This is a genomic window from Modestobacter sp. VKM Ac-2984, assembly GCF_026967985.1.
Lineage (GTDB): Bacteria > Actinomycetota > Actinomycetes > Mycobacteriales > Geodermatophilaceae > Modestobacter.
In genome coordinates this window covers 165,556-223,226 of record NZ_JAPVBJ010000002.1, presented here as the reverse complement: position 1 = coordinate 223,226, position 57,671 = coordinate 165,556, and the positions used below count along the sequence as shown (strand labels likewise).

Here is a 57,671-nt window from a genome sequence, read left to right as displayed (position 1 = left end):
GCGGCGGTGAACCGCTCGCCCAGGGCGACCAGCACGGGGGAGACCTCGACGAGCTCCCGCACCGTCTGCTGCACCGCCGCGGGGACGGGCTCGGGTGGCGAGGTCGGGCCGGAGGGGGCGCGACGCGACGGGTCGGTTGACACGACGGTCGAGGGTAGTGCCGTGCCGCGCGCTACCCTGCTGGCATGGCTGGAACGGGCGGGCGGCAGCGCCCCGGCCGCCGGCTGCGTCGGGTCGACGAGACCTCGGCTGGGGGGCTGGTGGTCGCAGACGACGAGGTCACCGGGCCGAGAGCCGCCCTGATCGGCCGCACCGACCGCCGCGGCCGCCTGCTGTGGTCCCTGCCCAAGGGGCACATCGAGCAGGGCGAGACGCCGGAGGACACCGCCGTCCGCGAGGTCGCCGAGGAGACCGGCATCATCGGCCAGGTCGTCGCCCCCCTGGGCATCATCGATTTCTGGTTCGTCGCGGACGGCCGCCGCGTGCACAAGACGGTCCACCACTTCCTCCTCCGGGCCACCGGCGGCGCGCTGTCCGACGCGGACGTCGAGGTCACCGAGGTCGCCTGGGTGCCACTGACCGAACTCGGCGGGCGACTGGCCTACGCCGACGAGCGCGCGCTGGTCGAGCGCGCGCCCGGCCTGCTGGCCGACAGCGCGTGACCCGGCGGGTCGCCGGCCGCGCCGACGGCCGCCCCAGCACCTCCGCACCGAGGACGACGCCGACCGGGGACCGCCGGGAGGGCGGTCGTCGACTGGTGCTCGGCGCACTCGCGACCGTCGTCACCGGCCTGCTGGGCGTCCCGGCTGCCGCGCACGCCGCGCCGGGCGACCCCGACAGCTCCACCGGCTCCTCGGCCGACCGGCCCCTGGAGCTGACCGTGAGCCGGCTGGAACCGCGCACCGTCACCCCCGATGCCGCCGTCGAGGTGACCGCCACCCTCCGCAACGACAGCACCGAGACCTATGACGACCTGGAGGTGCGGCTGCAGCGGGGTGAGGTGCTGACCACCCGGTCCGGGCTGGCCGCCGACCTCGCCCGGCCGGGAGACCACACCGCGGCGACCACGCCCTTCGTCGAGGTGCCCGGTGCGGACGAGCTCGAGCCCGGAGAGTCCCTCACGTTCAGCTACTCGACCCCGGCCGAGGCCCTGCAGCTCACGGCCGAGGGCGTGTACCCGGTCCTGCTCAACGTCAACGGCACCCGCGCGGACGGGGTCACCGAGCGGGCGGCCGAGCTGGCCACGCACCTCGTGGTGCAGCCGCCGGCCTCGGAGACGGCTCCGGCGGCCCGGACCGAGGTGGCCTGGCTCTGGCCGGTCACCGACCGTCCGCACCGGGACGCCACCGGGGCCTTCACCGATGACGCGCTGGCCGCCCAGGTCGACGACGGCGGCCGGCTGGACCGCATCGTGGAGACGATCGAGCAGCTCCCGCGCACCACCGGTGCGACCGCGGCCGAGACGGTGCCCGCCGTGCCGGTCACCCTCGCCGTCGACCCGGCGCTGCTGGAAGAGCTGGCGGCCATGGCCGCCGGCCCCTACCTGGCGGACGGCGAGGAGGGCACCGGCACCGCGGACGCGGCCGAACTGCTCGAACGACTGCGCCGGCTCGCCGCCGACCACGACGTGGTGGCCCTCCCGTACGCCGACGTCGACGCCGACGCGCTGGTGGCGGCCGGGGAGCCCGAGGCGCTCCTGCGCACCCTGCCCGGCGCGGGCAGCGTCCGGCAGCCCAGCACGGCCGACGGGGCCCTCGTCCCCACGCCGGGGGCCGGCACCACCCCCACCGGGGCCGGGGCCGCGATCGTCGAGGAGGTGGTCGGGGTCCAGCCCCGCACCGACCTGGCCTGGCCGGCCGGGGGCACCCTCGACGAGGACACCCTGACCACCCTGGGCACCGGCGGGGTCGGCACCGTGGTGCTGGCCGAGGACGGACTGACCGACGGCAGCCAGGCGGTGGGGGACGACGGCGACCCGGCGGCCGTCCGCGGCGTGCTGGAGACCACCGGCGGGCCGGTCACCGCGCTGGTCGCCGACGGGGAGCTGGCCGAGACCGTCGAGACCGCCACCCTGCGGCCGGAGGCCGGGCGGCTCGTCGAGCAGCGCCACCTGGCCGAGCTCGCCGCCCTGCACGCCCAGCAGGCGGACGGCGTCCCCTCCACCGTGCTCGTCGCCCCGCCCCGCTGGGTCGACCCCGACCCGGGCACGGTGGCCGCGATGATGACCGACACCGCCACCCAGCCGTGGCTGGCCCCGGTGTCGGTCGCGGCCCTGGCCGACCGCCCGGCCGTCGACGTCGGGGAGCTGACCGGCACCGAGCCGGGCGTCCGGCTGCCGGCCGCGACGATGGCCGGGATCGTGGAGACCTCGGGGGTGCGGGACGACTTCGCCGCCGCCGTCGTCGGCGACGCCGACGAGGCGCTGGCCGGCTACGACGCGGCGATCGCCCGGGCGGCGTCCGCACAGTGGCGGGGCGACCCGGAGGCGTTCCAGGCCGCGGTCGCCGACCTGCAGGGGACGGTCGCGAGGCTCCGCGAGCAGGTCAGCCTCGTCTCCCCGGCGGACGGGACCTACACCCTCGCCTCCAGCGACGCCCCGCTGGTGCTCACCGTGCGCAACGACCTGCCCTTCGCCGTCGACGTCCGGCTGGACCTGCAGAGCCGGCGCAACGTCGGGCTGGTCACCGAGGACATCGGCGTGCAGACGCTGGAGCCCGAGTCGATCACCACGATCGAGGTGCCGGCCGACGTCCAGCAGTCCGGCGGGTTCGCGGTCACGGCACGGCTGACGACGCCGGCCGGCGGCCCCCTGGGCGAGGCGGTGCAGCTCCAGGTGCGGAGCACCGCGTACGGCCCGGTCACCCTGGCGATCACCCTCGGCGCCGCCGCGCTGCTGGCGCTGCTCTTCCTCCGCCGGGCGGTGCGCTTCGTGCTGCGCCGCCGGCGGGGCGAGCCGGCACCGACCGCGGACCCGGCAGCCGGTCCGCCGCCGGCCCGGAGTCCGGTGTGAGCGGCCCACCGGCCGGCTCGGAGGACCAGCGCGCCGGATCCCCCGACGCGCGACCCCGGAGACCGGCACCACTGCCCCCGCCGCCGTACCGGGGAGCACAGGACCGGAGAGCACAGCCGGGGTCGGCGGCCACCCCGCCCGCGCCCGTCCCCGCCCCGGTGGTCGGCAACAACCCCGAGGCCCTGGCCACGCCGGTGCCGCCACGACCGCTGCCACCACCGCCCGCCGGCTACCCGGCAGCGCGGCCGGTGGGCGACCCTGTCTCCGGTGACGGCGCCCGCCGGCGGGCCGCGCTCCCGCCGGTCCCGCCGCCGGCCCGGCCCCGGCGCTTCGTGCCCGGCCCGGACGACACCCAGCTCATCCCGGTCATCCCGGCCGTGCCCCGCTACCTCGAGGACGAGCCGGAGGACACCGACGTCCGCCAGGGCCGCTCGGGGGGCAGCAGCGGCATCCTGCGCGCGGCCGGGACGATGGCCGTCGCCAGCCTGGTGTCCCGGCTCACCGGCTTCCTGCGCACCATGGTGCTCACCGCCGCCCTGGGCTTCGGCCTGGTCGGCGACGCCTACGCCGTGGCCAACCTGTTGCCCAACATCGTCTACGAGCTGCTGCTCGGCGGGGTGCTGACCTCGGTCGTCGTCCCGTTGCTGGTCCGCGCCCAGGAGCGGGACGCCGACGGGGGCGTGCGGTACACCCAGCGGCTGCTCACCCTGGCCACCGTCGGCCTGGCCGCCCTCACCGTCGCGGCCGTGCTCGCAGCACCCGCACTGACCTGGCTGATGGGCATCCGGGAGGACCCCGAGCAGGTCGAGCTGGCCAACTGGCTGGCCCGGATCCTGCTGGTGGAGATCGTCTTCTACGGGGTCGGGGCGCTGGCCACGGCGGTGCTCAACGCGCGGCAGGTGTTCGGCCCCCCCGCCTGGGCACCGGTGCTCAACAACGTCGTGGTCATCGCCACCGGGGCGGTGTTCCTCCTCGCCGCCGGGCCGGGCGACCTGACGCCGCTCACCATCACCCCCTTCCAGGTCTGGCTGCTCGGCATCGGCACCACCCTGGGCATCGCCGTGCAGGCGCTCGTGCTGCTGCCACTGCTGGGCCGGCACGGCGTCCCGCTGCGCCCCCGGTGGGGGCTGCGGGGCACCGGGCTCGGGGAGGCCGGCACGCTCGGGCTCTGGGTGATCGGCTACGTGCTGGTCAGCCAGGTCGGCGTCGTCGTCGCCACCAACGTGGCCAACGAGGCCGCCGACGCCGGCGGCATCGGCGCGCTCGCCTTCGCCAACGCCAGCCTGCTGTTCCAGATGCCGTACGGGATCATCGGCGTCGCGCTGCTCACCGCCCTGCTGCCCCGGATGAGCCGGGCGGCCGCGCGGCACGACATGGACGGCGTCGTCGCCGACCTCTCGCTGGGCACCCGCCTGTCGGCGACCGGGCTGCTGCCGGTGACCGCCCTGCTGGTGGTCCTGGGGCCCGCGATCGGCATCGTGGCCTTCGCCCGCGGCAACGCCGACGTCACCGACGCCCGACAGGTCGGCGTCGCCCTCGCGGTCGGTGCGTTCGGCCTGCTGCCGATGGCGGTGACCCTGCTGCAGCTGCGGGTGTTCTACGCCATGAAGGACGCCCGGACCCCGACGCTCATCCAGGTGGCGATGGTCGCCGTCCGGGTGCCGCTGCTGCTGCTCGTGCCGGTGCTCGTCGACCCGGAGCACGTCGTGGCCGGGCTGATGATCGCCACCAGCGCCACCTACCTGGCCGGCTGGGGCGTGGGCGCCTTCGCCCTGGAGCGCAAGCTCGGGGTGCGGGTCAGTGCCGAGGCCGGCACCACCGTGCTCCGGATGGGCGCGGTCTCCGCCGTCGCCGGGGCCCTGGGCTGGGCCGCCGTGTCGCTGGCGGGCAGGTCGCTGGGCACGTCGGTACCGGGCTCGCTCGGGACGGTCGTCCTCGGTACCGTGGTCATCGGCAGCGCGGTCGTCGCGGGTGCCGTGATGGTCGGTGTCCCGGAGCTCAGGGGCGTCCTGGCCGGGGTCCGGGCTCGACTCGGGCGCTCACGGTGACCGGACGTCGCTCGGCCGGAACCGGGGACGCCGTTCCCGGCCGAGAGTGACCAGGGGGTCGGCAGCGTCCGTGACGTCGACGACAACCGGCCTGCCCGATCGCTACCGCCCGCTGGACCAGGTGGCGCCCGACGAGGAGACGCCCACCGGGGTCATCCGCTCCTGGCGCGCCCGTGACCGGGTGCTCAACCGCGACGTGGCCCTGCGGGTGCACGCCCCCGGCGGCCCGGCCGCGCGCGAGTGGATCAACCGCGCGCTGACCGCCGGCGGGCTGGCCACCCCCGCGCTGGCGATGGTCTACGACGCCGCCGAGGGCACCGGCCGCAGCGAGCCCGGCGGCGCCGCCTACGTCGTCAACGAGTGGATCGAGGGCATCCGGCTCTCCGACCGGCTCGCCACCGACGGCCCGCTGGCCGAGCGGGAGGCCCGTGCGGTGGTCCGCCGGCTGGCCGAGGGGGTCGCCGAGGCCCACCGGGTGGGTCTGGCCGTCGGCGGCCTCACCCCCGAGCACGTCGTCCTGCGCCCCGGCGGCCTGGTGGGCCTGCTGTCGGTGCCGGCCGCCATCGGCACCGAGAAGGGCGACATCGCCGCGCTCGGGGCGCTGCTGGAGCTGTGCCTGACCGGCGGCCGGCCGGTCGAGATCTCCTCGCCCGACCTCGCCGCCCTGGTGCGCCGGGCCCGTTCCACCGACCCGGCCACCGGCCTGTCGAGCGTCAGCACGATGGTGTCGCTGCTCGCCGACCGCCCGCGCACCGGCCCGCAGGAGACCGCGCGGCCCGACGGCCTCACCGACAGCGGCTGGGTCCGCCGCATGCGCGACCGCCGCGACCTCGCCGACGCGGAGGAGCTGGACGACGCGGAGGAGCCGGTCCGGATGGGCCGGCACCGCCTCCCGCCCGTCCCCGGGGCGGCCCTGCCGCGCCCGCTCTCCGCCGGGCCGGGCAGCCACCGGGTCGAGGACGAGGACGACCTCGTCCTCGACGAGACCTTCGCCGCGGCGGAGGACGACCCAGCCGGCACCGAGCCGGCGCGGTTCGCCCGGCGGCGACTGGCCGTGATCGGGTTGCCCCTGCTGGCGTTGGCGCTGGTCGTCGTCATCGGCTGGTGGTTCGGCACCAACGTGCTCTCCGTGGCCGGCAGCGTCGAGGGCGGTCCGGACGGGTCGACGCCGCAACCGAGCGTCACCGCCGGGGCCGACCCGGCCGAGGAGCCGGCTCCGGCGCCCCCGGCCGCCGGTGCCCCGGTGCCCATCACCGGCGCCACGGTGTTCGACCCGTTCGGCGACGGGGAGCCGGAGAACGACGACGACGTCCCGCTGTCCTACGACGGTGACCCGAGCACCGCCTGGTCGACGCTGAACTACCGGGGCTCGGCCGACTTCGGCAACCTCAAGCCCGGTGTCGGCGTCCTGTACGACCTGGGCAGCGAGCAGACGATCGGTGGCGTCGCGCTGCGGACCACCCAGCCCGGGGCGACGGTCGAGGTGCGCACCGGCGGCTCACCGGACGCCGCACTGGAGTCCTTCCCGGTCGCCGCCTCCGGAGAGCTCACCGGCGACGACGTGCTGACCTTCGGCGAGCCGGCGACCAGCCGCTACGTGCTGGTCTGGGTGACCGGCCTGGTGCCCGTCGACGACGGCTTCAGCGCCGACCTGGCCGAGGTCACCGTCACCGCAGCCGGCTGAACCGCCCCCCGGGAGGGGTCAGGCCGGGAATGCGCGTCCTAGGCTGGCCGTTGTGCGCCCCGTGACGACGAACCAGCCGACGCCCGGTCCCGCGGTCTCGACCGACGGCCCGCCCGCCATCCCCCCGGCGGAGCACGACGGGATCCGCGACCTGATCATCATCGGGTCCGGTCCCGCCGGGTACACCGCTGCCACGTACGCCGCCCGCGCGAACCTGCACCCCCTGGTGTTCGAGGGCTCGCAGTTCGGCGGCGCACTGATGACCACCACCGAGGTCGAGAACTTCCCCGGCTTCCCGGAGGGCATCCAGGGCCCCCAGCTCATGGACGACATGCGCACCCAGGCCGAGCGCTTCGGTGCCGAGCTGGTCGCCCGGGACGTCACCGAGGTCGACCTCACCGTCGACCCCAAGGTGGTCAAGGTGGGCGACGAGGTGCACCTCGCGCACGCGGTGATCGTGGCCACCGGCTCCAAGTACCGCTACCTCGGGCTGGACAACGAGCAGCGCCTGCTGGGCCGCGGCGTCTCCGCCTGCGCCACGTGTGACGGCTTCTTCTTCCGTGACCAGGACATCGTGGTCGTCGGCGGCGGCGACTCGGCGATGGAGGAGGCCACCTTCCTCACCCGCTTCGCCAAGTCCGTCACCGTGGTGCACCGCCGCGAGGAGCTCCGCGCGTCCAAGATCATGGTCAAGCGCGCGCAGGACAACGAGAAGATCCGCTGGGCGCTGGGCAAGCAGGTCACCGACGTGCACGGCGACACCACGGTCGAGGCGGTCGAACTGACCGACCTCGCCACCGGAACCACCGAGAAGATGCCAGTCAGCGGCCTGTTCGTCGCGATCGGCCACGACCCCCGCACCGAGCTCTTCGTCGGGCAGTTGAAGCTGGACGACGAGGGGTACGTGGTGGTCTCCCACCCGACGACCGACACCAACATCAACGGCGTGTTCGCCTGCGGCGACGTCGTCGACCACATCTACCGGCAGGCGATCACCTCGGCCGGCACCGGTGCCGCCGCGGCGATCGACGCCGAGCGCTGGCTCGCCGAGACCTTCGACGAGCGCTGAACCACCGACTGCGCTGAACCACAGACTCCACCGTCCCCTCTGAGCAAGGAGCAGCACCATGGCAGGCAAGAACACCGTGACCGTCACCGACGCGAGCTTCGCCAGTGACGTCCTGGGCAGCGACAAGCCCGTTCTGGTCGACTTCTGGGCCGAGTGGTGCGGGCCGTGCAAGATGGTCGCCCCCGTGCTGGAGGAGATCGCGGCCGAGCACGCCGACAAGCTGACGATCGCGAAGCTCAACATCGACGAGAACCCGCAGATCGCCCGTGACTACCAGGTCATGTCGATCCCGACCATGACGGTCTTCCAGGGTGGCAAGCCGGTCAAGAGCATCATCGGCGCCAAGCCCAAGGGCGCCATCCTCTCGGACCTGTCCGACTACCTCTGATCCCGTCGGGCCGGCCCCCGGCCGACGGGAGGCCGTGCACCGCCACGGCGTCCGAACCACGGTGAGGCCCGCCCGTCCCCCCGGACGGACGGGCCTCGCTCGTTCCGTCCGTCGCTCACCCCGACGGGGCAGCGGACAACCCGGTGCACTGCTCGATCGTGTACACCCGCCACAATCGTCTCCAGCGGCACCCACCGGCCACCCCGACCCGAGCGAGGAGCGACGACCTCCGCATGGACGTCCTGCGACCTGGCAGCACCGGCCCCGCCGTGGCGGAGGTGCAGGCCATGCTCCGTTCCCTGGGCCTGCTGGCCGATGAGCTGGAGCGACCGGAACGCCCCGAGGAGTCGGCCTACGACGCGGCGACCGAGCTCGCCGTCCGGCACTTCCAGCAGGTCCGCGGGCTCTCCGTCGACGGCCGGGTCGGTGACGAGACCTACCGCGCCCTGCACGAGGCCCGCTGGTCGCTGGGCGACCGGCTGCTGCGGTTCGACCCCGAACGACTCACCCGCGGGGACGACGTCCGCCGGTTGCAGGAGCTGCTGCTGGAGCTCGGCTACGACGCCGGCCGGGCCGACGGCATGCTGGGCGCCGACACCGAGCTGGGTCTGCGGGCCTTCCAGCGCGACTACGGGCTGACCGCCGACGGCACGTGCGGTCCGGCCACGCTCCGCGCGCTCAAGCAGCTGGGCCGCCGGGTCACCGGCGGCCGGCCGCAGCTGCTCCGGCAGAGCGCCTCCCTCGTCGACTCCGGGCCGCACCTGATCGGCCGGGTCATCGTGATCGACCCCGGCCACGGCGGCGACGACAGCGGGTACACGGCCGGGGAGACCACCGAGGCCGACCTGGTGTTCGACCTCGCCTCCCGGATCGAGGGGCGCCTGGCCGCCGCCGGTGCCACCGTCTACCTCACCCGCGGCCGCACCGTCGACCCGACCGCCGAGGACCGCACCGCCTTCGCCAACCAGGCCCGTGCCGACCTCTTCCTGTCCCTGCACATGGAGGCCCACGGGTCGGCGCACGCCCGCGGCGTCGCCAGCTACTACTACGGCACCGGATCGGGTGCGAGCTCCACGGTCGGCGAGGAGTTCGCCAACCTGGTGCGCCGCGAGGTCATCGCCCGCACCGGGATGCTGGACTGCGGCTCGCACCCCAAGACCTGGGACATCCTGCGGATGACGAGGATGCCCGCCGTCCGGGTCGACTGCGGCTACCTCTCCCACCCGGTCGACCGGCTGCTGCTGTTGGACGCCCGGCTGCGCAGCACCGTCGCCCAGGCGGTCGTGGCCGCCGTCCAGCGGCTGTTCCTGCCCGCCGACGCCGACCCGCCGACCGGCACCTTCCTGCTGCCCGCCCGCGGCTGAACGGCCGGGCCGGGGCCGGGGCATAGACTTCCAGGGGTGACCCCTCCTGTGCCCGGCCCCTCGGTCGGAAGCGGTCAGGCCGGGGCGCACTCCAGCGGTGCGTCCCCGCACGTCTCCCCGCGGCACCCGCGGCTGGACCCCCTGGCAGACCGGTACGCAGCACGCACCCACGGCATGAAGAGCTCGGAGATCCGGGCGCTGTTCTCCGTGGTGAGCCGCCCCGAGGTCGTCTCGCTCGCCGGCGGCATGCCCGCCGTCACCGCCCTGCCCCTCGACGCCGTCGGGTCGATGATCGGCGAGCTGGTGTCCGGCATGGGGGCCCAGACCCTGCAGTACGGCCCGGGCCAGGGCGACCCCCGGCTGCGGGAGCGGATCTGCGACGTGATGGCCCTGGAGGGCATCACCGACGCCTCGGCCAGCGAGGTGGTCGTCACCGTCGGCTCCCAGCAGGGGCTCGACCTGGTCACCCGCGTGTTCGTCGATCCGGGTGACGTCATCCTCGCCGAGGCGCCGTCCTACGTCGGGGCCCTCGGGGTCTTCCAGGCCGCCCAGGCCCAGGTCCGGCACGTCGCGATGGACGACGACGGGCTGATCCCCGAGGCGCTGGAGGAGGCCCTGCTGGAGTGCCGGGCCCGCGGTGACCGGGTGAAGTTCCTCTACACGGTGCCGAACTTCCACAACCCGGCCGGCGTCACGCTGAGCGAGCCCCGCCGTGAGGCGGTCATCGCGATCGCCGAGCAGTACGACCTGCTGGTCATCGAGGACAACCCGTACGGGCTGCTCGGCTTCGACCAGGAGCCCATGCGTGCCCTGCGCGCGCGCAACGAGGACCGGGTCATCTACCTCGGCTCGTTCTCCAAGACCTTCGCCCCGGGCCTGCGGGTGGGCTGGTTGCTCGCCCCGCTGGCCGTGCGGGAGAAGCTGGTGCTCGCGACCGAGGCGCAGGTGCTCTGTCCGCCCTCGCTCACCCAGTACGCCGTGGCCCGCTACCTCGACACCCAGCCCTGGCGCGAGCAGATCAAGGTCTTCACCGAGCTGTACCGCGAGCGGCGCGACGCCACGCTGGAGTCGCTCACCGCGCTCATGCCGCCGGGCACCAGCTGGACCAAGCCGGACGGCGGGTTCTACGTCTGGCTCAAGCTGCCGCACGGCCTGGACGCCAAGTTGATGCAGCCCCGTGCGGTCGCTGCGCACGTCGCCTACGTGCCCGGGATCGGCTTCTACGCCGACGGTGGCGGCCGGGAGCACATGCGGCTGTCCTACTGCTATCCCGAGCCGGACCAGATCCGTGAGGGCGTGCGCCGGCTGGCCCGGGTCATCGAGGCCGAGCTGGACCTGCACTCCACCTTCGACGCCGTCGACACCGGGACGTTCCGGGCGGTCGGCCCGGCCACGACCCGGCCGGCGAGCGGTCGACCGACCCCGCCACCGGTCATCGGTCCGGCGAACAGCGATCAGAGCGAGGACCCTCAGCCATGACCGACCAGGCGGCTGCACCGGTGGCGGCACCCGGTGCCCGGACGACCCCGCTGCGGGCCCTGGTGCTCGCCGGCGGGCTGACCTTCGAGCGGGAGGTCAGCATCAACTCCGGTGGCCAGGTGGTCGAGGCGCTGACCCGGGCGGGGGTGGAGGCCGAGATGCGCGATGCCGACGCCGAACTGCTGCCCGGCCTGGCCGCCACCCCCACCGACGCGGTGTTCATCGCGCTGCACGGCGCCACCGGCGAGGACGGCGCGCTGCGGGCCGTGCTCGACCTGGCCGGCGTGCCCTACGTGGGCTCCCCGGCCGCGGCCTGCCGACTGGCCTGGGACAAGCCGGCCGCCAAGTCGGTCGTGCGCACCGCCGGGATCTCCACCCCGGACTGGGTCGCGCTGCCGCACAGCACCTTCCGGGAGCTGGGCGCCGGCGCCGTCCTGGACCTCATCGTCGCCCGGCTCGGCCTCCCGCTGATGGTGAAGCCCGCCTCGGGTGGCTCCTCGCTCGGCGTGCAGAAGGTCAGCCGGGTCGAGGACCTGCCGGCCGCGATGGTCAGCTGCTTCGCCTATGGCGACACGGTGATGGTGGAACGCTTCGTCGACGGGGTCGAGCTGGCCCTGTCGGTGATCGACCTCGGGGACGGTCCCGAGTCGCTGCCGGCGGTCGAGATCGCCCCGGAGTCCGGCGTCTTCGACTACACCTCCCGGTACACGCCCGGGATGACCGAGTACCACTCCCCGGCGCGGGTCTCCGACGAGGTCGCTGCCCGTGCTGCGGAGGTGGCCCTGCGGGTGCACGGGGTGCTGGGGCTGGCGGGCCTGTCCCGCACCGATGCGATCGTCACCCCGGACGGGGAGGTCCAGTTCCTCGAGGTGAACGTCTCCCCGGGGTTGACCGAGACGTCGATGTTCCCCATGGCGGTCGAGGCGGCCGGGTACGGGCTCGGTGACGTCCTCGGCCGGCTGCTGGCCCGCGCAGCCGCCGAGGGTCCGATCACGGGATGAGGGCCCGCAGTTACGTCCGTGACGTAACTGCGGTGATCACTCCTGCTGGCTGCGACCGGTGATGTCGGGGGCCATCATCCCGACGATCCGCTGCAGGTCGTCGACCGAGCCGAACTCGACGACGATCCGGCCCTTTGCGCGCCCGATCTGCACCTTCACCTTGGTCTCGAAGACGTCCGAGAGCCGCCCGGCGAGGTCCTCGACCCCCGGGGCGCTGATCTTCCGCGCGGAACGGCGCGCCGCGGTGGGGGAGTCGGCGACCGCCATGGCGACGGCCTCCTCGGTCGCCCGGACCGACATGCCCTCGGCGACGATCCGGGTGGCCAGTGCGTCCTGCGCCTCGGCCTCGGGGAGGCCCAGCAGCGCTCGGGCGTGACCGGCGGAGATGACGCCGGCGGCGACCCGGGTCTGCACCTTCACCGGCAGCTTCATCAGCCGGATGGTGTTGGTGACCTGGGAGCGGCTGCGCCCGATCTTGCTGGCCAGCTCCTCGTGCGTGGCGCCGAACTCCTCGAGCAGCTGCTGGTAGGCGGCCGCCTCCTCCAGCGGGTTCAGCTGGACGCGGTGGATGTTCTCCAGGAGGGCGTCGCGCAGCATCGCGTCGTCGGTGGTGTCCCGGACGATCGCGGGCACGGTCTCCAGACCGGCCGCCCGCGAGGCGCGGAGCCGACGCTCGCCCATGATGAGCTCGTAGCGGCCGTCCCCGGCCTCCCGGACCACGATCGGCTGCAGGAGCCCGAACTCACGAACCGAGTGGGTGAGCTCCTCCAGCGCCTCGTCGTCGAAGACCTGCCGCGGCTGCTTGGGGTTCGGGACGATGTCGTCGACCGGGAGCTCGCGCAGCTGGGCGCCGGGCACGCCGGCGACCTCGTCGAGCGCGCGGCTCGGGAGTTCGTGCACCGATGCCGTCCGGGCGGGCTGATCCGGGGGCGTGGCCCCGGCCTGGCCGACCGCGGTGGCGGCGACCTCGGCTGCTTCTGCGGCCTCCGCGGCGCGAGCCGCCGGGGTCGCCGTGGGAGCCGGTGCACTGGTGGGGATCAGAGCCGCCAGGCCCCGCCCCAGACCGCCGCGCTTGGTCACTGGTCCTCCTCGCAGATGCCCGGTGTCCGCAGGCGCGGCTCGGGAGTGGGAATGGGGCGCACCGGGGTCACGTCGCGTGCCGTCCGCGCTGCGCAGGGGCCGTCGCCGGCTCACCGAGCACCAGCGCCGCCACCGACGGCGGTCCGCCCACCGGCGGCGGCGGACCACCCACCGGCGGCGGGTAGACCGGAGTGGGGACCGGTGGTGGGGGAGGAGGCTGGGTGACCGGCTGTGCCATCGAGGCGGGCAGGGCGGCCCCCCGGCGGGCGAACTCGCGGGCTGCCTCCACGTAGCTGGTCGAGCCGCGGGACCCCGGGTCGTAGGTGAGCACCGACTGCCCGTAGCCCGGTGCCTCGCTCACCCGGACGTTCCGCGGGATGACCGCGGTGAGCACCAGCTCACCGAAGTGGTTGCGCACCTCGTCGGCCACCTGGTCGGCGAGCTTCGTCCGGCCGTCGTACATGGTGAGCAGGATCGTGCTCACCGAGATGCCCGGGTTGAGGTGGGCGCGCACCAGGTCGATGTTCGAGAGCAGCTGCCCGAGCCCTTCCAGGGCGTAGTACTCGCACTGGATGGGGATGAGCACCTCGTCCCCGGCCACCAGCGCGTTCAGCGTGAGGAGCCCCAGCGACGGCGGGCAGTCGATGAGGACGTAGTGCGGGCGCTCTTCGGCGGGGAGCTCGTGCAGGTAGGTCTCGATCGAGCGCCGCAACCGGTGCTCGCGCGCGACCACGGAGACCAGCTCGATCTCCGCGCCCGCCAGGTCGATCGTCGCGGGGACGCAGAAGAGGTTCGGGCTCGCCGTCGTCGGGTGGGTGACCTCGGCGAGGGTGTTGTCCCCGACGAGTGCGTCGTAGATCGACGGGGTGCCCACGGTGTGCTCCACGCCGAGAGCGGTGCTGGCGTTCCCCTGAGGATCGAGGTCGATGACCAGCGTCCGGAGCCCGTACATGGCCAGGGCGACGCCGAGGTTCACCGTCGAGGTCGTCTTCCCTACCCCGCCCTTCTGGTTCGCCACCGTGACCACCCGGATCCGGCCAGGCGCCGGGAAGGGCTCCTGGTCGGCCGCGTGCAGGACGCGGGTGGCCCGCATCGCCTCCATGGCGATCGGGCTGTCGAAGTCGGGACCGACCGGCTGATCGGCAGCGAGACTGTTGCGCAGCCGCTCGCCCGGGTCCGTCATCGGTGCGTCCTCCTCACCACCGTGTTCCACGTGGAACAGGGTGCGGTCGCTACGGCGAGTTCCACGTGAAACGGGCTCACCCTGCCGAGCGCCCGGACCGGGAGGTGCCAGCGCGCGTCATGAGCACCACGGTAGTGGCTGCGGCCCCGAGCTCGACACCGACTGCCCGCGTGTGCACGTCCCGCATGCCGGCCGCCTCCAGCTCGGGCACCAGCCCGGGCACCTCCGCCGCTGCCCGGGCACCGACGAGGGCGATCAGCTGCGCCCCCGGGGCCAGCAGCCCGCGGCACCAGCCCACCAGTCGGGGCAGCGGCGCCACCGCCCGTGCGGTGACCACGTCGACCGACCCGACCGCCCGGACGACCGATCGCTCCTCGGCCCGCCCGCGGATCACCCGCCAGGGAGCGCCCAGCTCCGTCACGACGTCCTGGAGGAACTCCACCCGGCGGGCCATCGGCTCCACCAGCGTGAGCGTCAGGTCCGGGCGGGCGAGCGCCAGCGGCACCCCGGGGAGCCCGGCGCCGCTGCCCACGTCGACCACCCGGCTGCCCTGGGGCACCACCTCGGCCAGCGCAGCACTGTTCAGCACGTGACGATCCCAGAGCCGGGGCACCTCACGAGGCCCGATCAACCCACGGACCACGCCGTCACCGGCCAGCATGGCCACGTAGCGCCCCACCTGGTCCACCGCGGGACCGAACAGCGAGGCGGCCAGCGCGGGTACTTCCGGAACAGCGACGTCCTGATCTCCGGTCGAGGTCGTCTCCTCGGCCGGGTCCTCCCCGTCGATCACCGGTCCGGCAGGACCACGACGCGCCGGCTCGGCTCCTCGCCCTCCGACTCACTCCGCACGCCGGCAGCCCCGGCGATGACGTCGTGCACGACCTTCCGCTCGAACGGGTTCATCGGCGAGAGGCGCTCGGGTGCGCCGCTCTCGGCGACCCGCTCGGCCGCCTCGGAGGCGAGGCTGGTCAGGTCGGCCCGCCGCTTGGCCCGGAAGCCGCCGATGTCGAGCATCAGGCGGCTGCGGACGCCGGTGGCCTGGGCGACTGCCAGCCGGGTCAGCTCCTGGAGCGCCTCGAGCGTCGCACCGTCCGGCCCGATGAGGGTCTTCAGCTGGCCGCCGACGACGGCGACCGATGCCCGGTCGCCCTCGACGTCCAGGTCGATGTCGCCGTCGACGTCGAGGATGTCGAGCAGCCGCTCCAGGTAGTCGCCGGCGACGTCGCCCTCGCGGACGAGCAGGCCGTCCCCGCCCTCGCCGGCGTCCTCGTCGGTGTCCTCGACGTCGACCGGCTCGACGACGGCGTCCGAGGACGCCGGGTCGGCGTCGGGCAGCGCCGGGTCACCGCTCCCACCGGCCGGGGTCAGCAGGGCGTCCGAGGTCGCCTCGGACGTGGCCACGGTGTCGTTGTCGGATGCACTCACGGAGTCCTCCAGGGTCGTGCAGGCGGCCGGGCGAGCCCGGTGGTCAGGGAGCGGGCACGCCGCAGGCTCACGCCCGGGTGCCGCAGCCGGTCAGCGGCGCTTGCGTTTGCCTCGGTTGGCGGGGCCGGCCGAGGACCGGCTGCCCGAGGAGCCCGTCCGGGGGCGGGCACCGCCGCCACCGGCGGGCCGGCCGTTGGCCGAGCCGCCTTCCACGTGCCCGTTGCCCGTGGCGGGGGTCGCACCCGCCGGCGGGACGTCGGCCGCACCGCCGTCGCCGTCCACGGGGGACGCCGGGGCCGCGGACGCGGGACGGGTGCCCGGCTTGGGGCGCACCGGCTTCGCACCCGGCTTGGGGGCGAGGGTCTTCGGGTCGATCTGCGGCTTGTCGGCGGCGGCCTTGGCCAGCGCGGCCGGCGACCCGGGCGGGGGGAGCTTCTTCAAGATGTAGAACTGCTGGCCCAGGGTCCACAGGTTGTTGGTGAACCAGTAGAGGAGGACGCCGATCGGGAAGAAGAAGCCGGAGACGAAGAGGCTCAGCGGCATGCCGTAGAGCAGCAGCTTCTGCACCATCGCGGCCTGACCCTCGACCGGGCCGGAGCGCTTCATGATCTGCTTCTGGGTGAAGAAGGTCGTGAAGCACATGATCACGATCAGGACGAACGCGACGATCCGGATGTTGGTGTAGTCGACCCCCGGCAGCGCGAGGATCAGCTCTTCTTTCCTCCCGGTCATGTTGAACGAGGAGGAGATCGGAGCACCGAACAGGTCGGCGCGGGCGGCCTGGTCGGTGAGCTCGTCGTCCCAGCTGTAGAGACCTTCCTTGTCCGGCGCGATCCGGCGCAGCACGTGGAAGAGCGACAGGAAGATCGGGATCTGCGGCAGGATCGGCAGGCAGCCGGCGAGCGGGTTGACCCCGCGCTCCTTGTTCAGCGCCATCATGGCCTGGCTGAAGCCCTGCTTGTCGCTGCCGTACTGCTTACGGAGCTTCTGGATCTCCGGCTGGATCTCCTGCATCGCCCGCTGGCTCTTCACCTGCTTGACGAACAGGCGGAACAGCAGCACGCGGATGGTTACGACCAGGAAGACGATCGACAGCGCCCATGCGAGGCCACTCGCCGGAGGCAGGAACGTGGAGAACAGTGCATGCCACTGCTTCATCACCCACGCGATCGCGGTGTACAGCCAGTCAAGCAACGCCAGCCTCCTGCTGCGCAGACCGGCGCGGAGCCGGCGGGGTGGCACGGTCGGGACGACGAGTGCCGTCAGCCGTCGACGCGGTCGCCGCGGACGGTGCCGGCGGGTGCGCCGCTGTGCACGACGAGTGGGTGGGCCCAGCGGTTCCTGAGCCCGGTTCGCGACCTGCGTCGCCGGGGGGCGCCTCGGCGCCGCGCCGAGGTGGGACCAGGTCGACGCCGCCGCGGTGCCAGGGTGCGCACTTCGCCAGCCGGCACGCGGCCAGCCAGCTGCCCCGCCCGGCGCCGTGGACCTCGATCGCCTCGGCCGCGTAGGCGCTGCAGGTGGGCTCGAAGCGGCACCGCGGCGGGAACGCCGGGCTGATCGCGCGCTGGTAGAAGCGGACGGCGGCCAGCAGCCCGCGGGCCGGCGAGCCGGTCACGGCCGCCGGCTCCGGGAGCCGCGGTCGCCGAGCACCCGGTCGAGCCCGGCGTCCAGGTCGCGGCTCAGCACGGCAGAACCGGCCTGGGCCGCCTCCGGGCGGGCCCGGACGACGAGGTCCGCCGTCGGCGGGAGCCGGTCCAGCCGGTCGCCGACGAGGTGTCGGAGCTGCCGGGTGACCCGGTGCCGGCAGACGGAGTTGCCGACGGTCTTGCCGACCACGAAACCGGCCCGCGGCCCGGTCGCAGGGTCCGAGGGACCCCCGACCCGGGCGACGGGCCGTTCGGAGAGGTAGTGCACCACCAGGGTCGGCCGCCCGGCACGCCGGCCGGACCGCACGACCGCGGTGAACTCCGGCCGCCGGCGCAGGCGTGCCTGCGCAGGCAGCACCTCAGGCGGAGAGCTTGTTGCGACCCTTGCCACGGCGGGCGGCGAGGATCGCCCGCCCGGCCCGGGTGCGCATGCGCAGCCGGAAGCCGTGGGTCTTGGCCCGGCGACGGGTGTTCGGCTGGAACGTGCGCTTGCTCACGAGGGACTCCCACTGCTGACGACGTCGGTGCGGCGCGGACCCGGTCGGGCAGCGCACGCGCGGGGCCGGGCAGGTCGTCGGCCCCGGTTGCTCCCGGTCCCTGCGACCGTCCCGGGCTCCCGAGGCTGGTCTGCTGCGCGACGGGCCCGGCGTTCACGGCCCCACGAGCTGGGGACGTGCACCGACTCCCGTGCACAGACTCCGACCAGCATAGCCGAGACCCGGCGGGTCCTGGTCTGCTGGCCGGACCCGTCATGGTGCACCGCCGTCGGAGCCCTCCGATGCCGGACACGCCGCGACCGGTCAGCGCGCCGCTGCCGTCGTCGTTGCCCGCCTGTGGACGGGGCTGTTAGCGTCGCCGTCGCCCCTGGTCGGACGACTGGGCGCCGGTCCTCCTGCCGACCCCGTCGGCCTGATGCTCGCCGCACCCTCTCCGATCGCCCGCCGTCCGGGCGCTCACCAGCCACGACGTCGTGACCGGCAGCGCGCACGCCGGTCGCCGGACCAGGTGTCGCCGAGCGTGCACAGACTGTGGACACTCGTGTGGACACAGCAGCGCCGGACGTCCACAGCTGGGGACCCGGCGGGGGATCCAGCGATCCGCCGACATCCGTCCCACCTGTGGACGACGGCTGCGGGGCCGCACCGAGGCTCCGGGGTCACACCGGACACAGCACAACCGGACGCACCGCACTGGAGACAGAGCACCGAAGGCACGGGAAGGGACACAGTCGATGGCCGACGATCCGGTCGACCTGGCGGCGGTCTGGGACCAGGCCCGAGAGCGGCTCGCCAGCAGCCTGACCCCGCAGCAGAAGGCGGTGCTCAACCTCACGCGCCCGCTCGGCCTGTTCGAGGACACCGCCGTGCTCGCCGCGCCCAACGAGTTCACCCAGACGGTGCTCGAGTCCCGCATGCGCATGGTGCTGGCCGAGGCGCTGTCCGCGGAGATCGGCCGGGACATCCGGGTGGCGGTCCAGCTGGAGGACATGCCGCTGCCTCCCACGACCCCCGAGGTGTCCCGGCTGGGCGCCGAGCCGGAGGTCCGTCGCTGGCCCAACGCCGAGCAGGACCGGCTGGACCAGGACCGACTCACCCAGGACCGGCTGGCGCACGACCGGGCCTCGGAGGACCTGGCCGCCCGCGAGCGGGCCGCGCACGACCGGGCCGCCGAGGACCGTGCCGACCGCGACCGGGTCGACGACGGGCGCAGTGCCTTCGGAGTGCGCGCCGACGCCGCCCGCGCCGAGGCGTGGCTGCCCGAGTCCGGGGACGGCCGCGACTGGTCCCGTGGGTCGGCCGACGACGACCAGTCCGACGGCGCGCCTCGCCGGCTGGCCCCCTGGGACCGCGACCCCGGGGACGCCGCCGGCCGTGACCAGGCACCGGAGGAGGACCGCCTCGGCGACCGCCGCCCGGCCGACCGTGCCGGGCGCGGCGGTGGCGCCGTCCCGCTGTTCGCCGACCGCCGCCCCGCCGGCCTGGACCCGGGCCTCAACGCCAAGTACGTCTTCGACAGCTTCGTCATCGGCAACAGCAACCGGTTCGCGCACGCGGCCGCCGTGGCCGTCGCCGAGGCCCCGGCCCGGGCGTACAACCCGCTGTTCATCTACGGCGACTCCGGGCTGGGCAAGACCCACCTGCTGCACGCGATCGGGCACTACGCGGCGCGGATGTTCCCCAACGTGCGGGTGCGGTACGTCAGCACCGAGGAGTTCACCAACGAGTTCATCAACCTGGTGCACTCCGGCCGTGCCGAGGACTTCCGGCGTCGTTACCGGGACATCGACTTCCTGCTGATCGACGACATCCAGTTCCTGGAGCGCGCCGAGCGGACGCAGGAGGAGTTCTTCCACACCTTCAACACGCTGCACAACGCCAGCAAGCAGATCGTCATCACCTCCGACCGCGCGCCGAAGAAGCTGACGACCCTGGAGGACCGGCTGCGCACCCGGTTCGAGTGGGGCCTCATCACCGACGTCCAGGCGCCGGACCTGGAGACCCGCATCGCGATCCTGCGGAAGAAGGCCTGGGGGGAGCGGCTCCAGGCGCCCGACGCGGTGCTGGAGTTCATCGCCAGCAAGGTGCAGACCAACATCCGCGAGCTCGAGGGCGCGCTGATCCGGGTCACCGCCTTCGCCAGCCTGAACAAGCAGCCGGTCGACCTGGCGCTGGCCGAGCTGGTGCTCAAGGACCTGATCAGCGACGAGCAGGGTCCGCAGATCACCGCGGCGATCATCATGGCCGCGACCGCGGAGTACTTCTCCGTGACGATGGAGGAGCTGCAGGGGGCCAACCGCAGCCGCACGCTGGTCAACGCCCGGCAGATCGCGATGTACCTGTGCCGTGAGCTGACCGAGCTGTCGCTGCCCCGGATCGGCGCCTCGTTCGGCGGCAAGGACCACACCACGGTCATGCACGCGGTCAAGAAGATCACCGGGTTGATGAGCGAGCGCCGGGCCACCTACACCCAGGTCACCGAGCTCACTGCCCGGATCAAGAGCCGCGCTCGCTCCTGAGCACCGGCCGCGCTCAGCCCCGTCCGGGCTGAGCGCGGCCCCGCACGTCCCGCCACCGACCGGTCACCGGTCCGGTGGCCCTCCCGCATGCCTCGACGGCCTGCTCCGACGTGCCCTCGCAGCAGGTCGGATGCGTCCCATGTCTCCTTGTCCCCAGATCTGTACACAGCCTGGGGAGAGCGGGAGTGCACGGACCGCGGCCGGGCGGATCCCGCAGCCAGTCGCATCTGTGCAGGTCGAGCAGGTGCGCCCGGACGACGCCGTCCCCCGGGTGTCCACAAGTCGCCCACCGGGGCCGGTGGACAGCACCCTGCGCCCACACCGGATGGGGACGGACCTGCGGGTGGAGGGGGGACGCGGGGTGGAGAGCGCACGACGACGGTGCACGGCGGTCGAGTTGTCCACGTGTCGACACAGGAGGACGCCCACCGGCCCACAGCGGGCCAACAGGCCCATTCGGGGGATGACCTGCGGGAAGAGGTCCCGTCCCCAGGATCCACACCTGTGATGACGAGGATGAGCTATATCTCCCAGGTGTTCTCGAACCACACTCTCGGTGGGGACGGGCCGGATCGGGGGGCTGCGCCCACCCGACCGGCGGGCACCCAGGAAGCCGGTTCCTGGCTCTGAGGTGCAGCTGTGACCAGGGGACTGGTCATGCAGGGGGGACGGCAGGAGAGGATGGGCGCCGCACACCGCCCGGCAGCAGCCGGCGCAGACGAACGTGGGGTGGATGACGAGATGAAGTTCCGGGTGGCACGTGAGGTGCTCGCCGAGGCCGTGGCATGGACGGCGCGCAGCCTGCCGCCGCGGCCGTCGGTGCCGGTGCTCGCCGGGATCCTGCTGGAGGTGGAGGGCGGACAGCTCGCGATCTCGGGCTTCGACTACGAGGTCTCGGCCCGGTCGGAGGTCGACGTCCAGTCCACCGAGGCCGGCCGCGCGCTCGTCCCCGGCCGGCTGCTCGCCGAGATCACCCGAGCCCTGCCGCCGCACCCGGTCGACGTGGTCGCCGAGGGGGCCCGGCTGGCCATCAGCTGTGGCAACGCGAAGTTCAGCCTGCCCACGCTCCCGGTCGAGGACTACCCGTCCCTCCCCTCGATGCCCTCCACCGCCGGGGTCGTGGACAGCGACGCCTTCGCGGAGGCCGTCGGCCAGGTCGCCGTCGCCGCCGGCCGGGACGACACCCTGCCGATGCTGACCGGCGTCCGGCTGGAGATCGAGGACGACCTGGTCACCCTCGCCGCCACCGACCGGTACCGGCTCGCCGTCCGGGAGTTCGCCTGGCGCCCGGAGACCCCGGGACTGTCCGCCGCCGTCCTGGTGCCCGCGCGCACGCTGGCCGATGCGGCGAAGACGCTGACCAGCGGCCCCGAGGTGGTGCTCTCGCTGGCCTCCGGCGGCTCCGGGGAGGGCATCCTCGGCATGTCGGGCAAGGACCGCCGCACCACGACCCGCCTGCTGGACGCTGAGTTCGTGAAGTACCGCGCGATCATGCCCAGCGAGTCCTCGTCCTTCGCCACGCTGCCGGTCGGGCTGTTCACCGACGCCGCCAAGCGCGTGGCCCTGGTCGCCGAGCGCGGCACGCCGCTGCGCTGCGAGTTCACCCCCGGGCAGGTCACACTGCGGGCCGGTGGCACCGACGACGAGGGCCAGGCCGAGGAGCGCTGCGACGTCGAGTTCGACGGTGAGCCGCTGACGATCGGCTTCAACCCGACGTTCCTGCTCGACGGCCTGGCGGCGGTGCACACCGACCGCGCCCGGATGGACTTCACGACGGCGCTGAAGCCGGCCGTGCTCTCCGGTGTCGACGAGCCCTCCGCCGACGACGACGGCAACGGCAAGCCGGCCGAGCGGGCGGGCTCGTACCGCTACCTGATCATGCCGGTGCGGCTGCCCGGCTGACAGCGGGCCCGGCGCGCGTGCGCCGGGGAGGGCGAGCACGATGGACGGCGGCGTGCGCCCTGGGTCCTGCCCGGGCGCCGGGTGCGCTGCAACGGTGCGGCTGCCCACCGAGACCTGCCGCGGGAGGACCGCGGCCCACGAGCGACATCGAGGACTGAGGAGCGAGACGTGCAGCTGGGCATGGTCGGACTGGGCAAGATGGGCGGCAACATGGCCGAGCGGCTTCGCCGCGCAGGCCACGAGGTGGTCGGCTACGACCAGTTCTCGGACAAGAGCGACGTCGACAGCCTCGAGGCGCTGGTGGAGGCGCTCGAGGCGCCCCGCATCGTCTGGGTGATGGTCCCCAGTGGCGAGCCCACCCGCTCCACCGTGCGTGCGCTGGGCGACCTGCTCAGCACCGGGGACGTGGTGATCGAGGGGGGCAACTCCCGGTTCACCGACGACAAGGTGCACGCCGAGGAGCTGGGCGCCAAGGGCGTGGGCTACATCGACGCCGGGGTCTCCGGTGGCGTCTGGGGCCTGGAGAACGGCTACGCCCTGATGGTCGGTGGCTCGGTGGAGGACGTCGCCAAGGCGCAGCCGGTCTTCGACGCGCTCAAGCCGCCGGCGCCCAAGGACGAGGCCGGGCAGGCGATCGAGGGCGCGGGCTTCGTGCACGCCGGCCCGTGCGGTGCCGGCCACTTCGCCAAGATGGTCCACAACGGCATCGAGTACGCGATGATGCAGGCCTACGGCGAGGGCTACGAACTGCTGGCTGCGGTCGACCTGATCGAGGACGTCCCGGGCGTCGTCGCCTCCTGGACCCAGGGCACCGTCATCCGCTCCTGGCTGCTGGACCTGCTGGTCCGCGCGCTGCAGGCCGACCCGGAGCTGGAGAAGATCTCCGGCTACGCCGAGGACTCCGGCGAGGGCCGCTGGACCGTCGAGCAGGCGATCGAGCACGCCGTCCCGATGCCGGCGATCTCGGCCTCGCTGTTCGCCCGGTTCGCCTCCCGGCAGGGTGACTCCCCGACGATGAAGGCGGTGGCCGCGCTGCGCAACCAGTTCGGTGGGCACGCCGTCCAGGCCGTCGACGCGGCCGAGCCGGCGGAGGCAGAGGACCCCGCGTGAGCAGTTCCCCTCGCTCGGCCGCCCCGTGGGGCCAAAGTCGCGACTTTGGCCCCACGGGGCACTGACCTGAGATGTACCTCCGGCACCTGCAGGTCGGGCAGTTCCGCAGCTGGGAGTCCGCGGACCTGGCGCTGACTCCCGGCCCGACCGTGCTGGTCGGCCGCAACGGCCAGGGGAAGACCAACCTGGTCGAGGCGGTCGGCTACCTGGCCACGCTCGGCAGCCACCGGGTCTCCTCCGACGCACCGCTGGTGCGGCACGGTGCGACCCAGGCGGTGGTGCGGGCGGCGCTGCGCCGGGACGAGCGCGAACTGCTGGTCGAGGTGGAGATCAACCCCGGCCGGGCCAACCGGGTGCGGGTCAACCGGGCGCCCCTGCCCCGGCCGCGGGAGCTGCTCGGGCTGGTCCGGACGGTGCTGTTCGCCCCCGAGGACCTCGCCCTGGTCCGCGGGGACCCGGCCGAGCGCCGGCGCTTCCTCGACGACCTGCTGGTCAGCCGCACACCGCGACTGGCCGGGGTGCGCAGCGACTACGACCGGGTGCTCAAGCAGCGCAACGCCCTGCTGAAGACGGCGAAGCTCGCCCGGGGGAACGCGCTGGCCACCCTGGACGTCTGGGACGGCCACCTGACCGAGCTCGGCGGCCAGCTGCTGGCGGCCCGGCTGGCGCTCGTCGCCGACCTCGCCCCCTACGTGGCGGAGTCCTACGCCGGGGTGGCCGGCCCCGGCGCCGACCGGGCGGCGCTGGGCTACAGCAGCTCGGTGCCGCTGGCCGGTGACGGTGCCCCGGTCGACCCGGCGCGGGCGCTGCCCGGTGCCGAGGAGCTGGCCGCGGCGCTCCGCGAGCGAGTCGCCGAGCGGCGCAAGGACGAGGTCGACCGCGGGGTCACCCTGGTCGGGCCGCACCGCGACGACCTGGTGCTGCACCTGGGGCCGGCGCCGGCCAAGGGCTACGCCAGCCACGGTGAGTCGTGGTCGTTCGCCCTCGCGGTGAAGCTGGCCTGCTTCGCGCTGCTGCGCGCCGAGGGCGACGACCCGATCCTGGTGCTGGACGACGTCTTCGCCGAACTGGACTCCGGTCGCCGTGCCGCGCTGGCCGAGGTCGCCCGCAGCGCCGAGCAGACCCTGATCACCGCGGCCGTCGCCGAGGACGTCCCCGCGGTGCTGCTGGGCACCCGGGTGCAGGTCGCCGACGGGGAGGCGCGGATCCTCCCCGGTGAGCCCGCCGACGCGGGCGCGGCAGCGGAGGAGGCAGCGGTGGACCGTGGCTGAGGAACGTCCGGCACGACCCTCCGACATCGCCCGCGCGGCGCTCGAGGCGGCCCGGGCGGCGTCGGCCTCCCGCCCGCAGCCCACCCGCCGCCGGGTGGCCGGCCCGCGGCGCCGCTGGACCGGCCCCGGCCCGGGTGCCGACGACCCCCAGCCGCTGGGTTCCCTGGTCGACTCGCTGGTCACCCAGCAGGACTGGACCGCCCGCACCAAGGTCGGTGCGGTCTTCGGGCGCTGGGACACCCTGGTCGGACCGGAGATCGCCGCGCACTGCCGGCCGCAGTCGCTGAACGAGGGCGAGCTGCTGGTGGTGGCCGAGTCCACGGCCTGGGCCACCCAGCTGCGCCTGCTGGCGCCGAGCATCCTGGGCAAGCTGCGCACCGGGGTGGGCGGGGACGTCGTGACCAAGCTGCGCGTTGTCGGTCCGACGGCGCCGAGCTGGAAGAAGGGCCCGCGCACCGTCCGTGGCCGTGGGCCGCGCGACACCTACGGATGAGCCCTACACCGGATGAGCGAGAGACCGGATGAGCGACGAGACGACGAGGAGTCAGCGATGAGCAGCCCGCGCGACCGCGACCGGGACGGTTTCGACGACGGCGCCGGCGGCCAGTGGCAGGAGCCCGCGCACCTCGGTGACGACGCGCCCAGCGGCGGTGACCCCGGCCCGGGCGCTCCCCGCCCGGACCGCGACCGCCCCGACCAGCCCGCGGAGGACCGTTCCGGGTCCCAGGCCTGGCAGCCCCCGGGCTGGGACCTGCCGGCGGTGCAGCCCGACCGCCCGGCGGCGTCCAGCCCGCCGCCGTCCACCCCGCCGGCGCACGACCCATCGGCGCAGACACCGCCGCCTGCGCCCCGGGACGAGCCTGCCTGGCGGCCACCGGAGGCCGACCAGTGGCAGTCCGACGCGCCGCCGCCGGAGCAGGCCGAGCGCCCCCGGCGGGGGTTGGGCGGGCTGTTCGGCGGCGGGCGGGCCCGGTCGTCGGGCGACGCCGGCGCCGGGTACCGGGATGCGCAGCCCGACCCGGCTGCCGCGGAGGACCCCTACGGCACGGAGCTGTGGGCCCGGCAGTTCGGCTGGGTGCTCTCCGACGGCACCGCCCCGGAGGACGAGCCGCTCGGTGCCCTGGTGAGGTCGGCGCCGGTCCGCCCCGGCAAGGAGGACCAGGCGAGCCGGGTGGTGCGCGGCCGGGGCAACGGCCTGGACCTGGTCGCCTTCGACATCGTCTCCCCGGTCGGCCGCGGCTTCGTCAGCACCCATGCGATCACCGCCGCGCCGGTGCTGGGTGCGGTGCCCGCGTTCCGGCTCTCCCCGACCCGGATGTGGCGGCACGGCACCGGCGGCATGCTGCAGATCCCCAGCCCGGACCCCGAGTTCGACCGGCGCTGGGTGCTGCTCGCCGCCGAGGACGGCCCGCAGGTCCGCCGGATCGCCGAGGACCCCGTCGTCCGGCAGTCGCTGCTGGGCAGCGACGACGGCGACGAGGTCTGGTCCTCGGCCGGCTTCGTCGCCGCCATCCGGCCGGACGCCAACCGGCCGCAGCTGATCGAGCACCACGCCCGGTTGCTGGCCGCCGTGGTCGGCGCACTCGCCGCCGCGGCCTGACCGGCGCCCCACGATGACGACGGGCGGGTCGACGACGGAGGAGCCGACGCCGACCGCCGGGCTCCGCGAGCTGCTGCCCCTGCTGCGCCCGCACCGCCGGGCGCTGGGCGGGGCTGCGGTGCTCTCGCTCGTCTCGGCTGCGGCCGCGCTGGCCCAGCCGGCGCTGGTGGGGCAGGTGATCAGCGCGGTGGGCTCGGGCGGTGCGGTGCTGCCCGGGGTGGTCGCGCTGGTCGTCGTCCTGGTGGTGGCCGCGGTGCTCGGTGCCGGGCAGCAGTACCTGCTGCAGCGCACCGCCGAGGGCGTCGTCCTCAGCACCCGGCGGCTGCTGGTCGACCGGCTGCTCCGGCTGCCGATCGCCGAGTACGACCAGCGGCGCACCGGGGACCTGATGTCGCGCGTCGGCTCGGACACCACCCTGCTGCGGGCCGCCGTCACCAGTGGGGTGGTGGAGCTGGTCGGGTCGGTGGTGGTCGGCGTCGGGGCCCTGGTGGCGATGGCCCTGGTCGACGTCTGGCTGCTGCTGGTCACCGTGCTCGCGGTGAGCGTCGGGGTGACCACCGCGGTGGTGGCCTCCCGCCGCGTCCGGGTGCTGTCCCGGCAGGCGCAGGAGCAGGTGGGTGCGATGAGCGCTTCGGTGGAGCGGGCGCTGTCGGCGGTCCGCACGATCCGGGCCAGCGGTGCCACCGCCCGGGAGGTGGACACCGTGGGCACCAGCGCCGAGCGGGCCTTCGCCGCCGGCGTGCAGGTCGCCCGGCTGGAGGCGCTGGTCTCACCGGCCGGGTCGATCGCCGTCCAGGGTGCGTTCCTGGCGGTGCTGGGGCTGGGCGGCTACCGGGTGGCGACCGGCTCGATCGCCGTGGCCGACCTGGTCGCCTTCATCCTCTACCTGTTCCTGCTGGTCATGCCGCTGGGACAGCTGATCGGTTCCTACACCCAGCTGCAGGCCGGCCTCGGGGCGCTGGCCCGGGTGCAGGAGATCCTGGCCCTGGAGCCCGAGCACGACGAGCGGCCGGAGCGGCCGGCAGCCGGCCGGTCGCCGGCGGTGCTGCGCACCCCGACGGGCGGGGACCCCGTCCCGCTGCTCGAACTGGACGACGTGGGCTTCGGCTACCCGGACGGGACGGCGGTGCTGCACGGCGTCTCCTTCACCGTGCCGGCCGGCACCCGGGTCGCGCTGGTCGGGCCGTCGGGCGCCGGCAAGTCCACCGTGCTGGCCCTGGTGGAGGGCTTCTACCCGCTCTCGTCCGGCACGGTCCGATGGGGCGGCACCGACGTGCGCGAGCTGCCGCGCGCCACGCTGCGGGCCCGGATGGGCTACGTCGAGCAGGAGGCGCCGGTGCTGGCCGGCACGGTGCGGGAGAACCTGCTGCTGGCCGCGCCCCATGCCGGGGAGGAGCAGCTGTGGCAGGCGCTGGCCGACGTCGGCCTCACCGGCGTCGTGCAGCGCTCCGCGCGCGGGCTGGACGTCGCCGTCGGGGACGACGGGGTGCTGCTGTCCGGCGGGGAGCGCCAGCGGCTGGCGATCGCCCGGTCGCTGCTGGCCCGGCCGGCGCTGCTGTTGCTCGACGAGCCGACCGCCAGCCTCGACGCCCGCAACGAGGGCCTGCTGCGGGAGACCCTCGCCGCCGCAGCGGCCGACCGGGCCCTGCTGGTCGTGGCCCACCGGCTGTCCACGGTGGTCGACAGCGACCAGATCGTCGTCCTGGACGCCGGGCGGGTGGTCGCCGTCGGCACGCACGCGGAACTGGTCGACACCAACCCGCTCTACCGCGAGCTCGCCACCGCCCAGCTGCTCGTCTAGTTCGCGGTTCCACGTGGAACCGGCGGGCACCAGCCGCCGCAGGACGGCGTGTCGACCCGGGGGGCAACACTGGTGGTGGCGCATGAGTCGGGAGAGGCTCTCGCGCCACGTCAGGCCCCGGACGGGCGGTCTGGGGTGTACGCACCCGGTACTCTGGAGGGGACACACCCCCAGCAGCCCGCTGAGAGCCGTCCTGTGCGCCTCGACATCGTCGTCGACGTGGTGCCGCGGCCGCGAGGTTGCGCAAGAGAAGGGCCCCACGTGGTCGCTCAGCCGCAGACCGAGAACGCCTACTCCGGTAGCTCCATCACCGTCCTGGAGGGGCTGGACGCGGTCCGTAAGCGCCCCGGCATGTACATCGGCTCGACCGGTGAGCGGGGCCTGCACCACATGGTGTGGGAGGTGGTGGACAACGCCGTCGACGAGGCGCTGGCCGGGTACTGCGACACCGTCCGGGTGACCCTGCTCGCCGACGGTGGCGTCAAGGTCGAGGACAACGGCCGTGGCATCCCGGTCGACATGCACCCGGTGGAGAAGCGGCCCACGGTCGAGGTCGTCATGACCATCCTGCATGCGGGCGGCAAGTTCGACGGGAAGAGCTACGGCGTCTCCGGTGGCCTGCACGGCGTCGGCGTGACCGTGGTGAATGCGCTGTCCCACGCGCTCGACGTGCGCATCTGGCGCAACGGGACCGAGTGGACCCAGCACTACGACGTGGCCAAGCCCGGCGCGCTGACCGAGGTGGGCCCGACCGACAAGCGCGGCACGGCCATCACCTTCTGGGCCGACCCGTCGATCTTCGAGACGACGGTCTACTCCTTCGACACGATCAACCGTCGGCTCCAGGAGATGGCCTTCCTCAACAAGGGCCTGACCATGGTGCTGCGCGACGAGCGCCCCGGGCACAGCAAGGCCGAGACCGGTGCCGGCGACGAGGCGTCGCTGGCCGAGGCCGCGCCGACGGTCGGTGCGGAGGACGCCGCCTTCGAGCCCACCGAGGTCACCTACCGCTACGACGGCGGCCTGATCGACTACGTGACCTACATCAACCGCCGCAAGACCGCGATCCACCGTTCGGTCATCGGCTTCTCCGCCGACGGCGTGGGCAAGAACGACACCGCGATGTCGGTCGACGTCGCCATGCAGTGGTCCGACGCCTACTCCGAGTCGGTGCACACCTTCGCGAACATCATCAACACCCACGAGGGCGGCACCCACGAGGAGGGCTTCCGCGCGGCGCTGACCTCGATCGTGAACAAGTACGCGGTCGAGAAGAAGCTGCTCAAGGAGAAGGACGACAAGCTCACCGGTGACGACATCCGGGAGGGCCTGGCCGCGATCGTCTCGGTGAAGCTCGGCGACCCGCAGTTCGAGGGGCAGACGAAGACCAAGCTCGGCAACACCGAGGTCAAGGGCTTCGTGCAGAAGGTCTGCAACGACCAGATCGGGCACTGGTTCGAGGCCAATCCGGCCGAGGCCAAGACGATCATCACGAAGGCCACGTCGGCGGCCCGCGCCCGCCGCGCCGCGCAGGACGCCCGCAAGCTCGCCCGCAAGAGCCTGCTCACCGTCAGCGGCCTGCCGGGCAAGCTGGCGGACTGCCGCTCGACCGACCCGCGGAACTCCGAGGTCTACATCGTCGAGGGCGACTCGGCCGGTGGCTCGGCGAAGTCCGGCCGCGACTCGATGTACCAGGCGATCCTGCCGATCCGCGGCAAGATCATCAACGTCGAGAAGGCGCGCATCGACCGGGTCCTCAAGAACACCGAGGTCCAGTCGATGATCACCGCCTTCGGCACCGGGATCCACGACGAGTTCGACCTGGCGAAGCTGCGCTATCACAAGATCATCTTGATGGCCGACGCCGACGTCGACGGCCAGCACATCACCACGCTGCTGCTGACCCTGCTGTTCCGCTTCATGCGGCCGCTGGTCGAGGCCGGCCACGTCTACCTGGCGCAGCCGCCGCTGTACAAGATCAAGTGGGGCAACAAGCACCCCGACGACTACGTCTACACCGATCGCGAGCGGGACGAGCTGCTCAAGAGCCGCGCTGCCGAGGGCCGCAAGCTCCCCAAGGACGACGCGATCCAGCGGTTCAAGGGCCTCGGTGAGATGGACGCCAAGGAGCTGTGGGAGACCACGATGAACCCGGAGAGCCGGATCCTGCGCCAGGTGACCCTCGATGACGCCGCCGCCGCGGACGAGCTGTTCAGCGTGCTGATGGGCGAGGACGTCGTCGCCCGCCGGAGCTTCATCACCCGCAACGCCAAGGACGTCCGCTTCCTCGACGTCTGAGGAAGGACCCCCTCGCCCCCCACGCCTCGCTCCGCTCGGCGTGGGCCCCTGCGAGGGAGCCGAGGGGCAAGGCCCGAGGCGCCTGTAGTGCGCATTCATCCACCGCTGTGTATCGACTTGTGGAGAACCAGACGTGACAGAGACACCCAGCCGCGACCGCGTCGAGCCGGTCGACCTCCAGCAGGAGATGCAGCGCAGCTACATCGACTACGCGATGTCGGTCATCGTCGGCCGCGCACTGCCCGACGTGCGGGACGGCCTCAAGCCGGTGCACCGCCGCGTGCTCTACGCGATGTTCGACCAGGGCTTCCGGCCCGACCGGGCGACCGTCAAGTGCGCCCGCGTCGTCGGCGAGGTGATGGGCAACTACCACCCGCACGGTGACTCGTCGATCTACGACGCCCTCGTGCGGCTGGCCCAGCCCTGGTCGATGCGCTACCCGCTGATCGACGGCCAGGGGAACTTCGGCTCGCCGGGCAACGACCCGGCCGCTGCCATGCGGTACACCGAGGCCCGGCTCACCCCGCTGGCCATGGAGATGCTCCGGGACATCGACGAGGACACCGTCGACTTCCAGCCCAACTACGACGGCAAGAACCTGGAACCCCTGGTGCTGCCGGGTCGCATCCCCAACCTGCTGGTCAACGGCTCGGCCGGCATCGCCGTCGGCATGGCGACCAACATGCCGCCGCACAACCTGCGTGAGGTCGCCGCCGCCGTCTTCTGGATGCTCGAGCACCCCGACGCCGAGGCGGAAGAGGCGCTCACCGCGTGCATGGAGCGGGTCAAGGGCCCGGACTTCCCCACACACGGGCTGATCGTCGGCCGCGAGGGCATCGAGGACGCCTACCGGACCGGCCGCGGCTCGGTGCGGATGCGCGCCGTCGTCACCGTCGAGGAGGACAGCCGGGGCCGGGTGCAGCTCGTCGTCACCGAGCTGCCCTACCAGGTGAACCCGGACAACCTCGCCGAGTCGATCGCCGAGGGCGTCCGCGACGCCCGGCTGCAGGGGATCTCCGAGATCGCCGACGAGTCCAGCGACCGGGTCGGCCGCCGCCTGGTGATCACGCTGCGCCGGGACGCCGTCGCGAAGGTCGTGCTGAACAACCTCTACAAGCACACCCAGCTGCAGACCACCTTCGGCTGCAACATGCTCTCCATCGTCGACGGCGTGCCCCGCACCCTGCGGCTGGACGAGCTCATCCGGCTCTGGGTGACCCACCAGATCGAGGTCATCGTCCGGCGCACGCGCTACCGGCTGCGCAAGGCCGAGGAGCGGGCGCACATCCTGCGCGGCTACGCCAAGGCGCTGGACCACCTGGACGACGTCATCGCCCTCATCCGCCGCAGCGAGTCGGCCGAGGCCGCCCGCAGCGGGCTGATGGAGCTGCTGGACGTCGACGAGATCCAGGCCGTCGCGATCCTGGACCTGCAGCTGCGCCGGCTCGCCGCCCTGGAGCGGCAGCGGATCCTGGACGAGCTGGCCGAGATCGAGGCCAGGATCGCCGAACTGCAGGCGATCCTGGACTCCCCCGAGCGGCAGCGGCAGATCGTCCACGACGAGCTGGCCGAGATCGTCGAGAAGTACGGCGACGACCGGCGCACCCAGTTCGTGGCCAACGACGGTGACGTCTCGATGGAGGACCTGATCGCGGAGGAGCAGGTGGTCGTCACGATCACCCGCACCGGCTACGCCAAGCGCACCAAGGCCGACCTCTACCGCTCGCAGCGGCGCGGCGGCAAGGGCGTCATGGGCGCCCAGCTCAAGCAGGACGACCTCGTCCAACAGTTCTTCGTGGGGTCGACCCACGACTGGATCCTGTTCTTCACGAACAAGGGCCGGGTCTACCGGGCCAAGGCCTACGAGCTGCCCGAGGCGGCCCGGACCGCCCGCGGCGCGCACGTGGCCAACATCCTGGCCTTCCAGCCGGACGAGAAGATCGCCCAGGTCATCCAGATCAAGGACTACACGGTCGCGCCGTACCTGGTGCTGGCCACGGCCCGCGGTCAGGTGAAGAAGACCCGGCTCACCGACTTCGACTCCCCTCGCTCCGGCGGTGTCATCGCGATCAACCTGCGCGACAACGACGAGCTGGTCGGGGCCGCGCTGATCAGCCCGGACCAGAACCTGCTCCTGGTCACCCGCAAGGCGATGTCGATCTGCTTCAAGGCCAACGACGAGCAGCTGCGCCCCATGGGCCGGGCCACCGAGGGCGTGCGCGGCATCTCGCTGGCCCCGGACGACACGCTGCTGTCGATGATCGTGGTCCAGGAGGGCGTCGACGTCCTGGTGGCCACCGAGGGCGGCTACGCCAAGCGCACCGGGATCGAGCACTACCCGGAGCAGGGCCGAGGCGGCAAGGGCGTGCTCACCGCCGACCCCAAGGCCCGCAAGGGTGCGCTGGTGGGTGCCCTGGCCGTGGTGCTCGGCGACGAGCTGTACGCCATCACCTCCGGCGGCGGGGTCATCCGCACGCCGGTGAACGGCGTCCGGCACACCCGAGACCGGGCCACCATGGGTGTCAAGCTCATGAACTTGCCGGAGGACGTCTCCATCGTGGCCATCGCGCGTACGACGGACAACGACGAGCCCGACGCCTAGGGTGGGCGCGGATGCCGAACCGGTGTCGCGGACGACGACGTCCGCGATCCGGGCCGGCGACGACGACCGCAGTGACCGGCCCACCGCCCTCTGCACCATGGCGGACCCGGTGGGTGCACCGACGCGGCACGGGCCGCAGGGCGACAGGAGACTGGGATGAGCGACCGGGCACGCAGTTCGGTGCGTACCGACTCCCGTGAGGGGGACGGCGCCGCCGACGCGGCACCGGACGGCGCCACCCCGGTCGCCGACCGGTCCGGGCCGGCCGGCTCGGGCACCACGCCCTCGGCGAAGGACGGGGACCAGCCGCCGTCCGGCTCGCCGGCCGGGCCGGCAGCCGCTGAGCCGGCCACGGCCGCTCCGGCCAAGGCGGCCCCCGCGAAGGCCGCCCCGGCGAAGGCCGCGGACGGTGGACCGGCCGAGGGTGCCGGTGCGTCCCCGGCCCGTGCGGTCGGCAAGGTCGCGGCGGGCAGGGCCCCTGCGCCTGGCGCGCAGCCGGCGGGCGGGCCGGCCCAGCCCCAGGCACCCGGGCGGGACGGTGGGCCCGCGACCAGCACGTCGGCCGCGCCGGGGAACCGGCCGGCGAGCGCTGCCCGGGCGAACGCCCCCCGGAGCGGGGTGCCGGCAGCGGGCTCGGCCCCGGTCGACTCGACCCAGGCGGTCGGCCTGCCCCCGGCCGCGGCACGGCCGATCGACCCCGCGGCCCGGCCCGACCCGGCGCGGGCGGCGGGCCGGCCGGCCGGTCAGGGCGCCGGTCGGCCCTCGGCCGGGAAGGGACGCAGCACGGTCAACCGCGGCCCGCGCCGGGCTCGGCTGCAGCTGCGCCACATCGACACGTGGTCCGCGCTGAAGATCTCGCTGGTGCTCTCCATCGCGCTGTTCTTCGTGTGGATGGTGGCCGTCGGCATCCTCTACGGGGTGCTCGGCAGCCTGGGCGTCTTCGACACGGTCAACGACCTGATCGGGCAGCTCGCCACCACCGCCGAGACCACCGACGGGGGCGGTGAGGTGATCACCGCCAGCGTCGTCTTCGGCGGTGCGGCGGTGATCGGCGCGATCAACATCGTGCTGCTGACCGCGTTGTGCACCGTGGGCACGTTCGTCTACAACCTCTGCTCCGACCTGGTCGGCGGCCTCGAGGTCACCCTCGCCGAGCGGGACTGAGCCGGCCACCTTCACCCGGGCCCCGTCCCCGAGGCCCCCCACGTCGGGGGGCCTCGAGGGGGCAGGTAAGCTGTTCACCGGTCCACGGGCCTGTAGCTCAGACGGTTAGAGCGCATCCCTGATAAGGATGAGGCCGGAGGTTCAAGTCCTCCCAGGCCCACCCGTGCACCGACGGCGGGCGACGGAGATCTCCACGGGGATCACGGTCGCCCGCCGCTGGGTCCCGGCAGCGGTCACCCGCACCGCGGTGGTCGACACCGTTCGAGGAGGTCCCGCGTGCTGAAGAAGCTGGCGATGGCAGCGCTTGCGGCCACTGCCCTGGCGGCCGTGCGCAGGCGCAGCAGCGGCAAGGGCGAGGCCGACCTGTGGGCCGAGGCCACCCGGGGCCCGGGCTCGGTGAGCACGCCCCGCACCTCCTGATCCCGCGGCTGCGGGCGAACGAACACCGCAGCTCACCCGGGGACCGTGATTCGATTGCCCTCCGGGGACGTAGCTCAATTGGCAGAGCACCGCCTTTGCAAGGCGGGGGTTAGGGGTTCGATTCCCCTCGTCTCCACTCCAGCCCGCACGGGCCGTCGCCGGGCGACCGGCCACAGCCCGGTCGCACCGGTCACCCAGCAGCCGCACGGGACGCAGTGGGAGAGTGGTGGTCGTGACTGAACAGACCTCCGCCGCACGGCGCGCCGTCCTGCACACCAACCACGGCGACATCACCGTCGACCTGTTCCCCGACCACGCCCCCAAGACGGTCGCGAACTTCTCCGAGCTCGCCGAGGGCAGCCGCGAGTGGGTCGACCCGCGCACCCGCGAGAAGACCACCGACAAGCTCTACGACGGCACGGTGTTCCACCGGGTCATCCCGGGCTTCATGATCCAGGGCGGCGACCCACTCGGTCAGGGCACCGGTGGCCCCGGCTACCGCTTCGGTGACGAGTTCCACCCCGACCTGTCGTTCAACCGCCCCTACCTGCTGGCCATGGCCAACGCGGGCCCGGGCACGAACGGCTCCCAGTTCTTCATCACCGTCACCAGCACGCCGCACCTGAACAACAAGCACACGATCTTCGGTGAGGTGGCCGACGACGCCAGCCGCCAGGTCGTCGACGCGATCGCCGCCACCCCGACCGCCCGCGGTGACCGCCCGGTCGAGGACGTCGTGATCAACTCCGTCGAGGTGCAGCGCAGCTGAGCACCCCTGAGGGCAGCGGGGGTGCCGGCGCGGAGAACCCGCCGCCGGCGCCCCTGGCCACCTGTTACCGGCACCCGGACCGGCCGACCGGGGTCCGCTGCACCCGCTGCGGCCGGCCGATCTGCCCGGAGTGCATGAACCCGGCTGCGGTCGGCTTCCAGTGCCCGGATGACGTCCGGGCCGGGAACGCCACCGTCCGCCGTCCCCGGCGCACCACCGGGCTGCGCAGCGCAGCCCGGCGCTGGGGGCCGGTCACCCTCTCCCTCATCGCGCTGAACCTGCTGGTCGCCCTGGCGACCGCTGCCTCGGCGATCAGCGTCGGCGTCAACCCGCTGCGCAGCTTCCGGTCACCGCTGCAGGACGACTTCGCGATCGTCCCGTACCTGGTCGACGTCGGTGAGTGGTGGCGGGTGGTCACGAGCGCCTTCACCCACGTCGGGCCGGTGCACCTGGCGCTGAACATGCTCGCCCTGCTGCTGTTCGGCTCCGAGCTCGAACGGATGCTGGGCCGGGGCCGCTTCCTGACCGTCTACCTGGTCTCCGCGCTGGGCGGCGTGGCCGCCCTGCAGCTGTTCGGCGACTACCTCGGTGCGGTGGTCGGCGCATCGGCGGCGATCTACGGCCTGCTCGGGGCCTTCGGCGTGGTCCTGCTGAAGCAGAAGCAGGACCTCCGCGGCCTCCTCACCCTGTTGGTCATCAACCTGGCGATCAGCTTCCTGCCCGGGGTCTCCCTGCTCGGGCACCTCGGCGGTCTGGTGGTGGGCGTGCTGGCGGCCGGTGTCCTCGTCCTGGCCCGCGGCCGCCGGCCGGTCGCCGTCGGCGGGATCGCCGCCCTCGTGGTGCTGCTGCTGGTCCTGGTCGTCGGCGGCTGGCGCTAGCCAGCTCCCGCACCGGCCTCGTGCAGCGCCCGGGCGACCGTGGCCGGGTCCTCACCCAGCTCCCGGCGGCCCAGCACGACCAGGACGGCGTCGTCCGTGCCGTCTTCGAGCTCCAACGTCTGCGTCCGCAGCCCCCACCGTCGCGAGGTCCGCACCCGGGCCCGCAGGGCCGGCCAGGCGATCGTCGTGCCGCCGCTGAGCGTCCGCACCGTCACACCTCGGGCATCGGTCCGCACTCGGGGACGGAGCACGAGGTCGCGGGCGGCCAGGCCGAGCAGCAGCACGGCGCCGCCACCGACGAGGACCCGACCCACCGGGTCGACCAGCAGGGTGGCCAGCGCCAGGGCCACGCCGGTGACCGCCATCGTCACGGCCTCGCCGATCCGGGGCGCCCAGTGCACGGGGCCAGCTTGTCAGCAACCGGCCGCGGACCCGTACCCGCCGCCTAGGATCACCCGCACCGGACGTCTGAGACGTCACCCTGTGTTGAGGAGTGGTCCATGCGCGATGCCGTCATCTGTGCCGCCGTCCGCACGCCGGTGGGGAAGCGGGGTGGCGGACTGTCCGGCGTACACGCCGCCGACCTCTCCGCCACCGTCCTGCAGGCCCTGGTGGAGCGCACCGGGCTGGACCCCGCCGCCGTCGACGACGTGTTCTGGGGGTGTGTGAGCCAGGTCGGTGAGCAGACCAGCAACATCGGCCGGGTGGCGGCGCTGGCGGCCGGCTGGCCGGAGTCGGTACCCGGCACCACCATCGACCGGCAGTGCGGCTCCTCCCAGCAGGCGGTCGCCTTCGCCGCCGCGACGGTCGTCAGCGGGCAGGCGGACGTCGTGGTCGCCGGTGGGGTCGAGTCGATGAGCCGGGTGCCGATGGGCTCCTCGGCCGGTGACGGGTCGGCCGGCCGGCCGCTGGGGCCGCGGTACCTGGCCCGCTACGGCGGTGTCGCGCCCAACCAGGGGGTCGGCGCCGAGATGATCGCGGCGCGGTGGGGCCTGTCCCGGGCCGAGCTGGACGAGTTCGCCCTGCGGTCGCACGAGCGGGCCGCCAAGGCACGGGCCGACGGGGCCTTCGACGAGCAGCTCGTCCCGGTCACCACCCCTGAGGGCGCCGTGGTGTCCGCCGACGAGGGGATCCGCACCGGCGGCACCCTCGAGGCGCTGGGGGCGCTCACGACCCCCTTCCAGGCCGACGGCGTGATCAGCGCGGGGAACGCCAGCCAGATCTCCGACGGGTCGGCGGCGCTGCTGGTCACCACCTCCGAACGGGCACGCGAGCTCGGGCTGACCCCGCTGGTCCGGGTGCACACGACGGTCGTGGCCGGCGACGACCCGGTGATCATGCTGACCGCACCGATCCCGGCCACCCGCAAGGTCCTGGACCGCTCCGGGCTCGCGCTGGCCGACATCGGGGTCTTCGAGGTGAACGAGGCGTTCGCCCCGGTGCCGCTCGCCTGGTGCCGGGAGATCGGCATCGGGGCCGACGTGGTCAACCCCCTGGGCGGTGCGATCGCGCTCGGGCACCCACTGGGCGCCTCGGGGGCACGGATCATGACCACGTTGGTGCACCACATGCAGGCCAGCGGGACCCGGTACGGGCTGCAGACGATGTGCGAGGGCGGCGGCATGGCCAACGCCACGATCCTGGAGCTCCTCGACCACTGAGACCACCGACCGGCCCGCCGTGCTCCGTCCACAGCCCCCGTCCCCACGGCCGGGGGTTGTGCCGTTCCCGGCGACCGTCGACGGGCGCGGGGATGTCGACAACTCTCCCGGACACGCGCGGGAACGGCCCGTCACGCTGGCGGTTTGCGGATACCGGCGACGGGTAGTAGGGGTCTGGATCGCCTCGGTCGAGCGCCGTGCGCGAGCGGGTTTCCCACAGCTGTGTACACAGCTGGGGACGGAGTTCCACGGGTGTAGTTACCCCTGTGCCGTTTCCGTCCCAGCAGTCACACACCCGGCATATCCGCAGGTCAACACGGGATGCCGCCGCCTCGACAACCCACAGATCGTGGACAAACCCGTGGACGGCCGAACTGGTCACCTGTGGATGGCGACCGGCGCTGTGCACAGACGATCTTCCGGCGGGCCGCTGACCTGCAGGTTGACCGTTTGTCGACCCTGCGAGCCGGTCACTGGCTGCTGTGCATCGGTGACCGTTCGGAGTACCGACGCCCCAGGGACGACGAAGGCCCCCGTCCCCAGGAGGGGACGAGGGCCTGTCGGTCCGGCCGTGCGGGGGTGTGTCAGCGCCAGCGCATCGACATGATCAGACCGGCGACCATGGCGCCGAACCCGATGGCGAAGTTCCACGGGCCCAACGTCACCATGAGCGGGATCCGGTCACCCGCCACGTAGTAGACGACGATCCACAGCAGGCCCAGCAGCATCAGCCCGACCATCACCGGGGCGTACCACCGCGGGCTGGGCTTCGCGGCCTGTGCCCGGGCCGCGCTCGAGGGCAGCACGCCCTCCGGCGGCGTGTAGACCGACTTCTTGCGCACCTTCGACTTCGGCACCTGGCGGACTCCCTCCCGGGCCGGTGGCCTGACGCCCCGGCGTGAACGGTCACCAGCCTAAGCTGAGAGGCCAGCAGTCCCGCCCCGTCACGCGGCGACGTCACCCCTGTCCGCCCTCCCGGGGTGGACGCGGACACCAGGAGGTGTGCATGGCCCGCACCGGGCGCTCCCGTCGGTTCGACCCGTGGGTCGGGCTCGTGCCCGTCGTCGCCCTGGCTGCCGGTCTGCTCTTCGCCACCTCCAGCAAGACGGCGCAGGGCACCGACCTGCGGGGCGGGGAGACCACCGAGCTGTCCGCGCTGATCCAGGAGCGGGACTCCGCCGTCGCGCGCCAGCAGGCCGAGCTGGCCGCCCTCCAGGAGCAGGTGCAGGCGCTCACCGACCTGGCGGCCTCCCGGAACGGTGAGGTCGCCGCCGCTCAGCAGCGGGGCGCCCCCGGGGTCGGCTCTGCCGGCCTGGCCCAGCTGACCGGGCCGGGGATGTCCATCGTCCTGGACGACGCCCCGCACCAGCCCGCCGGCACGACCCCGACCGAGGGCAACCCGGACAACCTGGTCATCCACCAGTCCGACGTCCAAGGCGTGGTGAACGCTCTGTGGGCCGCCGGAGCCGACGGGGTGTCCATCATGGGGCAGCGGCTGATCGCCACCAGCGCCGTCATCTGCGTCGGTCCCACGCTGCTGCTGCACGGCCGCACGTACTCCCCGCCGTTCGTGGTCACCGCCGTCGGGGACGCCGAGGAGATGCAGGCGGAGCTGGCGGCCTCCCCGGAGGTGCAGGTCTTCCAGGACGCGGTCGAGGACTACGGGTTGACCTTCGACCTCGAGGAGCGGGACCAGCTGACCTTGGCGGCCTACGACGGCGCCCTGGACATGCAGTACGCCAACGTCGGCTGAGCCCGTCCCCAGCCCGCCGTCCCGCCCCCTCAACGCCCTGGAGAGCGAGCCCCGTGTCCCGCACCGACGCGAGCGTCGAGCGATGAGCCTGCCCGCCGCCCGGCCGGTGCTCGTCGTCGACAACTTCGACAGCTTCGTCTACAACCTGGTCCAGTACCTGGGCCAGCTCGGGGTCCCCAGCCTGGTGCGCCGCAACGACGCGGTGACGGTCGACGAGCTCGCCGACCTGGACGTCGCCGGCGTGCTGCTCTCCCCGGGACCCGGCACGCCGGTCGACGCCGGGGTGACCGTGCCGATTGTGCGGGCCGCCGCCGACGCCGGACTGCCGGTGCTCGGGGTCTGCCTGGGCCACCAGGCGATCGCCGAGGCCTTCGGTGGCGTCGTGGGCCGGGCACCCGAGCTGCTGCACGGCAAGACCAGCCAGGTGGTGCACGACGGTGTCGGCGTGCTGGCGGGGCTGGGCAGCCCGTTCACCGCCACCCGGTACCACTCGCTCGCGGTCGAGTCCGACAGCGTCCCGGCCGAACTGGAGGTCACCGGCCGCACGCCGTCGGGCATCGTGATGGCGCTGCGGCACCGGGAGCTGCCGATCGAGGGAGTGCAGTTCCACCCCGAGTCGGTGCTCACCGAGGGTGGGCACCAGCTGCTGGCGAACTGGCTGTCCGGCTGTGGGCTGGCGCCGGACCCCGCCCGGGTCGAGGCCGCGGCGGCCAGCGCCCGCCGGCTCACCACCCTCACCGTCTGAACCGGCCACCTCTGGGTGGCCCGGGGCTCAGCCGGCGGGCTGTGCCGTCTCCGTGGGCTCCCCCGCCGGCGGGGTCGGGGCCGGGGTCGAGGGGGTCGGCGTCGGACTCGGGGTCGGCGTGGGGGTCGGCTGTGCCGGCGTCGGGACGGCGATGAGCAGGGTGACCGTCTCGCCGGCCGACACCGAGGCCCGCGGGCCCGGATCGGTGTCGACGACGGTGCCCGGCGTGGCGTCGTCCCGCTCGACGTTGTTCGGCACGATGACCCCGTTGTCGATCCCGGCGTCCACGAGGGCCTCCCGGGCAGCGGGCTCGGTGAGACCACGCACGTCGGGCAGCGTGATCGAGCCGGTGGAGACGCTCAGCCGGAAGGACGCGTCCGGCGCGGCCTGGCTGCCCGGTGCGGGGTCGACTGCCACGACGGTGCCGGCCGGCTCCAGGCTGTCGACCTGGTCGGTGCTGGTGCTGCCGGTGAAGCCGGCCCCCTCCAGCCGGTCGATCGCCTCGTCCTGCTGGTCGCCGAGCACGTTGGGGACGGCGATCGTGTTCGGGCCGCCGCCGACGACCAGGGCCACCCGCGTCTCCGGGTCCACCTCGGTCCCTGCTGCCGGGTCCGAGCTGAGCACGGTGCCCTCCTGGGCCTCCGTACTCGGCTCGCGGGTGATCGGGCCGATCAGGAGACCCTCGGCCAGGATCTCGGCCTCCGCATCGGCCTGCAGGTCCCCGACCAGGTCGGGGACCGGGACCTGCTCGACCACGGGGGTGACGGGTTCGTCCGACCCGGAGGTGAGCGCCAGCGCCAGGCCGACGCCGCCGGCGACGAGCAGGACCACGGCGATGACCAGGGCGATGATCCGGTTGCGCCGGCGTTTGTCGTCGGTCTGCCCGTCGTCCCAGTCGTCGTTGCCGTACCCGCCGGGCGTCACGCCGATGATCGTGGTCTTCTCGGCGTCGCTCATCACCGGCGTGGCCTCGACCCGCTGGCCGGCCACGGCGCGCAGCAGGTCCGCCCGCATGTCGGCGGCCGACTGGTAGCGGTTGGCCGGGTTCTTGCTCATCGCCTTGAGCAGGATGGCGTCCAGCTCCGGGCTGATCTCCGGGTTGATCGACGACGGTGTCCGCGGGTCCTCGCGCACGTGCTGGTAGGCGACGGCGACGGGGGAGTCGCCGGTGAAGGGCGGGCTGCCGGTGACGAGCTCGTAGAGCAGGCACCCGGCGGAGTAGACGTCGGAACGGGCGTCGACGCCCTCACCACGGGCCTGCTCGGGGGAGAGGTACTGGGCGGTGCCGATGACGGCGGCGGTGGAGGTCATCGTCGCGGCGGAGTCGGAGACCGCGCGGGCGATGCCGAAGTCCATCACCTTGACCGTGCCCTGCGGCGTGATCATGACGTTGCCGGGTTTCACGTCCCGGTGCACGATGCCGTTCCGGTGGCTGAAGTCCAGGGCTGCGCAGATGTCGGCGGTCAGCGACATGGCCCGCTCGGGGGACAGCCGCCGCTCACGGCGGAGCACGTCGCGCAGGGTGTCGCCCTCGACGTACTCCATGACGATGTAGGGGGTCGCACCGGTCGCGGTGCGGTCCTCCCCGGTGTCGTAGACCGCGACGATCGCCGGGTGGTTGAGCGACGCGCTGGCCTGGGCCTCGCGGCGGAACCGGACCTGGGACGACGGGTCCCGGGCGAGGTCCTGACGCAGCACCTTGACCGCGACCTCGCGCCCCAGCCGGAGGTCCCGCCCCCGGTGCACCTCCGCCATGCCGCCGCGGCCGAGCACCCCGCCGATCTCGTACCGCTCGCCGAGCACCTGGGGGGTGGTCATCGGTGGTCCTCTCGGGTGGTGCGGTGCGGCGGACGCAGCTCCGGGATGGCAGGACCGGGGAGCGGTGCGCCGTCGCGGAGCCTAATCGCTGGCCGGGTCGCGACAGGCGCGACGCGAGCGCCGGGGGACGCGTGTGTCATGGGGTGCGCGAGAGCTCGGGCGATGCTTGTGCATCCGCGTTCGGATCGACGGGCTCCACTGGCGACGGCGAGACGGGGCTGCTGCTCGGGCTGCTGCTCGAGCTGCTGCTGGAGGTGCTTGTCGAACTCGTCGCACTGCTCGAGCTCGTCGTGCCCCGCTGTGTCACGGTGGCGGTCACGGTGGCGGTCGTCGGACTGGTGGTCTCGCCGTCCACGCCTGCCCCCTCCTCGGGATCGCCATCAGGGGTAGGTGCTGCCGGCGGCGGTGCGCCGCCCCCGTCGCCGTCCTCCTCGGTCCCGGCCTCGGGGTCGTAGGCCTCGGCGGCCACGGCGAGCGTGATCGTCGAGCGCGGCGCCAGGGGGCCGCGCCTCGGGGAGGCGGTCACGACGTCGTTCTCCGCCAGGGCCACGCCGGCTGCCGACAGCTCGGTGCCGGTCGCCTCCCGCTGCTGCACGTCGAAGCCCCGCCCCTCGAGCTCGTCGGTGACGGTGTCGGCGTCGTCCCCGACGTAGTCGGTCACGTCGAACGCGAGCGTCCCGGAGGCACTGGTGCTCGCCGGTGCGGAGCTCGAGGGCGAGCTGGTACCCGGTGCCGAAGCCGAGCCGTCCGGGTCGTCGGACTGGGACATGACCAGGAACACCCCGGCGGCGACCAGCCCCACGAGGGCGAGTGCGGCGGCCGCCCACAGCAGCCGGGTGCGCCGGACGTCCTGCGGGTCGTCCTCCCCGCCGGTCCAGGTGCTCGCTCCGTCGCCGTCGACGGGGGGGCCGTGCAACGGGGGCATGGTGCGGGGCGCAGTCGAGGGGCCCAGGGCGGTGCCGGGGCCGGTCGCCGGGAACATCGTGGTCGCCGTGCCGTCGTCCCCGACCACCTGGGTCATCGCGGTCGCGGCCGGCACGGCGCCGCCGGCCGCGACCCGCCGCACCGCGTCGGCGAAGGCCCCTCCGTCGGGGAAGCGGGCAGCGGGGTCCTTGGCGAGGCACCGCTCGATCAGGGCGCGGACCTGCCAGGGCACGTCCGCGGGCATCGGGGGCGGGGGGCGGTTGATCTGCGCCAGCGCGATCGCCACCTGCGACTCGCCGTCGAACGGGCGCACCCCGGCGATGCACTCGTACCCGAGCACGCCGAGCGAGTAGACGTCGGAGGCGGCGGTCACCACGTGCCCCTGGGCCTGCTCGGGGGAGAGGTACTGCGCGGTGCCGACCACCATTCCGGTGCGGGTGAGGGGGGCGGCGTCGCGGGCGTAGGCGATGCCGAAGTCGGTCAGCTTCACCACGCCGTCCGGGCGCACGAGCAGGTTCCCGGGCTTGATGTCCCGGTGCACCATGCCGGCCGCGTGCGCGGCGGAGAGGCCGTCACCGGCCTGCCCGAGGACGTCGAGGGTCTGCTCGGCGGTCAGCCGCCCGCGCTCGGCCAGGACGGTGACCAGCGGCTTGCCCTCGACGAACTCCATGATCAGGTAGGCCAGGCGTTGCCCGTCCTCGGTGGTCTCGCCGTAGTCGTAGACCGAGGCGATGTTCGGGTGCGACAGGGCGGCGGTGTGCCGGGCCTCGTTGCGGAACCGGATGAGGAAGCTCGAGTCGCCGGTGTACTCGCTGCGCAGCACCTTGACCGCGACGATCCGCCCGAGGGTGCGGTCGCGGGCCTGCCAGACCTCCCCCATCCCGCCAGTGGCGATGGGGGCGGTGATCTCGTAGCGGCCGGCCAGCATGCTGCCCACGCGGACCGCCATCAGCCGCCGCCCTGCAGGTGCGCCTCGATGACCTCGCGCGCGATCGGTGCGGAGATGTCCCCGCCGGTGCCGCCGCCGTTCCGGATGAAGACCGCCACGGCGATGCTCGGGTCCTCGGCGGGGGCGAAGCCGATGAACCAGTTGTGGTCGGGGCCGGCGTTCTCCGCCGTGCCGGTCTTGCCGGCCACCTCGATGCCGCTGATCTGCGCGCGCCGGCCGGTGCCCTCGTCGACGACGTTGGTCATCATCTGGGTCAGCTGCTCGGCGACCTCGGCCGAGAAGGGCTCGGAGAACGGCTCGGGCTCGGTCTGGTCGATGACCGTCAGGTCGGGGGCCTGGACCGACTCCACCAGGTACGGGTTCATCAGCACGCCGTCGTTGGCCACCGCGGCCGCGATCATGGCGGCCTGCATCGGGGTCAGGGCGACGTCTCGTTGCCCGATCGAGGTCTGGCCCAGCGCCGCGTCGCTCTCGATGTCGCCGATCGTGCTGCCCTCCACCTGCAGCGGGATGTCGAAGCCCGTGCCGTCGATGCCGAGCGCCTCGGCCATCTCCCGGACGGCCTCCTCGCCCAGGTCGATGCCGAGCTGGGCGAAGGCGGTGTTGCAGGAGATGGTCAGCGCCTCGATCAGCGGCTGCTCACCGGTCGGGCTGCAGGGCCGGTCGCCGAAGTTCTGCAGGTCGGTCGTGGTGCCCGGCAGGATGTAGTCCTGCGGCGCCGGGATCACCGTCTCCGGCGTGTACTCGCCGGTGGCCAGGGCGGCGGCGGCGACGACCACCTTGAAGATCGACCCGGCCGGGTAGCGCTCGGAGATGGCCACGTTGGTCCGCGGGTCGGTCTCCAGCGCCTCCAACTCCTCGGCGTAGGCCCGGATGGCGCCGGGGTCGTGGCTGGAGAGCAGGTTCGGGTCGTAGGTCGGGGTGCTGGCCAGCCCCAGGACGGCGCCGGTCTGCGGGTCGAGGGCGACGACGGCACCGGTCCGCCCGTCCAGGGCCGACATCGCGGCCGCCTGCACCGCCGGGTCCAGCGTGAGCTCCACGCTGCCGCCCGAGAGGTCCTGCCCGGTGAACAGCTCGGTGAGCCGGCGGAAGCTGAGCGCCAGCCGCGCGTCGTCGCCGGAGAGCACCTCGTCGACGGCCTCCTCCAGCCCGCGGTTGCCGAAGATCAGCGAGTTGTAGCCGGTCACCGGGGCGTAGAGGGGGCCCTGCGGATAGCGGCGGAGGTAGGTGAGCGGGCCGTCGGTCGCCTCGGACAGCGCGATCTCGTTGCCGTCGACGATGATCGAGCCGCGCTGCTCGTCGTACTGCTCGACGAGCACCCGGGTGTTGCGCGCGTCGGCCCGCAGCTCGTCGGCGCGGAAGACCTGGATCACGTTGACGTTGACGATCAGCAGCGTGAACAGCACCAGCACGCTGATCGCGACCTTGCGCAGCGGGGCGTTCACGGCTGCACCACCTCGGTCGGTGCGTCGGTGAGCTTCGGCGGTGTGGTCGCGGCCGCGCCGGCCGGTCGGCGGGCGGCGTCGCTGATCCGCACGAGCAGCGCGACCAGGCCGAAGTTGGCGACCAGCGAGGAGCCGCCGTAGGCCAGGAACGGCGTGGTCAGCCCGGTGAGCGGGAGCAGGCCGGTGACCCCGCCGAGGACGACGAACACCTGCCAGGCGAGGGAGAAGGCCAGCCCGGCGGCCAGCAGCTTGCCGAAGCCGTCCCGGACCACCAGGGAGGTGCGCAGACCCCGCTCGACCAGCACCAGGTAGATCACGATCATCGCGACCAGCCCGAAGAGGCCGAGCTCCTCACCGATGGCAGCGGCGATGAAGTCGCTCTTGGCCACCGGCACCTGATCCGGCCGCCCGCCACCGAGCCCCGCGCCGAACAGGCCGCCGGTGCCCAGGCTGAACAGCGACTGGACCACCTGGTAGCCGCCGGTGTCGGCGTAGGCGAACGGGTCCAGCCAGGTGTCGACCCGCACGCGGACGTGACCGAAGAGCTGATAGGCGACGAACGCCCCGCCGGCGAACAGCAGCAGGCCGATGACCAGCCAGCTGGCCCGCTCGGTGGCCACGTAGAGCATCACCACGAAGATGCCGAACAGCAGCAGCGAGCTGCCCAGGTCGCGCTCGAAGACCAGCACCAGGATCGAGGCGACCCAGGCCAGCAGCACCGGGCCGAGGTCGCGGCCACGCGGCAGCTCCAGGCGGAGCACCCGGCGGCTGGCCAGTGCGAGCACGTCCCGCTTGTCGACCAGGTAGGCGGCGAAGAAGACGATCAGGCAGATCTTGGCGAACTCGCCGGGCTGGATGGAGAAGCCACCGAACCGGATCCACAGCTTGGCGCCGTTGATCTCGGAGTTCGGCAGGACCGCGGGCAGCGCCAGCAGGACCAGCCCGACGAGGGCGAGGGTGTAGGCGAACCGGGAGAGCGCCCGGTGGTCGCGCACGATCACCAGGACGGCGATGAACAGCACCAGCCCGACCGTGGCCCACACCAGCTGGACCGGGGCGTCCACGCTGGCGGCACCGTTGCCGCCGAACTGCTCACCGGCGATGTCCAGCCGGTGGATCATCGACAGGCCCAGCCCGGACAGCACCGCGACACAGGGGAGCAGCAGCGGGTCGGCGTAGGGCGCGAACCGCCGGACGACGACGTGGGCGACGCCCCACAGGGCGGAGAACCAGACGCCGAAGGTGACCATCTCGGTGCCCGGGGACCCGGTGACGGTGATGTCGATGATCAGGTGCGCGGCCAGCGTGATGAGCACTGCGAAGCCGAGCAGGAGCAGTTCGGTGCCCCGCCGGGTGGGGACGGCCGCGCCGGGGGCGAGGGCGGCGCGCGGGTCGGTGCCGGGGCCGTTGACCGGCGCAGCCACTAGTCGACCTCCCGGCAGTCCACTCCGGGCTCACCGGAACGCGTCCGCCCGGGGGCCGCGGCGGAGCGCGTCGGCTCGGCGGCGCCGGTGACGGTCGGCGTGACGGTCGCCGTGGCGGCGTCCGGCTGACCCGGGACGGCGGCGGGGGTGGGCTCCGCCGCCAGCGTCGGGGTGGCGGACGGGGTGCTGGCGGTCAGCGCCGGCGTCCTCGGGCACAGCGGCAGCTGCTGGCTGCGGAGGTTGGAGAGGATCCGCTCGGCGTCGTTCGGGTCGTCGGCGGGGATCCCGTCGGCCACCCGGTTGCGGGCGGCCGGGGTGAGGTCGCCGGTGGCCAGCGCCGTCGCCTCGTCCAGGCGGTAGAGGTCCAGCCCGACGACGGAGGCGTTCAGCCCGCGGAAGACCCCGACCCGGTCGCCGTCGGCGGTCTCGGCGACCCCGACGAACCAGTGGCCCATCACGAACAGGTACGCGCCGATCGTCGCGGCGCCCAGCACCACGACGGCGGCGAGGGCGAAGAGGGCCGTGCGCAACGGCCGGCGCTGGCGCGGCGGTGGGGAGCTGGTGGTCAGCGCGGTGGCCTGCCCGGCCGCCTGCGGGTCGGCGAGCGCTGCGCGACCGGCGGCCGACCGGGGGTCGACCTCCCGCTGGCCCACGTGGTCGCCGGCAGCACCGTCGACGACCGGCTCGACGAGCACACCGCGGCCGTCGTCCTCCACGACGTCGGCGACGATGCAGGTGATGTTGTCCGGGCCCCCGCTGCGCAGGGCGAGCTCGATCAGCCGGTCGGAGGTGGCCTGCGCGTCGGGCTCGCGCATCGCGGCGGCGAGCGTCTCGTGGCTGACCACGCCGGACAGGCCGTCGGAGCAGAGCATGTAGCGGTCGCCGGCGCGGGCCTCGCGCATCGACAGGTCGGGCTCGACGTCCTGGCCGTTGAGGGCACGCAGCAGCAGCGAGCGCTGCGGGTGGCTGTTGGCCTCCTCCTCGGTGATCCGGCCGTCGTCGATCAGCGTCTGCACGAAGGTGTCGTCGTGGGTGATCTGGTGCAGCTCGCCGTCGCGCATCAGGTAGGCGCGGGAGTCGCCGACGTGGCACAGCCCCAGTCGGCCACCGGCGAAGAGGACGGCGGTGAGCGTCGTCCCCATGCCCTCCAGCTGCGGGGACTCCCGGATCACCTCGCGCAGGTGCTCGCTGCCCTCGAAGACCGCATGGCGCAAGGCCTGGAGCAGGTCGCCGGAGGGGGCGTCCTCGTCGAGGTGCTCGAGCGCGGCGATGACGACCTTGCTGGCGACGTCGCCCGCCGCGTGCCCGCCCATGCCGTCCGCGACGGCCAGCAACCGGGGCCCGGCGTACACCGAGTCCTGGTTGGTGCTGCGGATCAGGCCGCGGTCGGAACGCGCCGCATAGCGGAGGACCAAGCTCATGAACGCAGCTCCAGGACGGTCTGCCCGATCCGGATCGGCTGGCCGGGGGCGACCAGCAGCGGACCCTGCACGCGCTGCTGGTCGAGGTAGGTGCCGTTGGTGGACCCGAGGTCCTCCACGTACCACTGGCCGCCGCGGTTGGTCAGCCGGGCGTGCCGGGAGGAGGCGAAGTCGTCGGTGAGCACCAGCGTCGAGTCATCGGCGCGGCCGATCAGGATGGCCTGTTCCCCCAAGGTGATCCGGGTGCCCGACAGCGGGCCGGCGGTGACGACGAGGTGGCGCGGCCCGCGGCCACCGCGCTTGCGAGCGGCGGCGGCGCGGGGCGGCACCGAGGCCACCCGGCCGGCCCGACCGCCGAACAGGTCGGCGCGGACCACCCGGAAGGCGGCGAAGACGAACAGCCAGAGCAGGAGCAGGAAGCCGAAACGGAAGGCCTGGAGCACGATCTCCGCGGTCACTGCTCAGCCCCGCCCGGGCCTGCGCTCAGCCTTCTCACGCGCCGTCCTGCCGGTACACCAGCACCGAGTGGCCGATCCGGAGGACGTCGCCGTCGGCGAGCTCCTGCCGGCTGACCCGGCGGCCGTTGACCAGGGTGCCGTTGGTGGAACCGAGGTCCTCGACGACGACCGTGCCACCGGCCAGCTGGACGTCGGCGTGCTTGCGGCTCACCCCGGTGTCGGGCAACCGGACGTCGGCCTCGGTGCCGCGGCCGAGCACGTTGCTGCCCTGCTCGAGCACGTGCTTGGTGCCGGGGCCGTCGACGACCAGGACGTGGCTGAGCCGCTGGCCGGCCCGGCCCACGGCCGAGGGCGGCTGGGCGCCGGTGTCGGTGGCACCCATGGCGGCGCCGGGGAGCCGCGGGAGCGGGGGGAGCCCGGACGGCGGGGGCGGCGGGGCGGCCGAGGAGCGGCTGGGGGCGCCGCCGGTGACGTGCGAGGCGACCTCGAAGACCCCGGTGCGCAGCTCCTCGTCGAGCTCCAGTCGCACCTCGATGTCACCGAAGGTCTGGTAGCCCTCGCGCTCGATGTGCTCGGCGACCATGTCGGCGAGCTCGGCGGCCAGCTGCTCGGACCACTCGACCAGGTTCTCGTGGTCGGTGGGGCCGAGCATCACCACGTAGACGTTCGGAGCGAGCACCCGGTCACCGCTGAGCACCGACCGTTGCTCGTCGGCCTCACGTTGCAGGGCGTGGGCGATCTCGGCGGGGTGGACCTTCCCCTTGAACACCCGGGCGAAGGCCAGCCCGACCATGCCCTCGAGGCGTCGCTCGAAGCGCTGCAGCACACCCACAGTCGCTCCCTTGCGCTCGGTCGACCTCCCACTGCCTGAGCGCTGATCGTAACCGGGGGAGGGTCGCCGGGACGTCGCGCAGCGCAGGACGCCCCGGACGATGTCGTCCGTGCCGCGTCGGCACACCGTTGTACCAGCGCACCGCCCGCCGTGGGACGGCGCCGTGCCGAACGGGGGCCTGCGAGAACCGCCTCGAAGGGGGCTGCTAATGTTCTTCCTCGCCAGGGCAAGTGGCGGAATGGCAGACGCGCACGGTTCAGGTCCGTGTGTCCGAGAGGACGTGGGGGTTCAACTCCCCCCTTGCCCACCAGAACGACCAGCAGGGGCCGCCCGTCGGGCGGCCCCTGCTGCGTTCCCGGGGGGCTCCCCTGCGGAGCGGTGCGCCCGCTGTGGGCCTTGGCCGGCTTCCGCTCCGCGCTGCTCGCCGTCCCCGGCGGCTCCTCCTACCTGGTCTTCCAGCTACCTGGTCTTCCAGCAGGCCGACCGGTGCACCAGGGCTGCTCGCGCGCAGCGACCGGGCGCGTCCGCCGCGTCGCGGGCGGTCGCTCGGCAGCCGCCGGACACGGCCGGGCGCGCCTTGATCACGGCGGCATCGTCTGTGATCCTCGCCCGGGCGACGGCTGCAGGGGGAGGAGGGCGCGTGAGGGCGCGGCGGATCCGGAGGTGTGGGCGCGCCACCCGGCTGGCGATGGCCGCCGTCCTCGCCGCGACCGGCGTCCTGCACGGGGTCGTGAGCGCGCCGGCCGCGCGCGCCGCCCACGACTGCCCGCCGCCCGTCCGGACGGTCCTGGACCAGACCCCGCCGGTCCACCCCCGCACCGTCGCCCTGACGTTCGACGACGGCCCCGACCCCCGGTGGACGCCGCAGCTGCTGGACACCCTCCGCGCGCACGGGGTGAAGGCGACCTTCTTCCTGGTCGGCAGCCAGGTCGAGGCCCATCCGGAGCTGGCCCGGCGCATCGTCGCGGAGGGTCATGCGATCGGCAACCACACCTACTCGCACCCGGACCTCGGCGGGTTGTCCCGGGCCGAGCAGGCGGCCGAGATCGACCGCGGCTGGCAGGCCATCGAGGCAGTGACCGGCGTCCGTCCGTGCTTCTTCCGAGCCCCCTACGGCATCCACCGCGGCGCGTCGGTGCAGCAACTGGCCTGGGACCGCGGCATGACCATCGCCGACTGGTCGCACGACCCGCGCGACTGGGAGTCGCCGTCGAGCTACAGCCCGCCCTTCCAGGAGCGCATCGTCCGGGGGGCCACGACACCGGCCCTCATGCACCCGATCGTCCTGATGCACGACAGCGGCGAACCGGGCGCTCACCGGGAGAACACCGTGGCGGCCGTCGCCCGGATCGTCTCCTTCTACGCCGCCGCCGGCCATCTCTTCACCGATCCTGCCGGTCAGCTCTTCCCGGAGGACCCCACCGCCGTCGGCCCCGGCTCGATCGCCGACGGCTTCAGCGCCAGGTGGCAGCGTCTGTTCGCCGTCATCCGCGCCGCGATGCGCGCGACCATGCTGAGCTGATCGGGCGGCCGGCGCCGGACGCCGCGGTTGCCCACCAGAACGACCAGCAGGGGCCGCCCGTCGGGCGGCCCCTGCTGCGTTCTGCGGGTGGGCTTCCCTGCGGGGCGGTGCGCCCGCAGGATGGGCGCCGTGCGATCACGGAGCGGCGGGATGTGGTGGGGCGTCGCCGTGGAGGCGCCCGATCCCGGGGCCCTGGCCGGCTTCTGCTCCGCGCTGCTCGGCTGGCCGGTGGGGCACGAGGAACCGGGCACGGTGGTGCTCGCCGTCCCCGGTGGCTCCTCCTACCTGGTCTTCCAGCAGGCCGAGGGGTACCGGGCGCCGGTCTGGCCGCCGGTGGACGGGGAGCAGCGGCCGATGGCGCACCTGGACTTCCGGGTCGGCGACCTGGACGCCGCGGTCACCGACGCGCTGGCCCTCGGCGCGACCCTGCGGCGGTGCAGCCGCGTACCGGGGTGCGGGTGCTGCTGGACCCGGCCGGGCACCCGTTCTGCCTCTGCCTCGACAGCTGATCCCTCCCGGTCAGGCCGTGCCGCTGCGGCCCTGCAGGAAGGCGGCCGAGTCGTAGTACGTGCGGACACCGGTCAGCTGCTCCTCGTCGCCCTCGATCACGGTGACGCCGCGGTAGGTGAACGGCTTCCCGCTGCGCAGCGTGCCGGTGGAGGTCCACTCGAGTGCCGCGCTGGACTCACCGACCACGGTGTGCGTGAACGTCGTCTCGATCTCGTCGAAGACGTCGCGGTAGTCGGTCCAGAACGTCCGTGCACCCTCCCGGCCCTGTGTCTCGTGCTGCTCGTCGAGCTTGACCAGCTGGGTGTCGTCGCCGGCGAGCTCGACGAGCGGGCCGGTGTCGCGGTCGGCGTCCAGGCGGTGCAGCGCGTCGGCGAATCGGTCGGTCATGGTGTGCATCGGGTCCTCCGGGGTCCTGGGCTCGGTCCCGGTCGCCTACCCGCCCGTGCGTCGGCTGACCCCGGACGCGCCCGGCTCAGTCCCCGGCGCGGTGTGGGAGCTGCTGCTGCCGGTCGGCCCGACGCTGTCCCCCGATCGTCTGGGCGATCAGGACGAGCCCCCACGGCCCGATCACCCAGATCGGCCACGGGTAGATCCAGCCGTCGGTGGTCAGCGAGGTGATCAACCAGATGCCGACCACGATGACCGCGGTGCTCAGCCAGCTCGCCCAGGCCGCCCGCATGCTCGACCCGCCGGCCCAGGAGCCGAAGCTCCCGTACCAGCCGTGGACCGCCCAGGGGCCGCCGCCAGCCGGGCCGGTCGGTGGACCGGCGACGGCAGGGGCCTCGGCGGTCCGGCCACCCGCCGGCTCGGCGGCGGGCAGGTCCGTGGTCAGCTCGGCCAGCTCGCCGTAGGTCCGTGCCGTGTAGGCCCGGGCGAGCCGGTCGTCGTACTCCGCGACGGTGAGCCGGCCGGCGGACATGTGCCGGCCGAGGACCTCGGCGACCGCGGCCCGGTCGGCATCGGCGGCACGCAGGTGGGGCTCGGGCATCGGGGGCTCCTCGTCGTCGGTGCGTGTCCAGTCTGTCGCCGCACGGCCCGCCGAGGCCACTGACGTCTGTCACGACCCTCGCCGGAGCCGGTGGTTCCACGTGGAACGGGTACACCGGTGCTGTGGTGAGCTGTCCGGGAACCGTCTCTCTGGGAGGACCGCATGTCGCTCGCCCCCTCGTCCACCGACCGCCCCTGGCCGGCCACCGAACCGCGGGACGTCGAGGTGGCCGCCGGTCCCGCCCGGCTGGCCGTGGACCTGCGCGGCGGCGCTCTGCGCGAGCTGGTGGTCGGCGACTGGCACGTGCTGGACGGCTACGCGTCGGGCACCGTCCCGGCCGGCCGGCGCGGCGGTGTCCTGCTGCCCTGGCCCAACCGGCTCCGCGGCGGGCGCTGGTCCTGGCGCGGCCGGGAGCTGCAGCTCGACGTGGTCAGCGAGTCCACCCCGAACGCGGTGCACGGGCTGGTCACCGCCCAGCCCTGGCAGGTGCTGGCCCAGCGGGCGGACGCCGTCACGGTGGGGACGACGATCGAGCCGCGCACCGGGTACCCCTTCCGGCTGGCCGTCGCGGTCGACCACACGCTGACGGCCGACCGGCTCACCGTGACCGTGCGGGTGCGCAACGCCGGGGACGAGGACGCACCGTTCGGGGCGGGCATGCACCCCTACTTCTCGGTCGGGGCGCCGGCCCCGGGCGACGTGGCCGCGGCCGAGCTGACCGTGCCGGCCCGCACCGCCCTGGTGCTGGAGGGCGGCCTGCCCACCGGGGAGCGGCGGCCCTACGACGGCGCGGTCGGCCGGATCGGTGACCAGGCCATCGACACCGCCGTGACCGACCTGGTCCGGGACGACGACGGCTGGGCGCGCACCCGGCTCAGCGGGCCCGCCGGTGCGCTCGAGGTGGCCGTCGACCCGGCCTGGACCTGGCTGCAGGTCTACACCGGCGACACCCTGCCCGCGGACCAGCGGCGGCGCAGCGTGGCCGTGGAGCCGATGACCTGCCCGGCGAACGCGCTGGCCGACGGGGTGGACGTGCTCGTCCTCGCGCCGGGAGGAACCTGGTCGGGCACCTGGACCGTGGGCTGGACCCCGGCGTGAGCGGTGACCTCCGGGTCACCGAGGTCTGGCGGTTCCCGGTGAAGTCGCTGCAGGGCGAGCGGCTGGCCCGGGCGGAGATCGGCCCGGAGGGGATCACCGGCGACCGCGGCTGGGCGCTGTTCGACCTGACCACGGAGTTCGGGCTGACTGCCCGCCGGGTGCCCGAGCTGCTGTTCGCGGCCGGTCGGCTGCGTGCCGACGGCGGCGCCGAGGTGGTGCTGCCCGACGGCACGGTGACCGCCGAGGACGACGTCCTCTCCGACTGGGCTGGGCGCCGGGTCGGCCTGCGCCCGGCGGCGGCGGTTGCGGGTGCCCGGCGGTACGAGAACCCGGCCGACGCCGAGCATGAGGACACCGGCCGGTGGAACCCGTTCTCCGGGGCGGACGGCGCCTTCCACGACAACGCCGATGCTCGGGTGACGCTGGTGTCCGCCGGCACCCTGGGCGGCTGGGACCGCCGCCGGTTCCGGGCCAACCTGGTGCTGGCCGGTGCGGGGGAGGACGCGCTGGTGGGCCGGCGGGTGCGGGTGGGCGGCGCCGAGCTGGACGTCGTCCGCCGGGTGCCCCGGTGCGTGATGACCACCCGGCCGCAGTCCGGCGGCGTCGGACGGGACACCGCCGTCCTGAAGACGATCCACCGCGACCGCGGGGGTGCCCTCGCGGTGGGGGCGCTGGTGGCCCTCCCCGGCGAGGTCTCGGTGGGCGACGTGTTGACCCCGGCGTGAGGCGGGGAGGATCAGCGTCGTGCGCACCATCGAACTCCGCTCCGGCGAGGACACCATCCGGCTGGGTCAGCTGCTCAAGCTGGTCGACGCCGTCCCCACCGGCGCCCAGGTGAAGGACGTGCTGCTCGCCGGGGAGGTCCAGGTCAACGGTGAGCCGGAGGAGCGCCGCGGCCGCCAGCTGCACCGCGGGGACGTCGTCTCGGTGGCGGGGCAGGACGACGTGCGCATCGGCTGACCTACCGATCCTGTGCGTGACCGTGCGCGTGGTGTCACCCCGCGCGGGCGGTGGGACGAGTTAACGCAGATGTCACACAACTCGCGTGCACGCCGCCGGGCTGGGGGCATGACATGCACTGCCCGGGCGGCGGTGCCGCGGAACCCGCCGCCCGGGACACCCCCTCCCCGCTCCGGTCAGCCGGCCGCCGGGAGCCGCAGGTCGGCGACGAGTGCCCGGTGGTCCGTCCCGGGCACGTGCACCACCTGCAGACCCTCCACCGCGATCCGCGGGTCGACCAGGACGTGGTCCAGGGTGAGCCGCGGGTGCGGCACCCGCATCGGCCACCAGGTGGCCCGCCGGGCGTGGCCCGTCGCCGCCGCGGCGTCCACCCAGCCCCGGCCCAGCAGCCGCCGGAAGGCGGCGTGGTCGGGCGTGGCGTTGAAGTCACCGGCCAGCACCCGCAGCACGCCGGGCTCCGGGTCGGGCAGCAGCCGGAGGTCCTCGACCCAGCTGGCCACCTGGGCGGGGGAGCTGGTCGGCGGGTGCGTGTGCACCGCCGTCAGCTCCACGTCGGGCGCGCCGGGCACTGTCAGCAGGGCCGCCGGCTGGCCGAACCGGCCCGGGACCACCGTGCGCCCGCGGATCTCCAGCCGGGTCCACAGCGCCCCGCCGGCGCCGGCGGGCTGGCCCTCCCCGGCGGGCACCACGTGACCGGCGGGCAGCAGGTCGGCGACCCCAGCAGCCAGCAGCCCGGACACCGCCTCCGGGGTGACCTCCATCAGCGCCAGCACGTCGGCGTCCCGGTCGGCCGCGAGGGCCACCAGGGCGGCCGGGTCGGCCCGGCCGTGCAGCATGTTCGCCGAGACGACGCGCAGCCGTGGCCCCCTGGGCGGCGGCGCAGGGGTGGCGGGCGCGGTCGGCCGGCGCATGGCGGCCGTCAGCACCGCGGCCGAGGCAGTCGCCAGCACGGCGGCACCGCGTGACCGGGACACCAGCGCAGCGGCCAGCGGGAGCGCACTGGTGGCCGCGATGTAGGGCGTGAAGGCCAGCGCGGGCACCAGCGGGAAGCCCCGCTCGGTGCCGGTCGACCGGAGCACGGCCGCCGCGGCCCACGGGACGGCGAACACGATGGCGGTCCAGCGGCGGTGGGTCGGGGGTCGGCGGGACACGGCGTCCATGGTGCCCACCACGGTGCGATGATCATCAGCGGGTGCGCCGTCCACCTGCGTGGGGTAGGACGGAGAGCTCACAGCGGGGCGCCCAACAGAGGGTGGCCCGGCGGAGGAGGAGTGACGCTGGTGGCTGTCGAGCATGTGGAGATCGAGCGGAAGTTCGACGTCGACGAGGCGTTCGAGCTGCCCGACCTCGGCGGTGCGCCGGGCGTGGTCGAGGTCCGCGAGCCGGTCGAGCACGCGTTGGAGGCCGCCTACTACGACACCGCCGACCTCCGGCTGGCCCGCGCGCGGGTGACGATGCGGCGCCGCACCGGCGGTCCGGACGCCGGCTGGCACGTGAAGCTCCCGGCCGCCGCCGGCGCCCGCCGGGAACTGCACTCGCCCCTCGGCCGGGCGACCAAGACCCCGCCCAAGGCGGTGCTGGAGCCGGTGCTGGGCATCGTCCGCCGCGCACCGGCGGCCCAGGTGGCGTCCCTGCGCACCCGCCGGGTGGTCAGCGAGCTCGTCGCCGACGACGGACGCGTGCTCGCCGAGGTCGCCGACGACCACGTGACCGGCACCGCGCTGCCGGCCGCTCCCGGCGAGGCCTCCGTCGTCACCACCTGGCGTGAGGTGGAGGTGGAGCTGGTCGACGGCGACGAGCAGCTGCTCGCCGACGTCGCCGGGCTGCTCGTGGCCGCGGGCGCCCAGCCGGGCTCGTCCCCGGCCAAGCTGACCCGCGTGCTGGCCCACCGGCTGGCCGACGCCGCAGCGCCGCCGGTCCCGGCTCCGGCGCAGGCCGGGAAGACCAAGAAGGGCAAGAAGAAGAAGCACCGGCACGCGCCGGGCACGCCGGCCGGTGAGGTCGTCCGTGCCGCGCTGGCCGCTCAGGTCAGGGCCCTCCAGGACGCCGACCTGATGGTCCGCACCGGGCAGCCCGACGGCGTGCACCAGGTGCGGGTGGCCTGCCGCCGGCTGCGCAGCACGCTCGCCGCCTTCCGCCCGGTGCTCGACCGCACGCAGACCGACCCGCTGCGCGAGGAGCTGGCCCAGGTCGGGTCGGCGCTGTCCCCCAGCCGGGACGGCGAGGTGGCGGTCGCCCACCTGCGCGAGCTGGTCGACGCCGAGCCGGCCGAGCTGGTGCTCGGCCCGGTGGTCGCCCGGCTGCAGCAGGAGGCGGTCCGGGACGAGCAGGCCGGCGACGCCCAGGCGCGCAAGGCGCTCAACGCACCCGCCTACCTGCAGCTGCGCGACGACCTCGACGCGCTGGTCGAGGAGCCACCGCTCACCGAGGCCGCCGCCCGGCCGGCGGAGGAGGTGCTCCGCGAGGTCGTCGCCCGTACCGGCCGCCGGCTGCGGCGCAGCGTCGAGGCGGCCCAGGACAGCGACGACGCCGAGGCCCTGCACGACGTGCGCAAGGCCGCCAAGCGCCTGCGGTACACCGCCGAGGCGGCGGTGCCGGTGCTGGGCGCACCGGTGGTCGAGCTGGTGTCGGCGCTGAAGAGCGTCCAGGAGGTCCTCGGCGACCGGCAGGACACCTTCATCACCCGCCCGCTGTGCCTGCAGCTCGGCCGGGCGGCGTCCGCGGCCGGGGAGAACACCTTCACCTGGGGTCGCCTGCACGCCCTGGAGGAGGCGCGCTGCCAGCAGGCGGAGCGGGACTTCTGGCTGCGCTGGCCGGAGTTGCGCTCGGTGCTGAAGAGCCGGTCGACGTAGCGTCGGGGGCTCCACCTCGACCTCCAGGAGCGCGCCGGTGTCCCTGATCGGCCTGCTCGGCTTCGGCCTGACCGTGCTGCTCGCCGTGTCCCTGCTGCAC

Annotated in this window: 52 protein-coding genes, 3 tRNA genes and 1 pseudogene (2 of these 56 only partly in view); 35 read left to right on the top strand and 21 right to left on the bottom strand. The window is 73.9% G+C overall.

The genetic code is table 11. The features are described 5' to 3' along the window. Positions 1-143, bottom strand: the start of a protein-coding gene (locus tag O2W16_RS04975) for a CCA tRNA nucleotidyltransferase (RefSeq protein WP_269157698.1). 1,372 nt of this gene lie to the left of the window's left edge; 143 of the gene's 1,515 nt are visible here — the first part of the coding sequence; it begins with the start codon at positions 141-143; its stop codon lies beyond the left edge, outside the window. A 42-nt stretch (positions 144-185) separates the two neighbouring features. On the opposite strand from O2W16_RS04975, the gene O2W16_RS04970 reads away from it, so the two are divergent. The 9 genes from O2W16_RS04970 to O2W16_RS04930 all read left to right on the top strand — a co-directional run bounded on the left by O2W16_RS04970 (position 186) and on the right by O2W16_RS04930 (position 12,043). Further along, on the top strand, positions 186-662 hold the full coding sequence (locus tag O2W16_RS04970) for an NUDIX hydrolase (RefSeq protein WP_036333049.1): 477 nt from the start codon (positions 186-188) through the stop codon (positions 660-662). Then, positions 659-3,010, top strand: coding sequence for a DUF6049 family protein (locus O2W16_RS04965; protein ID WP_269157697.1), 2,352 nt, complete (start codon positions 659-661; stop codon positions 3,008-3,010). Before O2W16_RS04970 ends, O2W16_RS04965 begins: the two co-directional genes overlap by 4 nt. Positions 3,011-3,168: 158 nt before the next feature. Beyond that, a complete protein-coding gene (gene murJ / locus O2W16_RS04960) occupies positions 3,169-5,058 on the top strand; it encodes a murein biosynthesis integral membrane protein MurJ (RefSeq protein WP_269157696.1) in 1,890 nt (629 codons plus the stop codon). A 70-nt stretch (positions 5,059-5,128) separates the two neighbouring features. Continuing rightward, positions 5,129-6,742: a protein kinase family protein gene (locus O2W16_RS04955; RefSeq protein ID WP_269157695.1), complete on the top strand. Its 1,614-nt coding sequence runs from the start codon at positions 5,129-5,131 to the stop codon at positions 6,740-6,742. 52 nt (positions 6,743-6,794) lie between these two features. Continuing rightward, a complete protein-coding gene (gene trxB / locus O2W16_RS04950) occupies positions 6,795-7,811 on the top strand; it encodes a thioredoxin-disulfide reductase (protein ID WP_269157694.1) in 1,017 nt (338 codons plus the stop codon). Between the two features lie 58 nt (positions 7,812-7,869). Continuing rightward, on the top strand, positions 7,870-8,199 hold the full coding sequence (gene trxA / locus O2W16_RS04945) for a thioredoxin (RefSeq protein ID WP_014743508.1): 330 nt from the start codon (positions 7,870-7,872) through the stop codon (positions 8,197-8,199). Between the two features lie 233 nt (positions 8,200-8,432). Next, positions 8,433-9,563 carry an N-acetylmuramoyl-L-alanine amidase gene (locus O2W16_RS04940; RefSeq protein ID WP_269157693.1) on the top strand — a complete coding sequence of 377 codons (1,131 nt, stop codon included), beginning with the start codon at positions 8,433-8,435 and terminating at the stop codon, positions 9,561-9,563. 36 nt (positions 9,564-9,599) lie between these two features. Next, complete coding sequence (locus O2W16_RS04935) at positions 9,600-11,042, top strand: aminotransferase-like domain-containing protein (protein ID WP_269157692.1); 1,443 nt, start codon at positions 9,600-9,602, stop codon at positions 11,040-11,042. After that, positions 11,039-12,043 carry a D-alanine--D-alanine ligase family protein gene (locus O2W16_RS04930; RefSeq protein ID WP_269157691.1) on the top strand — a complete coding sequence of 335 codons (1,005 nt, stop codon included), beginning with the start codon at positions 11,039-11,041 and terminating at the stop codon, positions 12,041-12,043. Before O2W16_RS04935 ends, O2W16_RS04930 begins: the two co-directional genes overlap by 4 nt. Positions 12,044-12,079: 36 nt before the next feature. Here the strand turns inward: O2W16_RS04930 and O2W16_RS04925 are convergent, their stop codons facing one another. From O2W16_RS04925 to rpmH, 8 genes are all read right to left on the bottom strand, one after another. Next, the gene (locus O2W16_RS04925) at positions 12,080-13,123 is read right to left on the bottom strand and encodes a ParB/RepB/Spo0J family partition protein (protein ID WP_269157690.1); all 1,044 of its coding nucleotides are present in this window, start codon (positions 13,121-13,123) and stop codon (positions 12,080-12,082) included. Positions 13,124-13,190: 67 nt separating this feature from the next. Continuing rightward, the gene (locus O2W16_RS04920; protein WP_331253734.1) at positions 13,191-14,306 is read right to left on the bottom strand and encodes a ParA family protein; all 1,116 of its coding nucleotides are present in this window, start codon (positions 14,304-14,306) and stop codon (positions 13,191-13,193) included. A gap of 76 nt (positions 14,307-14,382) precedes the next feature. Further along, positions 14,383-15,099, bottom strand: coding sequence for a 16S rRNA (guanine(527)-N(7))-methyltransferase RsmG (gene rsmG / locus O2W16_RS04915; protein ID WP_269157689.1), 717 nt, complete (start codon positions 15,097-15,099; stop codon positions 14,383-14,385). Continuing rightward, positions 15,096-15,734, bottom strand: a complete 639-nt coding sequence (locus O2W16_RS04910) for a Jag family protein (RefSeq protein WP_269157688.1) — start codon at positions 15,732-15,734, stop codon at positions 15,096-15,098. The genes rsmG and O2W16_RS04910 overlap by 4 nt, the downstream gene beginning before the upstream one ends. 90 nt (positions 15,735-15,824) lie before the next feature. Then, on the bottom strand, positions 15,825-16,928 hold the full coding sequence (gene yidC / locus O2W16_RS04905) for a membrane protein insertase YidC (protein WP_269157687.1): 1,104 nt from the start codon (positions 16,926-16,928) through the stop codon (positions 15,825-15,827). Then, on the bottom strand, positions 16,921-17,349 hold the full coding sequence (gene yidD, locus O2W16_RS21650; RefSeq protein WP_269157686.1) for a membrane protein insertion efficiency factor YidD: 429 nt from the start codon (positions 17,347-17,349) through the stop codon (positions 16,921-16,923). The genes yidC and yidD overlap by 8 nt, the downstream gene beginning before the upstream one ends. Continuing rightward, positions 17,346-17,738: a ribonuclease P protein component gene (gene rnpA / locus O2W16_RS04895; protein ID WP_269157685.1), complete on the bottom strand. Its 393-nt coding sequence runs from the start codon at positions 17,736-17,738 to the stop codon at positions 17,346-17,348. Before rnpA ends, yidD begins: the two co-directional genes overlap by 4 nt. A 1-nt stretch (position 17,739) precedes the next feature. Continuing rightward, positions 17,740-17,877, bottom strand: a complete 138-nt coding sequence (rpmH, locus tag O2W16_RS04890) for a 50S ribosomal protein L34 (RefSeq protein ID WP_036333061.1) — start codon at positions 17,875-17,877, stop codon at positions 17,740-17,742. A gap of 734 nt (positions 17,878-18,611) precedes the next feature. Between rpmH and dnaA the strand changes: the two genes are divergently transcribed. The 15 genes from dnaA to O2W16_RS04815 all read left to right on the top strand — a co-directional run bounded on the left by dnaA (position 18,612) and on the right by O2W16_RS04815 (position 36,211). Continuing rightward, positions 18,612-20,396: a chromosomal replication initiator protein DnaA gene (gene dnaA, locus O2W16_RS04885; protein ID WP_269157684.1), complete on the top strand. Its 1,785-nt coding sequence runs from the start codon at positions 18,612-18,614 to the stop codon at positions 20,394-20,396. Positions 20,397-21,137: 741 nt separating this feature from the next. Continuing rightward, positions 21,138-22,298, top strand: a complete 1,161-nt coding sequence (gene dnaN / locus O2W16_RS04880) for a DNA polymerase III subunit beta (RefSeq protein ID WP_269157683.1) — start codon at positions 21,138-21,140, stop codon at positions 22,296-22,298. Between the two features lie 81 nt (positions 22,299-22,379). Next, positions 22,380-23,408, top strand: coding sequence for a phosphogluconate dehydrogenase (NAD(+)-dependent, decarboxylating) (gene gnd, locus O2W16_RS04875; RefSeq protein WP_442928901.1), 1,029 nt, complete (start codon positions 22,380-22,382; stop codon positions 23,406-23,408). A gap of 71 nt (positions 23,409-23,479) precedes the next feature. After that, positions 23,480-24,679, top strand: coding sequence for a DNA replication/repair protein RecF (gene recF / locus O2W16_RS04870; RefSeq protein WP_269157682.1), 1,200 nt, complete (start codon positions 23,480-23,482; stop codon positions 24,677-24,679). Continuing rightward, a complete protein-coding gene (locus O2W16_RS04865; RefSeq protein WP_269157681.1) occupies positions 24,672-25,172 on the top strand; it encodes a DUF721 domain-containing protein in 501 nt (166 codons plus the stop codon). The genes recF and O2W16_RS04865 overlap by 8 nt, the downstream gene beginning before the upstream one ends. 57 nt (positions 25,173-25,229) lie before the next feature. After that, positions 25,230-26,279 (top strand): hypothetical protein, encoded by a 1,050-nt coding sequence (locus tag O2W16_RS04860; protein ID WP_269157680.1) that lies wholly within the window; start codon positions 25,230-25,232, stop codon positions 26,277-26,279. Between the two features lie 13 nt (positions 26,280-26,292). Continuing rightward, positions 26,293-28,080 carry an ABC transporter ATP-binding protein gene (locus tag O2W16_RS04855; protein ID WP_269157679.1) on the top strand — a complete coding sequence of 596 codons (1,788 nt, stop codon included), beginning with the start codon at positions 26,293-26,295 and terminating at the stop codon, positions 28,078-28,080. A gap of 261 nt (positions 28,081-28,341) precedes the next feature. After that, a complete protein-coding gene (gene gyrB, locus O2W16_RS04850; protein WP_269157678.1) occupies positions 28,342-30,378 on the top strand; it encodes a DNA topoisomerase (ATP-hydrolyzing) subunit B in 2,037 nt (678 codons plus the stop codon). A gap of 133 nt (positions 30,379-30,511) precedes the next feature. After that, positions 30,512-32,980 (top strand): DNA gyrase subunit A, encoded by a 2,469-nt coding sequence (gene gyrA / locus O2W16_RS04845; RefSeq protein ID WP_269157677.1) that lies wholly within the window; start codon positions 30,512-30,514, stop codon positions 32,978-32,980. A 156-nt stretch (positions 32,981-33,136) separates the two neighbouring features. Continuing rightward, positions 33,137-34,144, top strand: coding sequence for a DUF3566 domain-containing protein (locus O2W16_RS04840; protein WP_269157676.1), 1,008 nt, complete (start codon positions 33,137-33,139; stop codon positions 34,142-34,144). 86 nt (positions 34,145-34,230) lie between these two features. Beyond that, positions 34,231-34,304, top strand: a tRNA-Ile gene (locus O2W16_RS04835). Between the two features lie 116 nt (positions 34,305-34,420). Then, positions 34,421-34,564, top strand: coding sequence for a DLW-39 family protein (locus O2W16_RS04830; protein ID WP_269157675.1), 144 nt, complete (start codon positions 34,421-34,423; stop codon positions 34,562-34,564). 63 nt (positions 34,565-34,627) lie between these two features. Further along, positions 34,628-34,700, top strand: a tRNA-Ala gene (locus tag O2W16_RS04825). A gap of 96 nt (positions 34,701-34,796) precedes the next feature. After that, positions 34,797-35,333, top strand: coding sequence for a peptidylprolyl isomerase (locus O2W16_RS04820; RefSeq protein ID WP_269157674.1), 537 nt, complete (start codon positions 34,797-34,799; stop codon positions 35,331-35,333). Between the two features lie 134 nt (positions 35,334-35,467). Then, complete coding sequence (locus tag O2W16_RS04815) at positions 35,468-36,211, top strand: rhomboid family intramembrane serine protease (protein WP_269157673.1); 744 nt, start codon at positions 35,468-35,470, stop codon at positions 36,209-36,211. Here the strand turns inward: O2W16_RS04815 and O2W16_RS04810 are convergent. Then, positions 36,208-36,612, bottom strand: coding sequence for a PH domain-containing protein (locus tag O2W16_RS04810; protein ID WP_269157672.1), 405 nt, complete (start codon positions 36,610-36,612; stop codon positions 36,208-36,210). The genes O2W16_RS04815 and O2W16_RS04810 overlap by 4 nt on opposite strands. A gap of 99 nt (positions 36,613-36,711) precedes the next feature. On the opposite strand from O2W16_RS04810, the gene O2W16_RS04805 reads away from it, so the two are divergent. Beyond that, the gene (locus O2W16_RS04805) at positions 36,712-37,872 is read left to right on the top strand and encodes a thiolase family protein (RefSeq protein WP_269157671.1); all 1,161 of its coding nucleotides are present in this window, start codon (positions 36,712-36,714) and stop codon (positions 37,870-37,872) included. Positions 37,873-38,456: 584 nt separating this feature from the next. Here O2W16_RS04805 and crgA read toward each other — a convergent pair. Further along, positions 38,457-38,729: a cell division protein CrgA gene (crgA, locus tag O2W16_RS04800; RefSeq protein ID WP_269157670.1), complete on the bottom strand. Its 273-nt coding sequence runs from the start codon at positions 38,727-38,729 to the stop codon at positions 38,457-38,459. Positions 38,730-38,878: 149 nt separating this feature from the next. Between crgA and O2W16_RS04795 the strand changes: the two genes are divergently transcribed. Both O2W16_RS04795 and O2W16_RS04790 read left to right on the top strand, forming a co-directional pair. Beyond that, positions 38,879-39,625: a DUF881 domain-containing protein gene (locus O2W16_RS04795; RefSeq protein WP_269157669.1), complete on the top strand. Its 747-nt coding sequence runs from the start codon at positions 38,879-38,881 to the stop codon at positions 39,623-39,625. 82 nt (positions 39,626-39,707) lie between these two features. Then, positions 39,708-40,370 (top strand): aminodeoxychorismate/anthranilate synthase component II, encoded by a 663-nt coding sequence (locus O2W16_RS04790; RefSeq protein WP_269157668.1) that lies wholly within the window; start codon positions 39,708-39,710, stop codon positions 40,368-40,370. A gap of 27 nt (positions 40,371-40,397) precedes the next feature. Here the strand turns inward: O2W16_RS04790 and pknB are convergent, their stop codons facing one another. The 7 genes from pknB to O2W16_RS04755 all read right to left on the bottom strand — a co-directional run bounded on the left by pknB (position 40,398) and on the right by O2W16_RS04755 (position 49,641). Next, positions 40,398-42,188, bottom strand: a complete 1,791-nt coding sequence (gene pknB, locus O2W16_RS04785) for a Stk1 family PASTA domain-containing Ser/Thr kinase (RefSeq protein ID WP_269157667.1) — start codon at positions 42,186-42,188, stop codon at positions 40,398-40,400. 136 nt (positions 42,189-42,324) lie between these two features. Continuing rightward, positions 42,325-44,061: a serine/threonine-protein kinase gene (locus tag O2W16_RS04780; RefSeq protein WP_269157666.1), complete on the bottom strand. Its 1,737-nt coding sequence runs from the start codon at positions 44,059-44,061 to the stop codon at positions 42,325-42,327. Further along, positions 44,061-45,506: a peptidoglycan D,D-transpeptidase FtsI family protein gene (locus tag O2W16_RS04775; RefSeq protein WP_269157665.1), complete on the bottom strand. Its 1,446-nt coding sequence runs from the start codon at positions 45,504-45,506 to the stop codon at positions 44,061-44,063. The genes O2W16_RS04780 and O2W16_RS04775 overlap by 1 nt, the downstream gene beginning before the upstream one ends. Further along, the gene (locus O2W16_RS04770; RefSeq protein WP_269157664.1) at positions 45,503-46,930 is read right to left on the bottom strand and encodes an FtsW/RodA/SpoVE family cell cycle protein; all 1,428 of its coding nucleotides are present in this window, start codon (positions 46,928-46,930) and stop codon (positions 45,503-45,505) included. The genes O2W16_RS04775 and O2W16_RS04770 overlap by 4 nt, the downstream gene beginning before the upstream one ends. Beyond that, positions 46,930-48,351 carry a PP2C family protein-serine/threonine phosphatase gene (locus tag O2W16_RS04765; RefSeq protein WP_269157663.1) on the bottom strand — a complete coding sequence of 474 codons (1,422 nt, stop codon included), beginning with the start codon at positions 48,349-48,351 and terminating at the stop codon, positions 46,930-46,932. The genes O2W16_RS04770 and O2W16_RS04765 overlap by 1 nt, the downstream gene beginning before the upstream one ends. Next, complete coding sequence (locus O2W16_RS04760; RefSeq protein WP_269157662.1) at positions 48,348-48,809, bottom strand: FHA domain-containing protein FhaB/FipA; 462 nt, start codon at positions 48,807-48,809, stop codon at positions 48,348-48,350. The genes O2W16_RS04765 and O2W16_RS04760 overlap by 4 nt, the downstream gene beginning before the upstream one ends. Positions 48,810-48,843: 34 nt before the next feature. Beyond that, positions 48,844-49,641, bottom strand: coding sequence for an FhaA domain-containing protein (locus O2W16_RS04755; protein WP_269157661.1), 798 nt, complete (start codon positions 49,639-49,641; stop codon positions 48,844-48,846). A 224-nt stretch (positions 49,642-49,865) separates the two neighbouring features. On the opposite strand from O2W16_RS04755, the gene O2W16_RS04750 reads away from it, so the two are divergent. From O2W16_RS04750 to O2W16_RS04740, 3 genes and pseudogenes are all read left to right on the top strand, one after another. Then, positions 49,866-49,951: transfer RNA gene (locus O2W16_RS04750), tRNA-Leu, on the top strand. 330 nt (positions 49,952-50,281) lie between these two features. Beyond that, positions 50,282-51,163, top strand: coding sequence for a polysaccharide deacetylase family protein (locus O2W16_RS04745; protein WP_269157660.1), 882 nt, complete (start codon positions 50,282-50,284; stop codon positions 51,161-51,163). Between the two features lie 120 nt (positions 51,164-51,283). After that, positions 51,284-51,538 (top strand): annotated as a pseudogene (locus O2W16_RS04740) (VOC family protein); the annotation flags it as partial. Between the two features lie 144 nt (positions 51,539-51,682). Here O2W16_RS04740 and O2W16_RS04735 read toward each other — a convergent pair. Both O2W16_RS04735 and O2W16_RS04730 read right to left on the bottom strand, forming a co-directional pair. Continuing rightward, positions 51,683-52,060, bottom strand: a complete 378-nt coding sequence (locus tag O2W16_RS04735; protein ID WP_269157659.1) for a nuclear transport factor 2 family protein — start codon at positions 52,058-52,060, stop codon at positions 51,683-51,685. An 85-nt stretch (positions 52,061-52,145) separates the two neighbouring features. After that, positions 52,146-52,661, bottom strand: a complete 516-nt coding sequence (locus O2W16_RS04730; RefSeq protein WP_269157658.1) for a DUF1707 SHOCT-like domain-containing protein — start codon at positions 52,659-52,661, stop codon at positions 52,146-52,148. A 162-nt stretch (positions 52,662-52,823) separates the two neighbouring features. Here O2W16_RS04730 and O2W16_RS04725 point away from each other — a divergent pair, with 162 nt between their 5' ends. From O2W16_RS04725 to O2W16_RS04715, 3 genes are read left to right on the top strand one after another with little or no spacing between them, the layout of a single operon-like run. After that, the gene (locus tag O2W16_RS04725; RefSeq protein ID WP_269157657.1) at positions 52,824-53,759 is read left to right on the top strand and encodes an aldose epimerase family protein; all 936 of its coding nucleotides are present in this window, start codon (positions 52,824-52,826) and stop codon (positions 53,757-53,759) included. Continuing rightward, on the top strand, positions 53,756-54,484 hold the full coding sequence (locus O2W16_RS04720) for an MOSC domain-containing protein (protein ID WP_269157656.1): 729 nt from the start codon (positions 53,756-53,758) through the stop codon (positions 54,482-54,484). Before O2W16_RS04725 ends, O2W16_RS04720 begins: the two co-directional genes overlap by 4 nt. A 19-nt stretch (positions 54,485-54,503) precedes the next feature. Further along, on the top strand, positions 54,504-54,719 hold the full coding sequence (locus O2W16_RS04715; RefSeq protein WP_269157655.1) for an RNA-binding S4 domain-containing protein: 216 nt from the start codon (positions 54,504-54,506) through the stop codon (positions 54,717-54,719). A gap of 176 nt (positions 54,720-54,895) precedes the next feature. Here O2W16_RS04715 and O2W16_RS04710 read toward each other — a convergent pair whose 3' ends face one another. Beyond that, on the bottom strand, positions 54,896-55,870 hold the full coding sequence (locus O2W16_RS04710) for an endonuclease/exonuclease/phosphatase family protein (protein WP_269157654.1): 975 nt from the start codon (positions 55,868-55,870) through the stop codon (positions 54,896-54,898). Between the two features lie 129 nt (positions 55,871-55,999). Between O2W16_RS04710 and O2W16_RS04705 the strand changes: the two genes are divergently transcribed. Continuing rightward, positions 56,000-57,571, top strand: coding sequence for a CYTH and CHAD domain-containing protein (locus O2W16_RS04705; RefSeq protein ID WP_269157653.1), 1,572 nt, complete (start codon positions 56,000-56,002; stop codon positions 57,569-57,571). A 37-nt stretch (positions 57,572-57,608) separates the two neighbouring features. Continuing rightward, on the top strand, positions 57,609-57,671 hold the start of the coding sequence (locus tag O2W16_RS04700; protein ID WP_269157652.1) for a metallophosphoesterase. It continues 1,272 nt past the right edge of the window; 63 of the gene's 1,335 nt are visible here — the first part of the coding sequence; it begins with the start codon at positions 57,609-57,611; its stop codon lies beyond the right edge, outside the window.

Bases quoted from the DNA above. Each gene is read 5' to 3' on its own strand.
- O2W16_RS04940 (WP_269157693.1), top strand. From the start codon at position 8,433: ATGGACGTCCTGCGACCTGGCAGCACCGGCCCCGCCGTGGCGGAGGTG.
- O2W16_RS04930 (WP_269157691.1), top strand. From the start codon at position 11,039: ATGACCGACCAGGCGGCTGCACCGGTGGCGGCACCCGGTGCCCGGACG.
- pknB (WP_269157667.1), bottom strand. From the start codon at position 42,188: ATGACCACCCCCCAGGTGCTCGGCGAGCGGTACGAGATCGGCGGGGTG.
- trxA (WP_014743508.1), top strand. From the start codon at position 7,870: ATGGCAGGCAAGAACACCGTGACCGTCACCGACGCGAGCTTCGCCAGT.
- O2W16_RS04790 (WP_269157668.1), top strand. From the start codon at position 39,708: ATGAGCCTGCCCGCCGCCCGGCCGGTGCTCGTCGTCGACAACTTCGAC.
- O2W16_RS04840 (WP_269157676.1), top strand. From the start codon at position 33,137: ATGAGCGACCGGGCACGCAGTTCGGTGCGTACCGACTCCCGTGAGGGG.
- O2W16_RS04805 (WP_269157671.1), top strand. From the start codon at position 36,712: ATGCGCGATGCCGTCATCTGTGCCGCCGTCCGCACGCCGGTGGGGAAG.
- O2W16_RS04855 (WP_269157679.1), top strand. From the start codon at position 26,293: ATGACGACGGGCGGGTCGACGACGGAGGAGCCGACGCCGACCGCCGGG.
- O2W16_RS04725 (WP_269157657.1), top strand. From the start codon at position 52,824: ATGTCGCTCGCCCCCTCGTCCACCGACCGCCCCTGGCCGGCCACCGAA.
- dnaN (WP_269157683.1), top strand. From the start codon at position 21,138: ATGAAGTTCCGGGTGGCACGTGAGGTGCTCGCCGAGGCCGTGGCATGG.
- O2W16_RS04815 (WP_269157673.1), top strand. From the start codon at position 35,468: ATGAACCCGGCTGCGGTCGGCTTCCAGTGCCCGGATGACGTCCGGGCC.
- O2W16_RS04860 (WP_269157680.1), top strand. From the start codon at position 25,230: ATGAGCAGCCCGCGCGACCGCGACCGGGACGGTTTCGACGACGGCGCC.
- O2W16_RS04920 (WP_331253734.1), bottom strand. From the start codon at position 14,306: ATGACGGACCCGGGCGAGCGGCTGCGCAACAGTCTCGCTGCCGATCAG.
- O2W16_RS04795 (WP_269157669.1), top strand. From the start codon at position 38,879: ATGGCCCGCACCGGGCGCTCCCGTCGGTTCGACCCGTGGGTCGGGCTC.
- O2W16_RS04970 (WP_036333049.1), top strand. From the start codon at position 186: ATGGCTGGAACGGGCGGGCGGCAGCGCCCCGGCCGCCGGCTGCGTCGG.
- recF (WP_269157682.1), top strand. From the start codon at position 23,480: ATGTACCTCCGGCACCTGCAGGTCGGGCAGTTCCGCAGCTGGGAGTCC.
- O2W16_RS04730 (WP_269157658.1), bottom strand. From the start codon at position 52,661: ATGCCCGAGCCCCACCTGCGTGCCGCCGATGCCGACCGGGCCGCGGTC.
- dnaA (WP_269157684.1), top strand. From the start codon at position 18,612: ATGGCCGACGATCCGGTCGACCTGGCGGCGGTCTGGGACCAGGCCCGA.
- O2W16_RS04735 (WP_269157659.1), bottom strand. From the start codon at position 52,060: ATGACCGACCGATTCGCCGACGCGCTGCACCGCCTGGACGCCGACCGC.
- O2W16_RS04765 (WP_269157663.1), bottom strand. From the start codon at position 48,351: ATGAGCTTGGTCCTCCGCTATGCGGCGCGTTCCGACCGCGGCCTGATC.
- O2W16_RS04780 (WP_269157666.1), bottom strand. From the start codon at position 44,061: ATGGCGGTCCGCGTGGGCAGCATGCTGGCCGGCCGCTACGAGATCACC.